The 57,671-nt window shown below is 67.6% G+C and carries 45 protein-coding genes and 2 pseudogenes (2 of these 47 cut by a window edge); 17 read left to right on the top strand and 30 right to left on the bottom strand.

Annotated features, from left to right (window positions below; all coding sequences use genetic code 11):
• Positions 1-409, top strand: partial view of a citryl-CoA lyase gene (locus ACYZGB_RS01270; protein ID WP_462386368.1) — the 3' portion only. It extends 383 nt beyond the left edge of the window; only the last 409 of its 792 coding nucleotides appear in the window; its start codon lies beyond the left edge, outside the window; the stop codon is at positions 407-409.
• 266 nt (positions 410-675) lie between these two features.
• On the opposite strand, the gene ACYZGB_RS01265 is transcribed toward ACYZGB_RS01270, so the two are convergent.
• The 3 genes and pseudogenes from ACYZGB_RS01265 to ACYZGB_RS01255 form a co-directional block, all read right to left on the bottom strand.
• Positions 676-1,740 carry a porin gene (locus ACYZGB_RS01265; RefSeq protein WP_462386367.1) on the bottom strand — a complete coding sequence of 355 codons (1,065 nt, stop codon included), beginning with the start codon at positions 1,738-1,740 and terminating at the stop codon, positions 676-678.
• A 75-nt stretch (positions 1,741-1,815) separates the two neighbouring features.
• Positions 1,816-2,731, bottom strand: a pseudogene (locus ACYZGB_RS01260) (Bug family tripartite tricarboxylate transporter substrate binding protein).
• Positions 2,720-3,754 (bottom strand): annotated as a pseudogene (locus ACYZGB_RS01255) (4-oxalomesaconate tautomerase); the annotation flags it as partial. The pseudogenes ACYZGB_RS01260 and ACYZGB_RS01255, both read right to left, overlap by 12 nt.
• Before the next feature lie 189 nt (positions 3,755-3,943).
• Here ACYZGB_RS01255 and ACYZGB_RS01250 point away from each other — a divergent pair.
• From ACYZGB_RS01250 to ACYZGB_RS01215, 8 genes are all read left to right on the top strand, one after another.
• Positions 3,944-4,864 (top strand): LysR family transcriptional regulator, encoded by a 921-nt coding sequence (locus tag ACYZGB_RS01250; RefSeq protein WP_462386366.1) that lies wholly within the window; start codon positions 3,944-3,946, stop codon positions 4,862-4,864.
• 17 nt (positions 4,865-4,881) lie between these two features.
• On the top strand, positions 4,882-6,000 hold the full coding sequence (mnmA, locus tag ACYZGB_RS01245; RefSeq protein WP_462386364.1) for a tRNA 2-thiouridine(34) synthase MnmA: 1,119 nt from the start codon (positions 4,882-4,884) through the stop codon (positions 5,998-6,000).
• Between the two features lie 307 nt (positions 6,001-6,307).
• Complete coding sequence (gene bcsD, locus ACYZGB_RS01240) at positions 6,308-6,784, top strand: cellulose biosynthesis protein BcsD (protein WP_462386363.1); 477 nt, start codon at positions 6,308-6,310, stop codon at positions 6,782-6,784.
• A 46-nt stretch (positions 6,785-6,830) separates the two neighbouring features.
• Positions 6,831-7,454: a cellulose biosynthesis protein BcsP gene (bcsP, locus tag ACYZGB_RS01235; RefSeq protein WP_462386362.1), complete on the top strand. Its 624-nt coding sequence runs from the start codon at positions 6,831-6,833 to the stop codon at positions 7,452-7,454.
• Positions 7,451-8,233, top strand: coding sequence for a cellulose biosynthesis protein BcsQ (gene bcsQ / locus ACYZGB_RS01230; RefSeq protein ID WP_462386361.1), 783 nt, complete (start codon positions 7,451-7,453; stop codon positions 8,231-8,233). Before bcsP ends, bcsQ begins: the two co-directional genes overlap by 4 nt.
• Positions 8,230-10,416, top strand: coding sequence for a UDP-forming cellulose synthase catalytic subunit (gene bcsA, locus ACYZGB_RS01225; protein ID WP_462386359.1), 2,187 nt, complete (start codon positions 8,230-8,232; stop codon positions 10,414-10,416). Before bcsQ ends, bcsA begins: the two co-directional genes overlap by 4 nt.
• A gap of 55 nt (positions 10,417-10,471) precedes the next feature.
• Positions 10,472-12,796, top strand: a complete 2,325-nt coding sequence (gene bcsB / locus ACYZGB_RS01220; RefSeq protein ID WP_462386357.1) for a cellulose biosynthesis cyclic di-GMP-binding regulatory protein BcsB — start codon at positions 10,472-10,474, stop codon at positions 12,794-12,796.
• Positions 12,797-12,884: 88 nt separating this feature from the next.
• Positions 12,885-17,213 (top strand): cellulose biosynthesis protein BcsC, encoded by a 4,329-nt coding sequence (locus ACYZGB_RS01215; RefSeq protein WP_462386356.1) that lies wholly within the window; start codon positions 12,885-12,887, stop codon positions 17,211-17,213.
• Between the two features lie 126 nt (positions 17,214-17,339).
• Here ACYZGB_RS01215 and ACYZGB_RS01210 read toward each other — a convergent pair whose 3' ends face one another.
• From ACYZGB_RS01210 to ACYZGB_RS01180, 7 genes are all read right to left on the bottom strand, one after another.
• Positions 17,340-18,983, bottom strand: a complete 1,644-nt coding sequence (locus tag ACYZGB_RS01210) for a hypothetical protein (RefSeq protein ID WP_462386612.1) — start codon at positions 18,981-18,983, stop codon at positions 17,340-17,342.
• Positions 18,984-19,364: 381 nt separating this feature from the next.
• On the bottom strand, positions 19,365-20,078 hold the full coding sequence (locus tag ACYZGB_RS01205; protein ID WP_462386354.1) for a Bax inhibitor-1/YccA family protein: 714 nt from the start codon (positions 20,076-20,078) through the stop codon (positions 19,365-19,367).
• Between the two features lie 96 nt (positions 20,079-20,174).
• Entirely contained in the window at positions 20,175-20,750 is a 576-nt protein-coding gene (locus ACYZGB_RS01200; protein WP_462386352.1) for a hypothetical protein, read from the bottom strand.
• A 344-nt stretch (positions 20,751-21,094) separates the two neighbouring features.
• Positions 21,095-21,652 (bottom strand): single-stranded DNA-binding protein, encoded by a 558-nt coding sequence (ssb, locus tag ACYZGB_RS01195; RefSeq protein ID WP_462386351.1) that lies wholly within the window; start codon positions 21,650-21,652, stop codon positions 21,095-21,097.
• Positions 21,653-21,777: 125 nt separating this feature from the next.
• A complete protein-coding gene (locus ACYZGB_RS01190; protein WP_462386350.1) occupies positions 21,778-22,956 on the bottom strand; it encodes an MFS transporter in 1,179 nt (392 codons plus the stop codon).
• Between the two features lie 154 nt (positions 22,957-23,110).
• Complete coding sequence (locus ACYZGB_RS01185; RefSeq protein ID WP_462386349.1) at positions 23,111-23,476, bottom strand: hypothetical protein; 366 nt, start codon at positions 23,474-23,476, stop codon at positions 23,111-23,113.
• A 131-nt stretch (positions 23,477-23,607) separates the two neighbouring features.
• Positions 23,608-24,675 (bottom strand): helix-turn-helix domain-containing protein, encoded by a 1,068-nt coding sequence (locus ACYZGB_RS01180; protein ID WP_462386347.1) that lies wholly within the window; start codon positions 24,673-24,675, stop codon positions 23,608-23,610.
• A gap of 48 nt (positions 24,676-24,723) precedes the next feature.
• Between ACYZGB_RS01180 and uvrA the strand changes: the two genes are divergently transcribed.
• The gene (gene uvrA / locus ACYZGB_RS01175; RefSeq protein WP_462386346.1) at positions 24,724-27,813 is read left to right on the top strand and encodes an excinuclease ABC subunit UvrA; all 3,090 of its coding nucleotides are present in this window, start codon (positions 24,724-24,726) and stop codon (positions 27,811-27,813) included.
• 66 nt (positions 27,814-27,879) lie between these two features.
• Here the strand turns inward: uvrA and ACYZGB_RS01170 are convergent, their stop codons facing one another.
• Positions 27,880-28,881: an alpha/beta hydrolase gene (locus tag ACYZGB_RS01170; protein ID WP_462386344.1), complete on the bottom strand. Its 1,002-nt coding sequence runs from the start codon at positions 28,879-28,881 to the stop codon at positions 27,880-27,882.
• 234 nt (positions 28,882-29,115) lie between these two features.
• Here ACYZGB_RS01170 and ompR point away from each other — a divergent pair, with 234 nt between their 5' ends.
• Positions 29,116-29,859, top strand: a complete 744-nt coding sequence (gene ompR / locus ACYZGB_RS01165) for an osmolarity response regulator transcription factor OmpR (RefSeq protein ID WP_462386343.1) — start codon at positions 29,116-29,118, stop codon at positions 29,857-29,859.
• Entirely contained in the window at positions 29,856-31,250 is a 1,395-nt protein-coding gene (locus tag ACYZGB_RS01160) for an ATP-binding protein (protein WP_462386342.1), read from the top strand. The genes ompR and ACYZGB_RS01160 overlap by 4 nt, the downstream gene beginning before the upstream one ends.
• 42 nt (positions 31,251-31,292) lie before the next feature.
• Here the strand turns inward: ACYZGB_RS01160 and ACYZGB_RS01155 are convergent, their stop codons facing one another.
• Entirely contained in the window at positions 31,293-33,233 is a 1,941-nt protein-coding gene (locus tag ACYZGB_RS01155; RefSeq protein ID WP_462386340.1) for a sigma-54-dependent Fis family transcriptional regulator, read from the bottom strand.
• Positions 33,234-33,545: 312 nt separating this feature from the next.
• Between ACYZGB_RS01155 and exaC the strand changes: the two genes are divergently transcribed.
• Complete coding sequence (gene exaC / locus ACYZGB_RS01150) at positions 33,546-35,069, top strand: acetaldehyde dehydrogenase ExaC (protein ID WP_462386339.1); 1,524 nt, start codon at positions 33,546-33,548, stop codon at positions 35,067-35,069.
• 171 nt (positions 35,070-35,240) lie between these two features.
• Positions 35,241-35,615 carry a DUF779 domain-containing protein gene (locus tag ACYZGB_RS01145; protein WP_462386337.1) on the top strand — a complete coding sequence of 125 codons (375 nt, stop codon included), beginning with the start codon at positions 35,241-35,243 and terminating at the stop codon, positions 35,613-35,615.
• A 50-nt stretch (positions 35,616-35,665) separates the two neighbouring features.
• Here ACYZGB_RS01145 and ACYZGB_RS01140 read toward each other — a convergent pair whose 3' ends face one another.
• Complete coding sequence (locus ACYZGB_RS01140; protein WP_462386336.1) at positions 35,666-37,642, bottom strand: methyl-accepting chemotaxis protein; 1,977 nt, start codon at positions 37,640-37,642, stop codon at positions 35,666-35,668.
• A gap of 331 nt (positions 37,643-37,973) precedes the next feature.
• Between ACYZGB_RS01140 and ACYZGB_RS01135 the strand changes: the two genes are divergently transcribed.
• Entirely contained in the window at positions 37,974-38,414 is a 441-nt protein-coding gene (locus tag ACYZGB_RS01135) for an acyl-CoA thioesterase (RefSeq protein ID WP_462386334.1), read from the top strand.
• A gap of 128 nt (positions 38,415-38,542) precedes the next feature.
• Here ACYZGB_RS01135 and ACYZGB_RS01130 read toward each other — a convergent pair whose 3' ends face one another.
• The 12 genes from ACYZGB_RS01130 to def all read right to left on the bottom strand — a co-directional run bounded on the left by ACYZGB_RS01130 (position 38,543) and on the right by def (position 48,532).
• Positions 38,543-39,553, bottom strand: a complete 1,011-nt coding sequence (locus ACYZGB_RS01130) for a M14 family metallopeptidase (RefSeq protein WP_462386333.1) — start codon at positions 39,551-39,553, stop codon at positions 38,543-38,545.
• Positions 39,550-40,527 carry a Bug family tripartite tricarboxylate transporter substrate binding protein gene (locus tag ACYZGB_RS01125; RefSeq protein ID WP_462386332.1) on the bottom strand — a complete coding sequence of 326 codons (978 nt, stop codon included), beginning with the start codon at positions 40,525-40,527 and terminating at the stop codon, positions 39,550-39,552. Before ACYZGB_RS01125 ends, ACYZGB_RS01130 begins: the two co-directional genes overlap by 4 nt.
• 147 nt (positions 40,528-40,674) lie before the next feature.
• Positions 40,675-41,571 (bottom strand): LysR family transcriptional regulator, encoded by an 897-nt coding sequence (locus tag ACYZGB_RS01120; RefSeq protein WP_462386331.1) that lies wholly within the window; start codon positions 41,569-41,571, stop codon positions 40,675-40,677.
• 51 nt (positions 41,572-41,622) lie between these two features.
• The gene (pyrF, locus tag ACYZGB_RS01115; RefSeq protein ID WP_094289675.1) at positions 41,623-42,450 is read right to left on the bottom strand and encodes an orotidine-5'-phosphate decarboxylase; all 828 of its coding nucleotides are present in this window, start codon (positions 42,448-42,450) and stop codon (positions 41,623-41,625) included.
• 170 nt (positions 42,451-42,620) lie between these two features.
• Positions 42,621-43,178: a FlgO family outer membrane protein gene (locus ACYZGB_RS01110; protein ID WP_462386329.1), complete on the bottom strand. Its 558-nt coding sequence runs from the start codon at positions 43,176-43,178 to the stop codon at positions 42,621-42,623.
• Positions 43,175-43,861 carry a hypothetical protein gene (locus tag ACYZGB_RS01105; protein ID WP_063461551.1) on the bottom strand — a complete coding sequence of 229 codons (687 nt, stop codon included), beginning with the start codon at positions 43,859-43,861 and terminating at the stop codon, positions 43,175-43,177. The genes ACYZGB_RS01110 and ACYZGB_RS01105 overlap by 4 nt, the downstream gene beginning before the upstream one ends.
• 206 nt (positions 43,862-44,067) lie before the next feature.
• Positions 44,068-45,267 (bottom strand): phosphoglycerate kinase, encoded by a 1,200-nt coding sequence (locus ACYZGB_RS01100; RefSeq protein ID WP_462386328.1) that lies wholly within the window; start codon positions 45,265-45,267, stop codon positions 44,068-44,070.
• Between the two features lie 77 nt (positions 45,268-45,344).
• Positions 45,345-45,680 carry an AzlD domain-containing protein gene (locus tag ACYZGB_RS01095; RefSeq protein WP_063461553.1) on the bottom strand — a complete coding sequence of 112 codons (336 nt, stop codon included), beginning with the start codon at positions 45,678-45,680 and terminating at the stop codon, positions 45,345-45,347.
• Positions 45,680-46,504 carry an AzlC family ABC transporter permease gene (locus ACYZGB_RS01090; protein ID WP_462386327.1) on the bottom strand — a complete coding sequence of 275 codons (825 nt, stop codon included), beginning with the start codon at positions 46,502-46,504 and terminating at the stop codon, positions 45,680-45,682. The genes ACYZGB_RS01095 and ACYZGB_RS01090 overlap by 1 nt, the downstream gene beginning before the upstream one ends.
• Complete coding sequence (gene fmt / locus ACYZGB_RS01085) at positions 46,501-47,475, bottom strand: methionyl-tRNA formyltransferase (RefSeq protein ID WP_462386326.1); 975 nt, start codon at positions 47,473-47,475, stop codon at positions 46,501-46,503. Before fmt ends, ACYZGB_RS01090 begins: the two co-directional genes overlap by 4 nt.
• A 32-nt stretch (positions 47,476-47,507) precedes the next feature.
• Positions 47,508-48,002 carry a hypothetical protein gene (locus ACYZGB_RS01080; protein WP_462386325.1) on the bottom strand — a complete coding sequence of 165 codons (495 nt, stop codon included), beginning with the start codon at positions 48,000-48,002 and terminating at the stop codon, positions 47,508-47,510.
• Positions 48,003-48,022: 20 nt separating this feature from the next.
• On the bottom strand, positions 48,023-48,532 hold the full coding sequence (gene def, locus ACYZGB_RS01075; protein WP_462386324.1) for a peptide deformylase: 510 nt from the start codon (positions 48,530-48,532) through the stop codon (positions 48,023-48,025).
• 199 nt (positions 48,533-48,731) lie between these two features.
• Here def and ACYZGB_RS01070 point away from each other — a divergent pair, with 199 nt between their 5' ends.
• Together ACYZGB_RS01070 and dprA are read left to right on the top strand one after the other, a co-directional pair.
• Entirely contained in the window at positions 48,732-49,943 is a 1,212-nt protein-coding gene (locus ACYZGB_RS01070) for a LysM peptidoglycan-binding domain-containing protein (RefSeq protein WP_462386323.1), read from the top strand.
• An 82-nt stretch (positions 49,944-50,025) separates the two neighbouring features.
• Positions 50,026-51,204 (top strand): DNA-processing protein DprA, encoded by a 1,179-nt coding sequence (gene dprA, locus ACYZGB_RS01065; protein WP_462386611.1) that lies wholly within the window; start codon positions 50,026-50,028, stop codon positions 51,202-51,204.
• Between the two features lie 72 nt (positions 51,205-51,276).
• On the opposite strand, the gene ACYZGB_RS01060 is transcribed toward dprA, so the two are convergent.
• From ACYZGB_RS01060 to ACYZGB_RS01040, 5 genes are all read right to left on the bottom strand, one after another.
• Positions 51,277-53,631 (bottom strand): DUF1631 domain-containing protein, encoded by a 2,355-nt coding sequence (locus tag ACYZGB_RS01060; protein WP_462386321.1) that lies wholly within the window; start codon positions 53,629-53,631, stop codon positions 51,277-51,279.
• A 17-nt stretch (positions 53,632-53,648) separates the two neighbouring features.
• Entirely contained in the window at positions 53,649-54,599 is a 951-nt protein-coding gene (gene secF / locus ACYZGB_RS01055) for a protein translocase subunit SecF (RefSeq protein WP_462386320.1), read from the bottom strand.
• A gap of 12 nt (positions 54,600-54,611) precedes the next feature.
• Positions 54,612-56,495, bottom strand: coding sequence for a protein translocase subunit SecD (gene secD, locus ACYZGB_RS01050; RefSeq protein WP_462386318.1), 1,884 nt, complete (start codon positions 56,493-56,495; stop codon positions 54,612-54,614).
• A 134-nt stretch (positions 56,496-56,629) separates the two neighbouring features.
• A complete protein-coding gene (gene yajC, locus ACYZGB_RS01045) occupies positions 56,630-56,965 on the bottom strand; it encodes a preprotein translocase subunit YajC (protein ID WP_063461563.1) in 336 nt (111 codons plus the stop codon).
• Positions 56,966-57,264: 299 nt separating this feature from the next.
• Positions 57,265-57,671, bottom strand: partial view of an indolepyruvate ferredoxin oxidoreductase family protein gene (locus ACYZGB_RS01040; RefSeq protein ID WP_462386316.1) — the final stretch only. It continues 3,169 nt past the right edge of the window; the window shows 407 of its 3,576 coding nt (coding positions 3,170-3,576); its start codon lies off the right edge, out of view; it ends in the stop codon at positions 57,265-57,267.

The following is a 57,671-nucleotide window of genomic DNA, read 5'->3' as shown; positions in this document are numbered from 1 at the left end:
GGTGGCCATTGCGCGCCACTACAAGGGGCTCAAATCGCCTGTGCCCGGCTTCGGCCACCACCTGCACAAGCCCGTGGACCCCCGCGCCTACAAGCTGCTGGAGATGGGCCGTGCCGAGTCCGAGCTGCAGGGCGACAAGATCCGCGCGCTGGAGACGCTGTCCAAAGCCGTGGATGAGGTGGCAGGCAGCCCCATCACCATCAACGCCACCGGCGCTGTGGCCGCGCTGCTGGGCGAGATCGGCGTGCCCACGACCGTGATGCGCGGCTTTGCCGTGATCTCGCGCGCGGCCGGGCTGGTGGCGCACATCGTGGAGGAGCAAAGCAGCCCCTCGGGCCGCTTCATCTGGGACACGGTGGAGCACGCGATTCCGTTCGTCGGCGGGTCCGGCAAGGCCGCCCCTGTGTGAACGCGGCTTCGCAGCATCCTCCCGCTCTGCCCTTGGCCCGGGCTGGAGCATCGACCGAGGAAACGATGGCACTCATACATACAGGTTGAGGGCGGAACGGCCGTCACCCCTGGTGGGCGGCATGGCCGACGTGCAGCGCCTCTTTGCCGAGGCGCGCCTGTGTCTACCTTGCCAGCGATGCAGCTTACGTGACCTGGACCAAGTGGGGTTGGGCGGCGGTTTCGTCGGTGGTTTGGTGCAGGGCCTGCCGGCTCGACGCCCAGGGTTCAGAAGGTGTGCACCACACCCGCCGCGATGCCGTTGGCCGTGGCCTTGTTCGCAGCACCTTGAAATCCGTTGCGCCAACGTGTGTTGTCCAGTTCGGCATACACCTTGATGCGGCGCGAGAGCTTGTACTCGGCAAATGCCACCAGGCGGCCGTGGCCGTCGTCGGCGGCGCCGGTGCGTGCGCGGTCCACCTTGTAGTAGGCCGCTGTGAGGTCCACCCACGGCGTGGCCGCCCAGGTGCCACCGGCGGACAACACGCGCTGCACGGTGAAGCGGCCTGCCGCCGTTTCGGCCTTGTTGCGGCCCGCATTGGCGGCCAGGCGCACGCTGCCCCACTGGTACGCGGCGCCCAACGTGGTGGCGTCCAGCGAGCGCTTGTTGGTGTCGTTGAAGCTCTGGTAGGCGCCGGATACCACGAAGCCATCAGCAGCCCAGGCCAGGCCCACGCCGCGCGACGACAGGGCCGAGGCCTGCGATGCGACTTCGCCCATGCCCCACATGGCACGTGCCGTGAAGCCGCCGAAGCGGCCGGTGTACTTGATGGCGTTGTCGAGCCGGTACGAGCCCGAATTGGCGCCAGCACTGCCGTACTCGATGCCCAGGCCATGCTGGCTCAGTGCGGTCACGCCGATGTTGGGGTTGAAGCTGGCAAAACGCATGGCCAGCGGGTCCACGGGCGAGATGGCGTCGGCCAGCGTGGTGGTCTGGCGGCCCAGGGCCAGCGTGCCCCAGTCGCCCTGCAGGCCCACCCAGGATGCGCGGTCGAAGTGTTTCGTGGCGTTGGCCGGTGCACCCGTGTCGGCGTTGAGGCCGCTCTCCAGGTTGAACAGTGCCTTGGCGCCACCGCCCAGGTCTTCGCTGCCGCGCAGGCCCCAGCGGCTGGTGGTGTGGATGCCACTGCCGAGACTGTGGGTGGAGCCCGGCGCAGGCGCGTTGGATGCGGTGAGGCCGCTGCCGTTGCGCAGGCCCAGGTCCACCACGCCGTACAGCGTCACGCCCGCGTTCTGCGCCATGGCGCAGGGGGTGGCGAATGCAGCGCAAGCCGCTGCCACAATTTTCTTCATGCATGTCTCCTGTTGTCGAAATACGGGCGGGTAGCACGGCTCTCACGTGACCCGCTGGGCCTCCGTCGGCACCAGTCAGTCCGGTGTGAGCTGAGCCTTCAGCACCCACCCTTCCACTTGGCAAGTTTCTGCTTCACGGTCAGGGCCAGTTGCTCGGGCGTGCTGGTGTCCACCACGGCGCCTTGCTCCTCGATGCGGCGGCACGACATCCTTGTCTGCCAGCGCGGTGTTGAGGGTCTTGTTGAGCAGGTCGATCACGGGGCGCGGCGTCTTGCCGGGTGCGAACAGCGCATACCACTGGGTGATCTCCACACCCTTGACGCCTGCCTCTTCCAGCGTGGGCACATCGGGCAGCAGCGACGAGCGCTTGGGCCCGGCCAGGGCCAGCGCGCGCAGCTTGCCGTTCTTGACATGGGGGTAGGTCGAGAACAGGCTGGGGAACATCACCTGCGTCTGCCCGGCCATGGTGTCGTTCATGGCAGGCGCCGCGCCCCGGTAGGGGACATGGGCCATCTGGACACCGCTCTCCAGCTTGAAGATATCGGCCGAGAAATGTGGTGCCGTGCCGTTGCCCGCCGAGGCGTAGTTGAAGTCCTTCGGCTTGGCCTTGCTCAGCGCCACCAGCTCGCTCACCGTCTTGGCGGGCACCTTGGGGTTCACCACCATCAGCGTGGGTGAGTAGCTCACCGATGCCAATCGGCTCGAACTGCGTGATGGGGTCGTAGCGCAGCTTTTGCAGAGCGGGGCTCATGCCATGGGTGCCGATGTAGCCGAACAAAATGGTGTGTCCATCCGGTGCGGCGCGCGCTACGTATTCCGCCGCAATGGCGCCGTTGGCAGCGGCTTTGTTTTCCACAATCATCTGCTGGCCCAGCAGGGTGGGCAGCTTGAGCGCCACCACACGCGCCATGCCGTCGTTGCCACCACCCGCGGCGGTGGGAACGACCAGTGTGACGGGCTTGTCGGGGTAGGCCGCGTGGGCGGTGCGCACCAGCGTGGCCTGCACTAGCTTGAACTGGCCATCCACCTCGCTGAGTTCCATCTCCACCTGGATGCGGCCCGCCGGGTGTTGCACCTCCACGCGGCGCAGCCCGGCGCTGGGGGTGCTGCGTTCGTCGGTGGCCACCGTGCCCGGCAGTACCGATGCAGCGGCCACGCCAATGGCGCCGGTCACGGCATGCGAGCGGTGGCACTGGTGGGGGGTGAAGTAGCGCGACACCACGCTGCCCGGCTGCGCGCCCGGTGACACGATCACCGGCTTGGGCAAAACGCTGTGCGTCACGTCGCCCATGCCCATGCGCTGGCCTGCTTCGAGGCGCAAAGCTTCCAGACGGTTGTGCAAGGCGGTGTTGGCGTCCAGCTCTGCGGGTGTCTCGTCGCCGCGCAGGCCCAGGTCGGCGGCCCGTACCAGCACCATCACCTGGGCCGCGTCGATGCAGGTGGCATCCAGGCCCTGGATATGGTCGATGCGCTGGCCGGTGGGAAAAATCTGGCCGGTGACAGCGCCCCAGGCGTCCAGAAAGTTCATGAGTACCGGGGCGGCTGTGCCCTGCACGCCGTCAATGCGCACGTCGCCGTCGTAGTGCACCTGGCCCCCGGCGGTGCGCACCTGCACGTCAATGCGTGAGCGGGTGTTGACGTTGTAGACCCGCACCCGGGTTGTGCCCTGGCCTGAGGGCGCCACCAAGCCCTGCTCGATGGCAAAGGGGCCCACGCCCGCCAGCATGTTGCCGCAGTTGGGCCGCGTGTCCACACGGGCCTCCTGCACGCTGACCTGGGCGAACAGGTAATCCACGTCGCAGTCGGGCTGCGTGGAGCGGGAGACGATGGCGACCTTGCTGGTCAGCGAGTTGCCGCCGCCCAGGCCGTCGATCTGCAGCTCATGCGGCGATCCCAGGGCCGCTATCAGCGTGCGGTCGCGGGCCTCGGGGGCCTGCGGCAGCCAGTCGGCCAGAAAGAACGGGCCCCGGGAGGTGCCGCCACGCATCAGAACGCAAGGAAGGTTGGTGCTCATGGGTCGGCATGGTGCGGCGCCTTCTCTGATCTGTGAATTGCATTGTTGGCAATGATTGATGCATGCCGCGCAATAGGCTTTAGCTGCTTTTACATGCTCCAATCACGTCCGTGAATTGCAATGTTCTGAACGTTTGATGCATGGCTTGCAATGCCGAAGAAGCCGTGAATTCCCTTGGAGGAAGCCCTGATGAACAACAAGTTCGACCTCGCCGATATCCAGGCCTTTGCCGCTGTGGCCGAGCTGCAGAGCTTTCGCGCTGCCGCCGAGGCCATCCACCTGTCGCAGCCTGCGTTCAGCCGCCGCATCGACAAACTCGGAGACGCGCTGGGCGTGCGACTGCTCGACCGCACCACGCGCCGCGTCACGCTCACGGCCGTGGGCCGCGACTTTGCGCGCAAGACCCGTGTGTGGCTCGACGACCTGGACGGCATGCTCATGGGCCTGGGCGATGTGGCCGCGCGCCGCATGGGCGAGGTGACGATTGCCTGCGTGCCCTCGGCCGTGTACTACTTCTTGCCGCAGGTGGTCAAGCGCTACCACGAGCGCTTTCCGAAAATCCGCGTGAAGGTGCACGACGCCAGCGCCAATGAGGTGCTGGTGGCTGTGGCCCAGGGCGATGCGGACTTTGGCCTGAACTTCATTGGCAGCCAGGAGGCCGAAATCGAGTTCAAGCCCGTGCTGGCCGAGCGCTTTGTGGCTGCCTGCCGGCGCGACCATGTGCTGGCGCGGCGCAAGAAGGTGAGCTGGGCCGAGCTGGGCCAGCACGACTTCATGTCGGTGGGCAAGACCTCGGGCAACCGCCTGCTCATGGACCTGGCGCTGGCCAACGTGCCCGACCGGCCGCAGTGCCTGTACGAGGCCAAGCACGTGACCACGCTGCTGGGCCTGGTGGAGGCGGGTCTGGGCGTGGCGGCCGTGCCCAGCCTGGCCATGCCGGGCAAGGACCATCCCACACTGGTGAGTATTCCGTTGGTGGAGCCCATCGTCACGCGGCAGATGGGACTCATCAAACGCCGGGGCAAAACCCTGTCGCCCGCCGCGCAGCAGCTGTATGACCTCTTGGTCGCTACGCGTTCTGTGCGGCCGCGCAAGACGGTGGCCGCCTGAAAAATACAATCGGGGCAATGACAGCACCCACCAAACACCGCGTCGTCGTCGGCCTCTCCGGCGGCGTGGACTCGGCCGTGACCGCGTACCTGCTCAAAAAGCAGGGCCACGAGGTCGTCGGCATCTTCATGAAAAACTGGGAAGACGATGACGACAGCGAGTATTGCTCGTCCAACATCGACTTCGTGGACGCCGCCGCCGTGGCCGATGTGATCGGCATCGAGATCGAGCATGTGAACTTCGCCGCCGACTACAAGGACCGTGTGTTTGCCGAGTTCCTGCGCGAGTACCAGGCGGGCCGCACGCCGAACCCGGACGTGTTGTGCAACGCTGAGATCAAGTTCAAGGCTTTTCTGGACCACGCCATGCGCCTGGGTGCCGAGAAGATTGCCACGGGCCACTATGCCCGCGTACGCCAGAACACCACCTCCGGTCTGTTCGAGTTGCTCAAGGGGCTGGACCCCTCCAAGGACCAGAGCTACTTTTTGCACCGCCTGAATCAGGCGCAGCTGGCCAAGACCCTGTTCCCTGTGGGCGAGCTGCGCAAGACCGAGGTGCGCCGCATCGCCGAGGAAATTGGCCTGCCCAACGCCAAGAAGAAGGATTCGACCGGCATCTGCTTCATTGGCGAGCGGCCATTCCGCGAGTTTTTGAACCGCTACATCAGCCATGCGCCGGGCCCCATCCTGGACGACCGGGGCCGCAGCCTGGGCAAGCATGTGGGCTTGTCCTTCTACACGCTGGGCCAGCGCCAGGGCCTGGGCATTGGCGGGGTGAAGGAAAAGGGGGCGCAACGTGGTGGGGGCGCGCACGAGCCCTGGTTTGTGGCCCGCAAGGACCTGGAGAAGAACACGCTGCGTGTGGTCCAGGGACATGACCACCCCTGGCTGCTGTCGCACCATCTGGTGGCGCAGGATGTGAGTTGGTGCGCAGGGCGAGCACCGGCACCGGGCACCTACGCCGCCAAGACGCGTTACCGCCAGCAGGATGCGGCCTGCACCCTGGAGGCCGCACCCGAAGGCTTTGCCCTCCGTTTCCCCGAGGCCCAGTGGGCCGTGACCCCCGGACAGAGTGCGGTGCTGTATGACGGGGAGGTGTGCCTTGGAGGTGGGGTGATCCAGGTCGCTGCCCCCTGATTCCTGTGTGCTCGTGCGGTGGATTTTTTGCGGTCCAGATGGGCAAATTGACTATTGAAATTGTTTTGTAATAGTCTTTGTTTATATTGTGTGGTGTTGTGCCCACACACATCGGCATGGAGGGTGCCGTTCAAGGAAGTTGACCTTTGGCTTGGCGACTGAAAGCGCATTTTTTGGGGCAAGCCTCCTAGAATTCCGCACAACCTGTTTGAAACCACATGTATCAGTCGATGCATGGGGTATCTCCCTTGAGTCCACCCCCGCGAGGGCCGCCGAATCGGGCCCGAAGCTTGCTCGTGCGCACGCCATGTTTTCAACTGCTTCCCTGCCAGCCAACCCCGACATCACCCAACGCCTCATCGATCAGCAGTGCACCGTGCAATGGAGGGGGTTCCTGCAGGCCCTGGCGGCCGAGTTTGCTGCCGCGCTGCCACCTGAAGACCTGCGCGCGCTGATGTTCCGGGTGGGCGCGCGGTTTGCGGCCGAACACCCCCTGCCCGCATGTGCCACCCTGGATGACCTGCAGCACAGCATGGCAGCCGTGTGGGACCGCATCGGCTGGGGCGGAGTCCGCCTGCACCAGGCTGCAGCGCAGCTGGACATCCACCACGACCTCTCGCCCTTGTCGGCGGCTTTCGGGCCGGGCCATGCGCCATGGTCCGGGGGCTTCCTCGAAGGGGTTTACCAGAGCTGGTTCGAGCAGGCTGGCGCCGCCCAGCTCCGCGTGGCCCAGTCCGCCCCGGCGGACGCCTGGGGCTGCATCCATTTCCAGCTGGCACGCTGAGCCCTGCGGGTTTCGGTTTTCCACGTTTTGCTATTGGCGGTGACCCGTGAAGCAATCAGACGATATCGTGAACCTCTTCCAGCAGTTCGGAGGCAAGGCCGACCCCTACCAGGAGCTGGCCCGCAAGCAGGAGCAGCAGCGCTCCAGTGAACGCTGGCCGCTGGTGTCCGCCGTTCGGGGGGCTGTGAGCGGGGACGTGCCTGCGGTGGACCGCCGCCCCGGCGGCTTGGCAGCCTCAACCCCAGCCCTTGCGCCACAGAACCCGGCTGCGCCAGTCGCCAGCGGGCCCGCTCCCGCAGGCTGGACGCAGCCCGCTGCGCCGAGGGCCGGTGACAGCCCTGCGCCGTTGTGGGGCGCCGCCACGGCGCCACAACCAGCCGCCGCACCTGCCCCGCTGCCCGTTTCTGCGACTGCGACTGCGACTGCGCCTGCGATGGCCCAGGCAGCAGCACCCTTGGCACCCTCTGCGTCCGCTCCCGCACTCGCTGCGCGCTCCCCGCTGGCGGGGCTGGCCGGCCTGCATGCGTCTGCTGCAACCACCCTGCGCGATGCGCCCGCTGCGCCACCAGACCCTCTGCCCGCAGACCTTCCGTCTGTGTTTGCGCGCCTGGCCGGATCGCCGCAGCCCCGTCCTGCTGCCACCTGGCAGCCTCGCAAGGGCCAGCCATGAAGGTGGTTGCCGTTGTTTCTGCCAAAGGCGGTGTGGGCAAAACGACCCTGACTGCGAACCTGGCCACGGCGCTGCAGCACCAGGGCGCGCCGACGGTGCTGGTGGTGGACCTGGACCCGCAGAACGCGTTGGGCCTGCATTTCGGGGCCGACCCGGGTGCCCTTGCCGGGGTGTCCCGCGCCAGCCTGTCGGGCGACAGCTGGGGTTCGGTCTGCCAGCAAAGTCCTTCAGGGGTGCATGTGCTGCCCTACGGGGTGGTGAACGAGGCCGATCGCGTGGCCTTTGAGCGGCACCTGGAGGCCCATCCCGACTGGCTCGCGCAGCAGCTGCAAAGCCTGGATCTGCCCCCCGATGCGCTGGTGTTCATCGACACGCCGCCGGGCCCCTCGGCCTACATGCAGCAGGCGCTTACGGCGGCCCAGGTGGTGGTAGTGGTCAACCTGCCCGATGCAGCGTCGTATGCGGCGCTGGCCCTGATGCAGCGCCTGGTACATACCTATTGCACACCACGCCCCGATTTTGCCGGCACCCTGCATGTGCTGAACCAGGCCGATGGTGCGCGCCAGTTGTCCAAGGACATCACCCGTGTGATGCAGGACAGCCTGGGCGACCGGCTGATCGGCGTGATCCACGAAGACCAGGCGGTGCGCGAGGCCCTGGCCTATGACCAGAGCGTGCTGGAGTACGACACCCATGGCCAGGCGGCCGACGACCTGCGCAAATGTGCGCAGGTGCTGGCACAGCGCCTGGGCTGGCCACTGCCGGGGGCAGCGCGATGAGCGTGGACCAGCGGCCCCAGGCCGACGAAGTTGCCGACGCCGATTCCCACAGCCCGCAGGCGCATTGGCGCACGGTGGTGCATGCCATCACGGGCTGGGAGATCTGGCAACACCCCACGGCCCGCGTGGTGGCCGTGGTGTTCAGCGCGCTGCTGATGGGGCTGGTCATCAGCGTGCCGCTGGACCTGCAGGGGCAGATCCTCTTCTCCCTGGGCTCGTTTGCGGCTGCGCTGCTGCTGAGCAAGACCCCAGGGCGCCTGTCCACGCTGGCCATGATCGTGTTGTCGATTTCGGCGTCGTCGCGTTACATCTACTGGCGCTTCACCGACACCATCGGTTTTACCCACTGGATGGATGCGGCCTTTGGCTATGGGCTGGTGCTGGCCGAGCTGTATGCGTTTGCGGTGTTGCTCATCGGCTACTTCCAGACCGCCTGGCCGCTGCAGCGCCGCCCCGTGCCCATGCCGACGGATGTGAGCACCTGGCCCAGTGTGGATGTGTTCATCCCCAGCTACAACGAGCCGCTGGAAGTGGTGCGCCAGACGGTGTTTTCGGCCATGAGCCTGGACTGGCCCAAAGACCGCCTGCATGTGTATGTGCTCGACGACGGCCGCCGCACCGAATTCCGCGAGTTCTGTGAAGAGCTGGGCGTGGGCTACCTCATCCGCGACAACAACCACCACGCCAAGGCGGGCAACATCAATGCGGCGCTCAAGGTCACGCATTCCGAGTACATCGCCATCTTTGACTGCGACCACATCCCCACGCGCTCCTTCCTGCAGGTGTGCATGGGCTGGTTCTTCAAGGACACGAACCTGGTGATGCTGCAGACGCCCCACGTCTTCTTCTCGCCCGACCCCTTCGAGCGCAACCTGGACACTTTCCACCGCATGCCCAACGAGGGCGAGCTGTTCTACGGCATCGTGCAGGACGGCAATGATCTGTGGAATGCCTCGTTCTTCTGCGGCTCCTGCGCCATCATCCGCCGCAAGGAGCTGCTGGAGGTGGGTGGCATCGCGGTGGAGACCGTGACCGAGGACGCGCACACCGCGCTCAAGCTCAGCCGCCTGGGCTACAACACGGCCTACCTCGAAGTGCCGCAGGCGGCAGGCCTGGCCACCGAGAGCCTGTCGGGCCATGTGGGCCAGCGCATCCGCTGGGCGCGGGGCATGGCGCAGATCGCGCGCACCGACAACCCGCTGTTCGGCAAGGGGCTGCACTTCGGCCAGCGGCTGTGTTACCTCAACGCGATGCTGCACTTCTTCTACGGCCTGCCACGCCTGGTGTTTCTGACAGCGCCACTGGCTTACCTGTTTTTTGGTGCGCATGTGTTCCAGGCGTCCGCGCTGATGATCACGGCCTATGCCCTGCCACACCTGGCCCATGCCAGCGTGACCAACTCGCGCATCCAGGGGCGCTTTCGCCATTCGTTCTGGAACGAGGTGTACGAGTCGGTGCTGGCCTGGTACATCATGCGGCCCGTGCTGGTGGCCGCCATCAATCCCAAGCTGGGCAAGTTCAACGTCACGGCCAAGGGCGGGGTGATCGAAAAAGCCTATTTCGACTGGACCATCGCCCGCCCCTACGTGGTGCTGTTGCTGATCAATCTGGTCGGCATGGCGGTCGGGGTCTGGAAGCTGTTCTCGTCGGCCGGGGACGAAACCACCACGCTGGTCATCAACATGGTGTGGACCGTCTACAACATCATCTTGCTCGGTGCCAGCGTGGCCGTGGCCAGCGAGACGCGCCAGATCCGGGGCACGCCGCGCGTGGCGGCCAGCCTGCCAGCGGTGATTCGTTTCGAGAATGGCCGCACCCTGGTGTGCAAGACCGAAGACTTCTCGCAGCATGGCCTGGGGCTGGCGGTGCCGCCCGATGTCGATATTCCCATGGGCAGCCGCCTGGCGGTGTCGCTGTTCCGCTCGGACGAAGAAGGCGTTTTCCCGGCCATCGTCACGTTCAGCGGCAAGGGGCGCCTGGGTGTGAAATTCGACAACCTCAGCCTGCACCAGCAGGCCGAGCTGGCCTCGCTCACCTTTGCGCGCGCCGACGCCTGGATCGCCACCTGGGGCACGGGCCAGCGCGACAAGCCGCTGCGTTCGCTCAAGAGCGTGATCGTGATCGGGCTGCGTGGCATGGGGCAGCTGACCGCCACAGCTTTCAAGTCCCTCAAGCCCCGCTAGAGCGTGCACAACACGCTCTCAGCCTTTCCCTGTTTTCCAAGACTTCTCCCTCACCATGATTTCCACACGACGTCCGACAGCGCGGCTGCCACGCCAGCGCATGCTGCCTGCCATGCTCGCCCTGGTGCTGGCGGGGGCTGCAGCGCCCGTTTCGCAGCTGGCAGCCGCCCCCGCACCGCTTGCCGCACCGGCCCCTGTGGCTGTGCCGCCCGCCGAGTCGGGGGTGCGTGTGCACCGCGCCAGCCTCAAGGAGCTGGGCGCGCTGTTCCCGCTGCAGCTGCGGGGGGTGGATGGCACCAGCGGCGTGGCCTTCAGCGTGCGCAACGATGAGGTGGTGGTTGGCGCCAAGCTCAAGCTCAATTACTCGTATTCGCCTGCGCTGCTCACCAACCTGTCGCACATCAAGGTGCTGGTGAACGAGCAGGTGGCGGCCACGATTCCTGTGACCACCCAGCAGGCCGGTGAGAACCTGCAGCGCGAGATCACCATCCCGCCGCGCCTCATCACCGAGTTCAACCGGCTGAACCTGCAGCTCATCGGCCACTACACCATGGAGTGCGAAGACCCGCTGCACTCCAGCCTGTGGGCCAACATCGGCAACGATAGCGTGCTGGAGTTGACGGTGGCCCCGGTGGCGCAGACCAACGACCTGGCGCTGCTGCCCCAGCCCTTCTTTGACCGCCGGGACGTGCGGCCGCTGGAACTCCCCATCGTGTTCAATGCCGCGCCCAATGCGGGCACCCTGCAGGCGGCGGGCACGATGTCGTCGTGGTTTGGCGCGCTGGCGGGTTTCCGTGGCGCGAAGTTCCCGTCCCTCATTGGCGAGCTGCCTGCGCGTGGCAACGCCGTGGTGATGGTGGCTGGCCGGGCGCAGGCGCCCGCAGGCCTGTCGCTGCCCGAAATCTCCGGCCCCACCGTGGCCGTGGTCAGCCACCCGGCCGACCGCAATGGCAAGCTGTTGCTGGTCATGGGGCGCGACGATGCCGAGCTGGCTGTGGCGGCCAAGGCTCTGGCGATTGGCTCCTCGGCCCTGTCGGGTCCGCTCGCACGCATCACCGAAGTCACCGAGCTGAAGCCCCGCAAGCCCTACGACGCCCCCAACTGGCTGGCCAGCGACCGGCCCGTGAAATTTGGCGAACTGGCCGAGGCCCAGGCGCTCAATGTGTCCGGCTACTCGCCCGATCTGATCCGCGTGAACTTCTTCCTGCCGCCCGATCTGTTTGGCTGGCGCCAGAAGGGCATTCCGGTGGACCTGCGCTACCGCTACACACCGCGCCCCAACGCCGACAAGTCCACGCTCAACATCAACGTGAACCAGCAGTTCCTGCGCTCGCTGCCCCTGCGGGCTGTGAACCATGAAGAACAAGGCACGCTCGACCGCTGGTTCACCAAGGTGATGCCCGCAGGCGAAACGGTACCCGAGCGCGAGAAGCTTCACATCCCGCTGTTCAAGCTGCCTGCCCAGTCGCAGCTGCAAATGCACTACTACTACGACGTGGTCAAGCAGGGTGCCTGCAAGGACGTGCCGCTGGACAATGTGCGGGGCTCGGTGGAGGCAGATTCCACCATCGACATCTCCGGCTTCCCGCACTTCATTGCGATGCCAGACCTGGCCGCGTTCGGCAATGCCGGTTTTCCGTTCACCCGCATGGCCGACCTGTCGGAGTCGGCCGTGGTCATGCCCGACAGGCCGGGCGTGCAGGAGCTGGGCACCTACCTGGGGCTCATGGGCCTCATGGGCCGCGTCACGGGGTTCCCGGCCCTGGGCGTGACGGTGGCGCAGGCCCAGCAGGTCGAGCGCCTGGGCGACAAGGACCTGCTGGTCATCTCCTCGGGCGGTGGCAACCAGCCCCTGCTCAAGCAGTGGGCCAGCGCCATTCCGGCGGCGTTGCAGGGCGATGCCAAGAGCTTCCAGCTCGCGGACCTGGCCCAGCGGATGCTGCGCTGGTGGGGCTTCGAGGACGAATCCGGCACCCGCGCGCACCGCAGCCAGGTAGCGTTTTCCAGCAGCAGCACCGACGCGTTCATTGCGGGGTTTGAATCGCCCCTGCGCAGCGGTCGCAGCGTGGTGCTGGTGGCCAGCAACCAGCCTGCGGGCCTGGCCCAGGTGATGGATGCGCTGCTGGATGCCGACGCGGTCACCAAGGTGCAGGGCAGCACCACGGTGATCCGGGGCAAGCAGGTGGACAGCCTGGTGGCCGAGAAAAACTACCATGTGGGCCAGCTGGGGCCGCTGCTGTACGCGCAGTGGTACCTGTCGCGCAATCCGCTGCTGCTGATCCTGCTGGGGGTCTCGGCGGCGGTGCTGGTGGCCATCATCATGTACCTGTCGCTGCGGGCCCGTGCACGCGCCCGGTTGAAGCAGCAAAAGAAGGGCTGAGGCCGTGCGTGGCACGCCCCGCTGATTCGGAATCACGCAACACCCTCCCGGCCCTGGCGGCCGGGAGACTCGCAGGGAGAAGGTAGGCATGTCCTCCAAACGTCGTCGTCACCACCACACACTCGCCATGGGGCTGCTGGCCTCGCTGATGGCACCCGCTGCCGCCTGGGCCCAGACCGGGGCCGAGCAGACCCTGCTGGACCAGGGGCAATATTGGCAGGAGCGCGGCGATACCGAGCGCGCCGGCGAGGCCTGGCAGAAGCTGCTGCGCCTGAACCCGCAGAACGCCCAGGCGCTGTATGGCATGGCGCTGGTCGAACTGAACGCCCAGCGCCCCGACGGTGCGCAGCGCTACCTGACGCAGCTGCAGGCGGCGCATCCGCGCAGCCCGCTGGTGAGCCGGTTGCAGGAGTCCATCCGCACTGGGCGCAGCGCACCCCAGATCGAGACCGCGCGCCAGCAGGCCCGCAGCGGCCAGGCCAGCCAGGCGCTGAGCACCTACCAGGCCGCGCTGGGCGAGCGCCCCCCCACCGGGCCGCTGGCGCTGGAGTATTACCAGACCCTGGGCGCCACGGCCGGTGGCTGGGACGAAGCCCGCCGGGGCCTCAGCCGCCTGGCGCAGGAATCACCCGAAGACCCGCAGATTGCGCTGGCCCTGGCCCAGCACCTGACCTACCGCGAATCCACCCGCCGCGATGGCATCGCGCAGCTGGCACGCCTGGCGGGCCGCCCCGATGTGGGCAAGGCTGCCACCGAGAGCTGGCGCAAGGCGCTGGCCTGGACGGGCAACCGCTCGGCGGACATCCCGCTGTACCAGGAATTCCTGCGTGCGAACCCCGGCGACACCGCCGTGCAGACACGCCTGACCCAGGCCCAGAACCTGCAGAAGCAGGGGCAGGTTGCCGCCCGCCCTGTGGCGACAGACCCGCTGCGCCTGCGCACCACGGCCGGGTTCCAGGCGCTGGAGGATGGCGAGCTGGACGCGGCAGAAGCTGCGTTCCTGCAGGTGCTCGAAGCGCGCCCCAGCGACGGCGACGCCCTGGGGGGGCTGGGCATCCTGCGGTTGCGCCAGGAGCGGTTTGCCGATGCCCGGGGCCTGCTGGAGCGTGCCTCGCGCGCTGGCTCGGCCGCGCGCTGGAAACAGGCGCTGGACAGCGCCACCTACTGGAGCCTGGTCGAGCAGGCCACCAGCGAGCGCGAGCGGGGTGACACCGCCGCCGCGCGCCGCACGCTGGAGCAGGCTGTGCGCCTCAACCCTGCAGAAGTGACGGCCGAGACCGATCTGGCCGACCTGCTGGTGGAAGCCGGCCAGTACGACGCGGCCGAAGCCGCCTATCGCCGGGTGCTGGCGCGGCAGGCCGACAACCCTGACGCTGTGCGGGGCCTGGTGGGCGTGCTCGCCCAGAACAACAAGGCCGCCGAGGCACTGGCCCTGGTCGAGAAGCTCTCACCCTCGCAGCAGGAAAAGGTCGGCGCTCTGGGGCGCCTGCGCGCTGCGCAGGCCCTGGGCCAGGCCCGTGCGGCCACGGAGCGTGGCGACATGGCCGCCGCGCGCGCAGCGCTGGAAGATGCGCTGCTGAACGACCCGGCCAGCCCCTGGGTGCGCCTGGACCTCGCCCGCCTGTACCTGCGCCTGGGTGCCGTGGCCGAGGCCCGGGGCGTGATGGACGGCTTGCTGCTGTCCAACCCCAACATGCCCGAAGCGCTGTATGCCGGCGCGCTGCTGGCGTCCGAGGCCGGCGACTGGCCGGGGGCGCTGGCGCTGCTTGACCGCATTCCCGAAAAACACCGCACGCGCGACATTGCTGCGCTGCAAAAGCGGGTCTGGGTGCATGTGCAGGCGGCTGCCGCGTCGGCGCTGGCGGCCGAGGGCCGACAGTCCGAAGCGCTGGCCACCCTGGCCCAGGCCGAATCCTTCGCCACGCAGGACACCGAACTGCTGGGCGCGCTGGCCCTGGCCTACGCCGATGCAGGCGATCCCCAGCGCGCTTTGGGAATGGTGCGCCAGGTGCTGGCGCGCACGCCCCGCCCCGATGTGGGGCTGCGCTTGCAGTACGCCGCCACGTTGCTCAAGACGCAGCAGGACGTGGAGCTGTCAGGCATCCTGCGCCAGCTGCAGAATGCCCCCATGAGCGAGCGCGAGCGCCGCAGTTTCGCGGACATCCGCCGCGCCTACATCGTGCGCCAGGCCGATGGCCTGCGCGAGGCAGGCGACCTGGTGGCGGCCTATGACACCCTCGCTCCGCTGCTGGCCGAGCAGCCTGACGAGCCCCTGGCCATGGCGGCCCTGGCCCGCATGTATGCGGCTAACAATGACTACGCGCCCGCCCAGGCGCTGTACGCGCGGCTGCTGGAGCGCTCGCCCACCGACGTGCCCCTGCTGCTGCAGACCGCAGCCATGGCCACGGGGGCCAAGGACTATGCCTATGCCGAGTCGCTGCTGTCCGTGGCGCTGGCACGCGCACCGCGCGACCCCGAGGTGCTGACGGCGGCCGGGCGCCTGTATCGCGCGCAGGGCAAGAACACCAAGGCCACCGAATTCTTCACCGCCGCCGTGGCCGCCGAAAACGCCCAGCGCGATGCGGTGCTGGCCGCCAGCGGCGTGGCAGCAGGACCCGGGCGCTCGGGCAACCCCTTTGCCCAGCGTGCCGGGCTGCAGCCTCAGCGTGCGGGTGGCGGGCTGGTTGTACCGGGCGCTGCCGCCGTGGCGCGCTCCCCCGTGGGTTACACGCCCATGCAGTACGCACCGCAGCCCGTGGCGCGCAGCAATGCACCTGCGGGGCTCTACATCCCCGACCCGGCCGGGGCCAGCCGGTTTGCCCAGGCGCTGCCCCTGCCTTTGCAGGCCCCGCCCATGACCCCGGCGAGCTATTACCCGGAAGCCGCCAGCCCGGCCGTGGGTGCAGCCACAGTGCCATTGCCTGCTGCCAACGGCCAGCGCAGCGCCGGGACGGTCTCCCGGGCGGCCCCCCAGCCCACCGGGCGTGTGGTGCCTGCGTCCCCAGCCCCGTTGGCGGCTGCGCCTGTGGCGCCCATGGTGCCTATTGCGCCTGTCGCCTCTGCGGGCTACATCGCCCCGGCACAGGCCTCGGCAGCCAGCTATGGCAGCCTGCCGTTGCCCGCCTCCACGGCGGCACAGCGTGCTGCCGTGGCACCCCAGCCATCCGCCTGGGCCACCGCAGGCACCCTGGGCACCGTGCCCGACCCCACACGCCCACGCACCGTGCGCGATGAGCTGCGTGAGGTGCAGCAAAGCCAGATCTCCTCGTTCTCGGTGGGCGCCACGGCCCGTGCGCGCCAGGGCGAGGCGGGCATGAGCCAGCTGTCCGAGATCGAAGCCCCCGTGCAGCTCAAGATGAGTGTGGGCGATGGCCACCTGGTCCTGGGCGTCACCCCCACCGGGGCCAGCGCCGGGGCCCCCGGCACGCCCTATGGCACCCAGAGCCGGTTTGGCGGCGGCCCCGTCACGGCACTCGACATGCCGCTGCGCGCGCCGGGTTCGCAAAGCGACAGTGGCATCGGCGTGAGCGTGGGCTATGAATCCGGCGGGCTCAAGGCCGACATTGGCAGCACCCCGCTGGGTTTTGGCCAGTCGGATGTCACCGGGGGCGTGCGCTACCGCATGGCCCTCAATGACCAGCTGACCATGGCGGTGGACCTCTCGCGCCGCCCCGTGAATGACAGCCTGCTCTCGTTCGCCGGGGCCCGCGACGCCCGCACCGGCGACCGCTGGGGCGGTGTGTCGGCCACGGGGGGCCGCATTGACATGACCTGGGACGACGGCGAGCTGGGCCTGTACGGCTATGGCTCCCTGCACGGCATCACCGGTACGCGGGTGCGCAGCAACGCGCGCGCCGAGCTGGGCGGCGGCATGTACTGGCATGTGCACCGCACCTCCAACGCCGACCTCACCGCCGGGCTGAGCTTCTCCGGGCTGTCCTACCAGCGCAACCTGCGCTACTTCACCGTGGGCCATGGGGGCTACTTCAGCCCGCAGCAGTTTGTGTCGTTCGGGCTCCCTGTGGAATGGGCCCAGCGCAATGGCCGCCTGTCCTACCAGCTCAAGGGCTCGGTGGGCGTGCAGTACTTCAAGGAAGACGCGGCCCCCTACTTCCCCAACAGCCCCTCGCGCCAGGCGGCGGCCGTGCTGGCCGCCAGCGACGCCCTGGCGTTTGGCGAAACCGGCGCCACGGCCATCTACCCCGGCCAGTCGCGCACGGGCCTGGGCTACAACCTGGGTGCCGCCATGGAGTACCAGATGCACCCGCAGGTGTTCCTGGGGGGCCACCTGGCGCTCAACAATGCCCGCAACTACCGCGAGTTCGCGGGCGGGCTGTATGTGCGCTACGCCTTCCAGCCCTACAACGGCCTGCAGGTGTTCCCGGTCAACCCGCTGCGCTCGCCCTACGCCAACTGAGCCAGGGCCGGGTTGTCGCCCGGCAGTCCACACCCCAGCAAAAAGGGCCCGTTGCGCACACCGCGCAACGGGCCCTTTTTTTGGTTTCAGCCCCTCGCCACTGGTGCGAGGGGCTGAACCTGGCGCTTACGGCGTGAGCTGCTTGGCGCCCACAAACACCGTGCGTGCACGGGTGCCCGCCACCGAGAGCCCGGCGGCCAGGATGCGCAGGCCGATCACATTGCCGTTGGCATCAAACTGTGCCGATGCCGAGCCGGACTGGGGCGGGCCCGATGCCAGCTCGCAGGTGATGGGGCCGTTGGGGCTCTTGAGGTAGCCAAACGCTTCCACGCGGTACAGGTTCAGCCCGCTGCCCAGTTCGCCCAGCAGCTTGCCCGCCACCTCGCAGCCACTGGTGGTGAGGCCGGTGATCGCGCCATCGGCAAACACCTTCAGCGTCGTGGTGTCTCCACCAAAGCCGGTGCCCGCCATCTTGTAAGTGCCCACGATCATGGCCGTGGTGGCGACCTTGCCTGCAGGCAGTGCGTACAAGGGGTCGGGCGTCACGCTGAAGCGCGTGGGGAAGCCGCCCGGCTGCGTGGGGTAGCTGAAGCTGCCGCTGAACAGGCTGGCATTGCCAGAGCCATTGCTGCTTTGCAGCGTGCCATCGATCAGAACGGCCTCGTTGTAGGTGCCGGTGTTGCCCAGCAGGCGGTTGAAGAACACGCCGTCATTGGCGGTCACGAAGCGGTTGTTTGTGGCGTTGTTCTCGTAGCGGATCAGGCGGCCATACAGCGCGTTGTGGTCCAGGCTGCTGTTGGTATAGAAGAACAGGCCGCCATCGGGCAGCACGCTGCCCCACACCGTGGTGTCACCAATCACGCCCGTGGGCAGTGTGAACGAACCTTGCCAGTTGCCTGCGACCGACAGCGGCGTGGCCGACGGCGGCACGGGGGTGCGCGGGTCGGCAATGCCGTTGAGGGTGTAGGTGTTGTCGGTGCCCGTGGCATTGCGCGTGAAGGCCCAGATGCCGTTGGGCACACCGGCCGCGTCGAAGCGCAGCGCCGCAATGCCCGACTGCTGTGTGCCCGTGGCGCCACAGGAGGTGGTGTCGCCAGAGAGGTTGATGGTGAGCGAGTACAGGGGCGAGCCGGCCGCGCGCGGCGTGGCCGAGCCTGTGGCCAGGCAGCCGCCGATGCGACCCGAGAGCTGGCCCTGGGGCGTGACGGTGAGCACCCAGCCGCCGCCAAACAGGCCCGTGCCCCGGTAGGTGCCCTCGATCAGGCTGGCACTGGCGGTGTGGAAGTTGAGGCTGCTGTAGGCCAGCTTCAGCGGCACGGTGGCGCCCGAGGCGGCGGCCGTCTGCACCGGGTCGCTGTAGTTGCCGCTGATGGCATCGGTGCGGCCGATCTTGCCGCTGTTCGAGGCCGTGCCGCGCAAGGTCAGACCGGTGGCGAACTTGCCGTCCTGCACCGAGAAATACGTGACGCCGGTGGCCAGCACCGAGGTGACGCTCACGTTCAGGCGCCCATACAGCGCATCAAAACCCGCTGCACCCGGGGCCTCGCGGGCCAGGTAGAACTCGCCGCCAGTGCCCTGTGGGCCGGGGTCGATGTAGCCCACCACTTGGCGCTGCGCCGCGCCCGTGCCCACGGTGCCTTCCCACACACCGCCGGGGTACTGCTGCACGCCCGGGGCGGGGCCCACGTCTTCGCCATCGGACGAGCCCCCGCCGCAACTGGCAAGCAGCGCGGCACAGGCCAAGGGAAACCAGAAGTATTGACTACGCATGTTGGACAAGGACAGGGTCAGTAGGTGGTGAAAAGAAGAAGGCGCCAGCCCCCGCCAGGGCGGGGCCCGTGGCGCAAGCCTTGCACACTGCGTGCCCGCTGCCAACGGCACTGGGCCACAGCCCGCATGGGCGCAGGGGGGCGCTTGGCTGTATCGAATTGTGCCAGCAGTGGGTGGCGTGGCCTGGGCTGCAGCGTGCAGCCGGTGGCCCCACAGCCTGAGGGAATTGGGTTGCTATATATTTGATAGCTAAAAAATGAAATGGGTCGCGCGCAGAGGCCGATTTTCTTCATTTTTTCCTGGCCACACGCTAAAAAAGCCGGTGCCCATAGTGGGCTCCGGCTTCTTCTGCGTGTGCCCGGCGCGGGCGCTGCCGTGGCTTCAATCGTCGTTGGTCGCCAGGCTGATCAGGATGCGCAGCACATACCAGAGCATCAGCGCAATCGACGCAAACAGGTGCAGTGCGGCACCGGCGGGGCGGTCGGCGGGGTAGTCGTGGATGATGCGCGAGGTGTCGTACAGCACGCAGGCGCCTGCAAACAGCACCATGATCCCCGAGAACCAGATGCCCAGCTTGAAGCCGAAGATGGCGCCCGCGATGATGGTGCCCAGCGCCACCAGGCCAGCTACCTTGAGGACGCCGCCCAGGAAGGAGAAGTCCGTCTTGGTGCTGAACGCCGTCCAGGTGAGTGCACCCACCAGCAGCAGCGTGATGAAGCCCGCCGCACCAATGGCGCCGGGCGCCACCAGCTGGGCGATGCCGAACATGGGCGCGAAGATCAGGCCCTCTGCCAGCACATAGATGCCCAGGCCCATGAGCTGGGTCTGCGGGCTCTCGGCGTTGTCGGCCAGGTGGGAGGCCAGCCAGCCCACCAGCATGAAGGCGCCCATCACGCCCAGCCAGATGAACTTGTTGCCACTGGCCATCAGCATCTTGGCCGTGGTGTTGGAAAAGCCGCTCGCCATCAGCACGGCCGACAGTACGACAAAAGCCAGCATGGCCACGCCCAGGTGCTTGTAGGTCGAGACGATGAAGTCGCGGCGCTCCATGGGCGCGCCGGACGGGGTCTGCGGTGAAAGTGCGTTGGGGTTCATGGTGATGTCCTCCTTTGGATCTGCGTGTGCAAAAAACTCAGGAGGAGCGCCGCATGGGCGCCCCTCCCTCCCTCTCTTTGTTATGGAATGGTGCCGTCAGGCGGCGGCCAGCTGCTGGGCCTCATCGGCCGCGCGCAGCTTGCGGTTGGACCAGACACCGGCAGCGCCCACCAGCGTGAGCAGGATCGCCAGGATCCAGGTGCCCGCGCCGCTGAAGGACTGGGCCGACGACGTGGCCTCGGCCTGCAGGCGCTGCTTGGTGGTGTCGTAGCTGATGACGGTCGTGCCGCCTGCCGACACTTCGTAGACCAGGTCGTTGTCGCTGCTGTCCACCAGGGCCGTGACCTTCTCGTCGATCAGGTTGCCCACCAGCTGCTGCGGCGTGCTGTAGTCGATGCGCAGCTTGCGCACCTCGGCACCGGCGGTGTCGGGTTGCACGCTGATTTCGTAGTACTTCTTGGTGGCGCGGCGCTTGCGCTTGACGGTGACTTCGGAGGCCTGCGTCACAGTGCCCGACACGGTCTGCAGGCTTTCGCGCGCCACGTAGGCGTGGTCCCCGTCAGCCTTCCAGCCGCTGTACAGCGACAGCCCGATCAGGCCGGGCCCGGCCAACAGCAGCAGCCAGGCGTAGCCGGTGATGAAAATCAGAATCTTGCGGACGAATCCAGGCATGGCAACCCTCTCTCTCTTCAGTTGGAATATTGATTTTTGGTAACTGCTTGCCGCCGGGCTTTGCGCCTCTTTGCGAGCAAGGCCGCGATGATCTGCGAAATTTCCGTATCGGATGTAAGAAGTTGTTGGCCTGTCGCGGCGCTGCCGCACTGGACAAAATGGCGAAGCGGCGCGCCTGCGCCCCGTTGTAAAAGCAGGCTGGCGGCCAAGGGCGCGCGCGGATTTTGCGTGCCAGGCGAAGTGATTCTTGTTGCGAGTTGCTACGTTTTGAAGTGCAGCCCCCAAAGAAAAAGGCCCACACCTTGCGGGTGTGGGCCTCGGTTCGAGCCGTTGCTGGGCTGGCTTCAGAACGGAATGTCGTCGTCCATGTCGTCAAAGCCGGACGCCGCGCGCGGGGCCTGTGCCACGGGCGCGGGGGTGGGGCGTGGCACAGGCGCTGCCATGGGCCGGGGTGCGGGAGCGGCGCGGCGCGGAGCCTGGTCGTAACCGCCCTGGTCGCCACCGTAGCCATCGTCGTAGCCGCCGCCTTGCTGGCCACCACCACCCTGGCCGCCACCGCCCATGCCCTGGCGGCTGCCCAGCATCTGCATCTGGTCGGCGCGGATCTCGGTGCTGTACTTTTCAACGCCGCTCTGGTCAGTCCACTTGCGGGTGCGCAGGCTGCCTTCCACATACACCTGCGAGCCCTTGCGCAGGTACTGGCCGGCGATTTCGGCCAAGCGGCCATTGAAGACCACGCGGTGCCACTCGGTGGCTTCCTTCATTTCGCCGGACTGCTTGTCTTTCCACTTGTCGGTGGTGGCAATCGTCACGTTGGCCACCTGGTCGCCACTGGGGAAAGTGCGCATTTCGGGGTCGCGGCCCAGGTTGCCGACGATGATGACTTTGTTTACGGATGCCATGGTGCTGTCTTTGCCTTAAAAGGAGGAAAGCGCCGGATTTGGAGAGGGATTCCGGGCGCCAAACGCGCCATTGTGCCGCAACCGGGGGGCAGGGGAAGCCCCTGGGGCACGGCTGCTCCCCCGGGTCAGTGCCCGCCGCGCCCCACGGGGCGCAGGGGCCAGGTCAGCACCAGCCACAGGGCCGTGAGGGCGGCAGTGGCCGCAAACAACCCCGGGGCCCCGGCCCATTTCACCAGCGCGCCGCCCAGGGCGCCCCCTGCAAACAGGCCCAGCGACTGCAGGGTGTTGTAGGTGCCCAGCGCCGCGCCGCGCAACTGCGGCGGCGCCATGCGCGACACCAGGCTGGGCTGGCTGGCTTCCAGTGCATTGAAGCCGCAGAAGAACAGGAAGAGCAGTGGCCCCAGTACCCACAGCGTGGCGGGCCGTCCGCTGGCCGCCAGCAGCCCCAGCCCCGCCTGCACCACCAGCACCAGCGCAATCGCCCCCAGCAGGGCGGCGCGCAGGCGCCCGGCGCGCTCCAGCGCAAACAGGCCGCCCATGGCTCCAAACGACAACACCACCGCGGGCAGGTACACCTGCCAGTGCGCGTCCTTGGCCAGCCCCGCCTGCACCAGCAGGGCAGGCACGGCCACCCACATGGACAGCTGCACCGTGTGGAGCACAAACACGCCCAGGTTCAGGCGCAGCAGGTCGGGCTGGGTCCACACCTCGGCCAGCCGCCCCCGGGGGGCGTTCTGGTGCTGGGTGGGTTCCGGGGGTACCCACCACACCACCACCGCCACACCGGCCAGCGCCAGCGCGCAGGTGAGGCCAAACAGCCCGGCCAGCCCGACCTGGGCCGTGAGCACGGGCGCCAGCACCAGCGCCACGGCAAACATCAGGCCAATGCTGCCGCCCACCAGCGCCATGGCCTTGGTGCGCACGGCGTCGCGGGTCTGATCGGCCAGCAGGGCCGTCACGGCGGCCGACACGGCCCCCGCGCCCTGCAGCGCGCGGCCCACCAGCAGCCCGGTGAGCGAATCGGCCAGTGCGGCCAGCAGGCTGCCCGCCGCAAACACCAGCAGGCCCAGGACGATCACCCGCTTGCGGCCAAACCTGTCGGACGCGATGCCCAGCGGCAACTGCAGCACCGCCTGCGTGAGGCCATAGATGCCCATGGCCAGGCCCACCAGCGCCGGGTCGTCGCCCCCGGGGTACTTGCGGGCTTCGAGCGCAAACACGGGCAGCACCAGGAACAGACCCAGCATGCGCAGCGCAAAGATGAGGGCCAGGCTCACGCTGGAGCGGCGCTCCAGTGCGGTCATGGGGGTGGCAGGTGCAGAGGGCTGCGGGGCAGCTGCGGCTGGCAGGGAAGAAGAATCCGGCACGGTGTGCGCTATGGCCCAAAAAAGCAAAAGCGGGATTTTCGCCCATTGGCCCCCGGGCTGCTGACCGGAGCCGACCCGGCGGCCCGGGCTTTCAGCTTTTGTCCCGCCCCGGGGAGCGGTCCATCCACACCATCCTGGCCACCAGGGCGGCGAGCAGGCCCAGCGCCCAGGGGTTGTCGATGGGGGTGGGAATGTGGGAGCCGTCGTGGGATGTGGGGCTGCCGCTGGCGTGGGGCTTTGGCACCGGGGTGGCGCGGGGCTCCCTGGTCGCCGCACCACCTGGGGAAGTCAACAAGGCCACGGTGGTGCTTTCAGGCGGTGGTGGCGGGGCTTCGCCCCGGGCCCCTGCCGACAGGGCCACGCCCAAGGCCACCGCCGCTGCCCAGCCCCGGGGGCGGACGGGCGTGGTGTGGCGCGCAGAGCGTGATCGAGGCAGCGGGGCAATGGCGGGAGGCATGGCGGCAGGTCAGCGGAACAGGGCTGGACCGATGCTAGGGGCGCCCTCCGGCCGTGGCTTGCCTCTGTGTTTGCGTTTTGTTGACCTTGTGTCCCACGCGCCTTTGCGCCTCGGTGGGCGCGGAAGGAGGATCAGCAGGCAGTGGCGCCCGCCCCTTGCAGGCCCCGCACCCAGGCGGCGTACTCGGCAGAGCTGCCCTGCGCCGTGGGCAGGTGCGGCCCCCCGGCACCCGTGCCGCTGGGCGCCCGCACGTCCGAGGGCGCGATGCCGAACGCCGTGCGGAAGGCCCGGCTGAAATGCGCATTGCTGGCAAAGCCCACCCGGGCAGCCACCTCGGCCACGCGCAGGCGCTGGTTGGCCGGGTTGGCGAGCGCATGGTAGGCCGCCAGCAGCCGGCGCTGCTGCACATGGTGGGCCACCCCGCCCAGGGGTTCAAACAGGCGGTACAGCGCACTGCGCGAGAGGCCAAAGGCGTGGCACAGGGCGTCGGCACTCAGGTCGGCACCCAGGTGGCGGTGGATGTGCTGCTGGATCCGCTGCAGCGTCACGCCCTCAATGGCACCCTGGGCGCCTTGCAGCGTGCGGGCGCTGGGCCGCACGCAGGCCGCCAGCATCTGCACGCTGGCCCGCGCAACAGCGGGCGCATCGTCCTGCGCAATGCCGGGCAGACAGCGCTGCAGCGACAGCAGGTGGTCGCTCAGCAGGCCACCCAGGGCCGAGCCGCCGCGCAGCACCGTGCCGTGCAGGTCGGAGTCGCGCACCCCCAGGGCCTCGTGGAGCAGCTCGCGCGGCACGATCAGGGTCATCACATGCGAGGCGCGCGCAAAAGTGCGCAGGGTGCGGCCCAGGTCCAGGATGGCAATGTCGCCAGGGCGTACCTCGATGTCCGTGTCCCCGTCGCGCTGCCCCACAAAGCCGCCGGTGCGGTACCACTGCACCAGGTAATGGTCGAGCCCGTCGCGCACCACCCGGGGCTGCGCACGCAGGAACTGCTGCTCCGCAAAGTGCAGGTCGCCCACCAGCAAATGCCCCAGATGGGTGGCATGCACAGTGGCCTGGAACGCCGCAATACCTTGCGGCACGAGCGGCGCCACGTCAAACACCACCGAGATGCTCTGGCGCCAGGCCTCAAACCGTGCTTCTCCGGCCTGCTGGTCGGTGGTGAACAGGGTGGAGGGCAGGGGCTGGGGGGTGGTCATGGCGCGCCCATTATGTGGGGGCTGCGCGCAAAGGGCGGGTGACCTATCATGGTGGGTTTTCCTGCACCGAGCCCGCCCGTGACCCCTCCCCCCGTTGCCGACGACCGATCCGCCGATGGTGTGTACCTCGCCCGCGCCCTGCGCGAGCAGCGCATCAGTATCCGGGGGGCGCGCACGCACAACCTCAAGAACATCGACCTGGACATCCCGCGCAACCAGCTGGTGGTGATCACCGGGCTGTCGGGCTCGGGCAAGTCCAGCCTGGCGTTCGACACCTTGTATGCCGAGGGCCAGCGGCGCTATGTGGAAAGCCTGTCGGCCTATGCACGGCAGTTCCTGGGGCGGCTGGACAAGCCCGATGTGGACCTGATCGAGGGCCTGTCGCCCGCCATCAGCATCGAGCAGAAGGCGACCAGCCACAATCCGCGCTCCACCGTGGGCACGGTGACCGAGATTCACGACTACCTGCGCCTGTTGTACGCCCGCGCGGGCACGCCGTTCTGCCCCGACCACGGCCTGCCGCTGGCCGCGCAGACGGTGAGCCAGATGGTGGACGCCGTGCTGGCCCTGCCCGAGGACACCAAGCTCATGATCCTCTCCCCCGTGGCGCGTGAGAAGAAGGGCGAGTTCACCGAGCTGTTCACGCAGATGCAGGCGCTGGGCTACGTCCGCTTTCGCGTGGACGGCCAGATCTACGAACACGAGAGCCTGCCCGCACTCAAGAAGACCGAGAAGCACGACATTGACGTGGTGATCGACCGCGTGAAGGTGCGCGCCGACCTGCAGCAGCGCCTGGCCGAGAGCATCGAGGCCGCCCTGCGCGTGGGAGGCCACGACGGCAATGGCCGCGTGCTGGCGCTGGAGATGGACACGGGCCAGGAGCACCTGTTCAGCAGCAAATTTGCGTGCCCGGTGTGCAGCTATTCACTGGCCGAGCTGGAGCCGCGCCTGTTCTCCTTCAACTCGCCCATGGGCGCGTGCCCGGCCTGCGACGGCATTGGCCAGCGCGAGGTGTTTGATGCTGCGCGTGTGGTGGCCTTCCCCACGCTGAGCCTGGCCAGTGGTGCCATCAAGGGCTGGGACCGGCGCAACGGCTACTACTTTGCGATGCTGGAGAGCCTGGCGCGCCACTACGGCTTTGATGTGGAGGCGCCGTTCGAGTCGCTGCCCGCCACGGTGCAACACGCCATCCTGCACGGTTCGGGCGAGGACGAGATCGCGTTCAGCTACATCCTGGACAGCGGCGCCAACAAGGGCAAGGTCTACACCAAGAAGCACCCGTTTGAAGGCATCCTGCCCAACATGGCGCGCCGCTACCGCGAGACGGATTCGGTGGTGGTGCGCGAAGACCTGGCCCGCTACCGCAGCACCCAGCCCTGCCCCGAATGCCACGGCGTACGCCTGCGCCGCGAGGCCCGCCATGTGAAGGTGGGCGAAGGCTCACAGGCCCGCGCCATCTACGAAGTGAGCCACGCCACGCTGAGCGATGCCCATGCCTGGTTCAAGGCCCTGCAACTCACGGGCGCCAAGGCCGAGATTGCCGACAAGGTGGTGCGCGAGATCGCCACGCGCCTGCAGTTCTTGAACGACGTGGGCCTGAGCTACCTGAGCCTGGACCGCAGCGCCGAAACACTCTCGGGCGGCGAGGCGCAGCGCATCCGCCTGGCATCGCAAATCGGTTCGGGCCTGACGGGCGTGATGTACGTGCTCGACGAGCCCAGCATCGGCCTGCACCAGCGCGACAACGACCGCCTGATCGCCACGCTGCAGCACCTGCGCGACATCGGCAACAGCGTGATCGTGGTGGAACACGACGAAGACATGATGCGCGCCGCCGACCATGTGATCGACATGGGCCCCGGCGCGGGCGTGCACGGCGGGCGCGTGATGGCGCAGGGCACCTATGACGAGGTGCGTGGCAACGCGCAGTCGCTCACGGGTCAGTACCTCTCAGGCACGCGCACCATCGCCGTGCCCCAGCGCCGCACGCCCTGGCTGCCGGTGCTGGACCAGCCCGCGCCCGTGGTGGAAGCCAAGACCAAGTCGCGCTTTCCGCAGACCGAGGCCAGCAAGCGCCGCGCCGAGCGCATGGCCGAACACCATGCGCGCCAGGGCGCCGTGCAGGCGCTGCGTGTGGTGGGCGCCACGGGCAACAACCTCAAGGGCGTGACGGTGGACTTCCCCGTGGGGCTGCTCACCTGTGTGACGGGCGTCTCGGGCTCGGGCAAAAGCACCTTGGTCAACGACACGCTGTATGCCGCCGTGGCGCGGCAGATCCACCGCGCGCACGAGGAGCCGGCAGCGCACGAAGAGATCGTGGGCATCGAGTATTTCGACAAGGTCATCAATGTGGACCAGAGCCCCATTGGCCGCACGCCGCGCAGCAACCCCGCCACCTACACCGGTCTGTTCACCCCCATCCGCGAGCTGATGGCCGAGACCAACACCGCCAAGGAGCGCGGCTACGGCCCGGGGCGCTTCAGCTTCAACGTGTCGCAGTCTTCGGGCGGCGGCCGCTGCGAGGCCTGCCAGGGCGACGGCGTGGTGAAGGTGGAGATGCACTTTTTGCCCGACGTGTACGTGCCCTGCGACATCTGCCATGGCCAGCGCTACAACCGCGAGACGCTGGAAGTGCTGTGGAAGGGCAAGAACATTGCCCAGATCCTGGAGCTGACGGTGGAGGACGCTGCGGCCTACTTCAAGGACGTGCCATCAATAGCGCGCAAGCTGCAGACGCTGCTGGATGTGGGCCTCTCCTATATCCGCCTGGGCCAGGCCGCCACCACGCTCTCGGGCGGCGAGGCGCAGCGCGTGAAGCTGGCGCAGGAGCTGAGCAAACGCGACACGGGCCGCACGCTCTACATCCTGGACGAACCCACCACCGGCCTGCACTTTGCCGATATTGACCTGCTGCTGAAGGTGCTGCACCAGCTGCGCGACGCGGGCAACACCATCGTCATCATCGAGCACAACCTGGACGTGATCAAAACCGCCGACTGGCTCATCGACATGGGGCCCGAGGGCGGTGCGGGCGGCGGCACCGTGGTGGGCGTGGGCACACCCGAGGAGCTGGCGGCCAACCCGGCCAGCCACACGGGGCGGTACCTGGCGCCCTACCTGCAGTCAAAATCGCATTAAAAATGCCGTTTGCGCGCGATGGGTATGCCTTTTGAGCTATTAAAATAATAGTAACCGCGCAAACCCTCACGGCAGCCGCCGCGCCACCTCGGCATCCAGCGAGCCCATGAAGGCCTCCACGGCCCGGGTGTAGGGGCTCTCCAGCCCCAGCTGGGCGTTGATTTCGCCGTGGCTCAGGTCCTGCGGCAGCACCTCGGCGCGGCCGCCCAGGCCGTGCACGTGGCGGGCCAGGGCTTCGGCCTGGTGGCAGGGCTGGTCGGCGCGTTCGGTGGAGCACACCATCTGCACCGGCGGGGCGCCCGCCGTCCACTGGTGCCAGGGCGACAGCAACCGCCAGTAGGCCGGGTCGGCGCCAAACGCGTCGTCGTACAGCGGCATGTGAGGCGCGCGCATGGTGGTGGGCACATTCATCACCGCACTGTCGAGCACCACCGTGCCCAGCCAGGGCCAGGCGCCTTCGCGCAGGGCCTGCGGCGCGCGGGCATTGAGCAGCGCCACCAGGTGGGCGCCTGCCGAGTGGCCCATGAGGATGAAGCGGCTGGGGTCGGCGCCCCAGGTGGTGGCGCGCTGCTGCGCGGCCATCAGCGCGGCCTGCACGTCGCGCTCCTGCTGGTCCACGGGGGTGTCGGGCAAGAGCCGGTAGTTCACCGAGATCAGTACAAAACCCCGGGGCACCCAGCGCGCCACCTTCTCCTGCACCACGCGGCCCATGGCCTTGTCGCCGTAGCGCCAGCCGCCGCCGTGCACCATGAAGACCACGGGTGCGCGCACGGCGCTGGCGGTGGCGGACGAGGTCGTGGACGGGGCGGGCAGGTACACGTCCATGCGCTGGCGCGGGTCGCTGCCATAGGGCACGTCGGCAATGCGCTGCACGCCGGTGGGCAGGGCGGCGGCCTGTGCCTGGGCCTGCTTCTGGGCGATGAGTGCGCGCAGGCGCCCGCTCTGGGGCGCATCGGATGGCTGGGCCTGGGCGCAGGCTGTGGCGGCAAGGGCCAGGGCGGCTGTGGCGGCAAGGGCCAGGGCGGCTGTGGCGGCGAGGGAGGAGAAGGCGCGGCGGGCAGCGGGCATGGACAAAACTCCTGCAGGGGGTTGTGGTGGCGGCTCTGGGCCGATGCCTGCCACTGTCGCATCTGTGGATGTGCGAATCGTTGCAGCGTGGCGCCAAGTCATGACAAAGCATGACAAACGCGCGGGGGCTGTCACAGGCTGTCATCACCTGGGCCCTGGGGGGCGGGCGTGGCCCGGGTGGGGCGCGCCGTACCATCGGGCCTGCGCCCTGCCTGGCCCTCAACCTCCCCACCCATGACTGCCACCCTCGCCAAGATCCTGGTCGCCGACGACGAGCCCGAGCTGCGCGCGCTGCTGCAGCGCTACCTGAGCGACCAGGGCTACACCGTGCGCACGGTCGATGGTGCGGGCCCGCTCGATGTGCTGCTGCAGCGCGAGCGGTTCGATGTGCTGGTGCTCGACGTGATGATGCCGGGCGAGGACGGCCTGGCCATCTGCCGCCGCCTGCGTGCGCAGGGCGAGACCATTCCCATCCTCATGCTCACCGCGCGCGGCGACCCGGTGGACCGCATCGTGGGCCTGGAGATGGGCGCCGACGACTACCTGCCCAAGCCCTTCAACCCGCGCGAGCTGCTGGCCCGCATCCAGGCCATGGTGCGGCGCCAGCGCCTGCTGGGCGCGCACACCGGGCCGCAGGGCGTGTTGAGCCGCCTGGCATTTGGCGACTTTGTGCTGCTGCCTGCCGAGCGGCGGCTGGAGCGCCAGGGCGATGACATGCCCCTCACCACCGGTGAATTCGCCCTGCTGCTGGCCCTGGCGCAGAACCCCCACCGCCCCCTGGGCCGCGACCGGCTGCTGGCCCTGGCCTATGGGCCCGACCATGCCGCCACCGACCGCAGCATCGACGTGCAGATCATGCGATTGCGCAAGCTCATCGAGGCCGACCTGGCGCAGCCGCGCCACATCCGCACCGTGTGGGGGGTGGGCTATGTGTTTGTGCCCGATGGCGCTGCGCCGGGCGGGGGGGCGCAGCCATGACGGCCCCCGCTCCCCCTGCCCGCCGTTGGGGGCTCTGGCCGCGCAGCCTGCTGGGGCGCAACCTGCTGCTGATGGCCGCGCTCATCGTGCTGGGCCAGCTGGTGGCGGCCGTGCTGGTGCGGCAGATGATCTTTCAGCCGCGCGTGGCGCAGGTGGCCGATGGCGTGGCGCGCAATGTGGCCGCGCTGCGGGCGGGGCTGCAGGCGCTGCCCCCGGCGCAGCGGGCGGCGTTTGTCGAGGCGTTCAACCAGCAGGCCATGCGGTCGGCACCGCCCGTGGCAGCGGAAAGCGCTGCGCGGCGTGCGCTGTTGTCGCCCATGGAGCGGCAGTTTGTGCTGGCCGTGGCGCGCCGCCTGGGCCTTCATGATGCCGCCACCTCCCCCCAGCCCCTGTGGCGCCGCGACAGCACCGGCATGCTGGCCCTGCGTATGGAACACCCGGGGGCCGATGGCCCCGAGAGCTACTGGCTCAACCTGCCCAGCGTGTTCCCCACACGCACCTTCACCGGCGCCTGGCTGGTGGCCACACTGGCCAGCATGCTGCTGGCGCTGCTGGGTGCGTGGTGGCTTCAGCGCCATATCCACCGCCCGCTGGCGCAGGTGGTGGGGGCCGCGCGCCAGCTTGCGCAGGGCCAGACGCCCGCCGTGCTGCCCGAGGCCGGGCCGGAGGAAATCGCCACCGTGGCCCGAAGCTTCAACCACATGGCGCAGAGCCTGGCCGCCGCCGACCATGAGCGCGCGCTGATGCTGGCGGGCGTGTCGCACGACCTGCGCACCCCGCTGACCAAGCTGCGCTTGGGGGTGGAGATTGCCGGTGCGCAGGTCGATGCACCGCTGGCGGCCAGCATGGCGCGCAGCATCGACGAGATGGACGGCATCGTGGGCCAGTTCCTGCAGTTCGCGCGCAGCGGCGAGGCCGAGGCACCCACCACCGCATCCCTCAACGACCTGGCCCAGGCCGTGGCCGAGGCGCAGGCCGACCATGGCCGCGCGCTGGTGCTGGAGCTGGCGGCACAGCACCATTTACCCGACGTACCCGTGCGTCCCCAGGCCCTGCGCCGCGCGCTGGACAATCTGGTGGAAAACGCTTGGCGCCACGGCCTGCCGCCCGTGGTGCTGCGCACCGGGGCGGGTGCCGACAGCGTGTGGCTGGAGGTGCAGGATCAGGGCACCGGCATCGGCGCCGACGACATCGACCGCATGCGCCAGCCCTTTGCACGCGGTGGCGGCGCGGCGCGCACCGGCCCGCCGGGTGCGGGCCTGGGCCTGGCCATCGTGGAGCGTGTGGCGCGCAGCCACGGCGGGTGGCTGGAGCTGCGCAGCGCGCCCGGCGCGGGGCTGCGGGCGCGGCTGGTGTTGCCGGCTCAAGCAAAAATGGCCGCTACCGCCTGATGAGCATGCCTTTATTGCTATCAAATAGATAGCTATTGACGGCTATGGCGTGGCGCGCCCGCCCAGCTTGCGGTACAGCGTCTGGCGGCTGATGCCCAGCTGGCGCGCCGCCTGCGACATGTTGCCGCGCGCGGCCTGCAGGGCCTGGTCGATGGCGGTGCGGGAGAGTTGCCGCAGGTTCAGTGGCACCGGGCTGGCTGCGGGTTCGTTCTGTGCGGGGGCCGGGGCTGCCGTGAGTGCCTGCACCAGGTCGTCGGGCATGTGCTCCCATCCCAGGGTGTCTTCGCCCTCGGCCAGCATGGCGCAGGCGGTGCGCAGCACGTTGGCCAGCTGGCGCAGGTTGCCGGGCCAGGCATAGGTGGCCAGGCGGGCCAGCAGGTCGGGCGCCATTTGCACCTCAAAACCCAGGCCCTGTTCCGTCGCCAGGTCGGCCAGCAGGCGCTGGGCCAGTGCCACGAAGTCACTGCGCTCGCGCAGCGCGGGCAGCTGCACGGTGAGGCCGTTGATGCGGTAGTACAGGTCTTGCCGAAAGCGCCCCAACTCGGCCGCCTGCAGCAGCTGCTGGTGTGTGGCGCAGACCAGTGCAAAGTCCACCGGCACGGCCTTGCTGGCGCCCACGGGCGTCACGCTGCGCTCCTGCAGCACGCGCAGCAGGCGGGTTTGCAGGGCCAGGGGCATGTCGCCGATTTCGTCGAGGAACAGTGTGCCGCCCTGGGCCTCACGCAGGCGGCCCAGGTGGCCTTCCTTGCGCGCGCCGGTGAAGGCACCCGCCACATGGCCGAAGAGTTCGGATTCGATCAGGTGTTCGGGAATCGCCGCGCAGTTGATGGCCACAAACGGCGCATCGCGGCGCGGGCCGCTGGCGTGCAGGGCGCGGGCAAACACCTCCTTGCCCACGCCCGACTCGCCCTGCACCAGCACCGCAATCGGCTTGCCCACCACGCGGCGCGCCTTGTCGGCGGCGGCACGCCAGCGCGTGTCGCCAGTGTCGAGCTGGGCCAGTGCATCCTGCGCAGGCACCGCAGCGGCGCTGGCCCGGGCCGGGGCGGCCACCCACGCGGCGGCATCCACCTGCACCTGGGCAAACAGCAGGGCCCCGCCCAGCACACGCACCGCCTGGGGCTGCTGGGGGCGGCGCTTGTGGTGCGAGAGCAGGTCATCCAGCCGCACCTGCAGCACCCGCTCCAGCAAGGTGGCGCCCACGTCGCCCGCACGCAGGCCCAGCTGGGCCAGGGCCATGCGGTTGGCGCCCACGATCCAGCCATCGCCCGACACCGCCACGATGCCCTCGGCCACGCTGCCAATGCCCTCGGGCGCGCTGTGCAGGTGCAGACGGATGTTGCGTTTGCAGGTGGCCGCCAGCAGGCGGTTTTCGATCATGCGCGCTGCCGTGCTCACCAGGCCCAGGGTGTGGGCGTGGCCGTTGCGGTAGTCGCCCGAGATGTCGAGGATGCCCAGCAGGTCGCCCGTGGCCGAGAGGATGGGCGAGGCCGCGCAGGTCAGAAAGCCGTTGCGCTCCAGGTAATGCTCGCCGCCATGCACCTCCACCGCGCAGCCCTCGGCCAGGGCCGTGCCGATGGCGTTGGTGCCCCGGTGGTCCTCGTGCCACGAGGCCCCGCTGGTCAGCGCCACGCGCTCGGCCTTGTCCACAAAGTGCGGGTCGCCCAGCGTGTGCATGAGCATGCCGCGCCGGTCGGCCAGCACCACCACGCTCTGGCTGTGGCGCACCTGCTCGAACAGGTACTCCATCACCGGCCGCGAATGCGCGAGCAGCTCGGGGTTGCTGGCCAGCACCTGGCGCAGCGTGCCGCTGCTGGGGTGGTCGATGCCCTGGGGCCGCCCAGTGGGCACCAGGCCGGCCGCCAGGCTCCGCGACCAGGAGCGCGCCAGGCGCTCGTCCACCAGGCCGCTGGGGCACTGGCCGGAGTCCAGCAAATGCTGGCGGGCCTGTCGCAGGGCGACGGGGGAGGTGTTGGGGCGCACGCTTTGTCTCCGTGCGGGCTCAGGGTGGCCCGCTTGTGGTGTGTGGGCCAGTATGGCGGGGCCCAAGGCGCAGGGCAAGGGTGTGGGCGCAAGGTGGGCGCCAACTGTTCCATTTCGTGACAGGTGTCGCGGCCCGGCACAGCGCCGGGTTGTCCGCTGCAACAGGTGGGCGCCATGTCTGGTCAAAAAAGCCAATGAAATCAAAGGCCCGCGTCCCGGCACGCGCTGGCATGTGTTTTGAGTAGGGGGTTGGCATCGGACGGGCCTTCAGCGTCCGCCCGATGCACACAACCACCGCAGGAGACAAACACCATGACCGTGTACGCAGCCCCCGGCGCCCCAGGCGCCAAGATCACCTACAAGCCCCAGTACGACAACTTCATCGGCGGCAAATTCGTGCCACCCGTGAAGGGCCAGTACTTTGACGTCATCACGCCCGTGAGCGGCAAGGTCTATACCCGCGCCGCCCGCTCCACTGCCGAAGACATCGAACTGGCACTCGACGCCGCCCACGCCGCTGCCGACAGCTGGGGCAAGACCGACGCCGCGACACGCGCCAACCTTCTGCTCAAGATCGCCAACCGCATCGAAGAGAACCTGGAGCGCCTGGCCTATGCCGAGACGGTGGACAACGGCAAGGCGATCCGCGAAACGCTGAACGCCGACATCCCGCTCACCGTGGACCACTTCCGCTACTTTGCGGGCTGCCTGCGCGCGCAGGAAGGCGGCATCAGCGAGATCGACGAGAACACCATGGCGTACCACATCCATGAGCCGCTGGGCGTGGTGGGCCAGATCATTCCATGGAACTTCCCCATCCTGATGGCCGCGTGGAAGCTGGCCCCGGCGCTGGGCGCGGGCAACTGCGTGGTGCTCAAGCCTGCAGAGTCCACGCCCATCTCCATCCTCATCCTGGTGGAGCTGATTGCCGACCTGCTGCCGCCCGGCGTGCTCAACATCGTCAACGGTTTTGGCCGCGAGGCGGGCATGCCGCTGGCGCAGAGCAAGCGCATTGCCAAGATCGCGTTCACCGGCTCCACCAGCACCGGCCGCGTGATTGCGCAGGCCGCCGCCAACAACCTCATCCCCGCCACGCTGGAGCTGGGCGGCAAGAGCCCCAACATCTTCTTCGCCGATGTGATGGACAAGGACGATGCCTTCCTCGACAAGGCCATCGAAGGCCTGGTGCTGTTTGCATTCAACCAGGGCGAGGTCTGCACCTGCCCGAGCCGCGCGCTGATCCAGGAAAGCATCTACGACCAATTCATGGAGCGTGTCTTGAAGCGCGTGGCCGCCATCAAGCACCAGAACCCGCTGGACACCGACAGCATGATGGGCGCGCAGGCCAGCAAGGAGCAGCTCACCAAGATCCTGAGCTACCTGGACCTGGGCAAGCAGGAAGGCGCCGAGGTGCTGGCCGGCGGCGGCCAGGCCCACCTGGGCGGTGACCTGGAAGGTGGCTACTACGTGCAGCCCACGCTGTTCAAGGGCCACAACAAGATGCGCATCTTCCAGGAAGAGATCTTTGGCCCCGTGCTGGCCGTGACCACCTTCAAAGACGAGGCCGAGGCCCTGGCGATTGCCAACGACACACTGTATGGCCTGGGCGCTGGCGTGTGGTGCCGCAACGGCAACGTGGCCTACCGCATGGGCCGCGCGATCAAGGCCGGCCGTGTGTGGACCAACTGCTACCACGCGTACCCCGCGCATGCGGCGTTTGGTGGCTACAAGGAGTCGGGCATCGGGCGTGAGACGCACAAGATGATGCTGGACCACTACCAGCAAACGAAAAATCTGCTGGTTTCGTATTCGGAAAACAAGCTCGGATTCTTCTGATGCAGGTCTGCGCATGTTGAGAGCCCCGAACCGTTCGGGCTGAGCCTGTCGAAGCCCTGCGCAGCGCTTCGACAGGCTCAGCGTGAACGGGCGGGATGATTGAGACAGGAAGGCAAAGGGGGCTGGCGACAGATCCCCTTTTTGCCTTCTGCCGAGACAAGGAAACATCCCATGGTCCAAAAAGTCATCGCCACCCCCGCCGCGCTGGAGTTGGTGGCCTTCCTGCAATCCAAACACGGCCCCGACCTGATGTTCCACCAGTCGGGTGGCTGCTGCGACAACAGCGCAGCCAATTGTTACCTGCCGGGTGAAATCACCATGGGCACGGGCGACGTGTACCTGGGTGACATTGGCGGCTGCCCGTTCTACATCGGGCGCGCGCAGTACGAGACCTGGAAACACACGCAGCTCATCATCGACGTGATTGAGGGCACGGGCGGCACGTTCTCGCTCGAAGGGCCCGAGGGCAAGGCCTTCCACACCCGCTCGCGCGTGTTCACGGCGGCGGAGCTGGATGCGCTGGGCATCGCCCCGCCTGGGGCCTGAAAAATTCAAGCCAAAATGGCCGCTTGCGCGCGACCAGTATGTCTCGGTAGCTATTGAAGTCGTAGCATTCCGGTGCCACCGCTGCTGCCGGTACTGCCATCGCCCCCCAGGCGGAACACCGACACCACCTGCACCAGGTCCTCGGCCTGGTTCTGCAGGCTGCTGGCGGCAGCGGCCATTTCTTCCACCAAAGCCGCGTTTTGCTGCGTGACCTGGTCCATCTGCGTCACGGCCTCGCCCACCTGGGCCACACCCAGGGACTGTTCGTGGCTGGCTGCGCTGATCTCGCCCACGATGTCGGTCACGCGGCGGATGGACGCCACCACCTCGGTCATGGTGCTGCCGGCGCGGTCCACCAGGGCCGTGCCCTGCTCCACGCGTTCCACGCTGGCGCTGATCAGGGTCTTGATCTCGCGCGCGGCCTCGGCACTGCGCCCGGCCAGGCTGCGCACCTCGCTGGCCACCACCGCAAAGCCCCGGCCCTGCTCACCGGCGCGGGCAGCTTCCACCGCAGCGTTCAGCGCGAGGATGTTGGTCTGGAAGGCGATGGAATCGATCACACCGATGATGTCGGAGATCTTTTGCGACGCGGCGTTGATGCCCTGCATGGTGTTCACCACCTGCGCCACCACCTCGCCGCCCTGCGTGGCCACGGTGCTGGCACTCGCGGCCAGCTGGCTGGCCTGTTGGGCGCTGTCGGCGTTCTGGCGCACGGTGGCGTTGAGCTGTTCCATCGAGGCGGCGGTTTCTTCGAGCGCGCTGGCCTGGCTTTCGGTGCGGGCCGAGAGGTCGGTATTGCCCTGCGCAATCTGCACGCTGGCCGTGGCCACGCTCTCCGACCCGCTGCGCACCTGGCGCACCACCTGCGTGAGCTGGCTGCGCATCTGCTGCAGCGCCTGCAGCAGCTGGCCCACCTCGTTGGTGCCATGGGGGATGGGTGCTCCGCTCAGGTCACCCTGCGCCACGGCGCGCGACAGCGCCACGGCCTGCGACAGCGGCCCGGTCATGGAGCGCACAAATACCAGGGCCATGGCGCTGGTTGCCGACAGCGTGAGCACCAGGGCCAGCGCCACCCCCAGCAGGTTGCGCTGCAGCCCGGCCACACGCGCCTGCAGGGCCTGGTCCAGGCTGGCCATGGACAGGTTGTTGAGCGCGTTCAGCGCCTCGATGGTGCGGGTGAAGGCGTCGAAATAGTCCTTGGACGCGAGCTGCAACTCGGTGGCGTTGATCACGTCGCGCTCAGCCATCTGCAGCGACTGCTGGATCTGGCCCTGCACCGTCTGCACGCTGCTGCCCAGTGCGCGCTGCAGGTCGGGGTTGCCCTGCAGGGCGCGGTCCAGGCCGCGGAAGGTGTCGGCCTGCAGCTCGGCCACGCGCTGCTGCAGCACCAGCAGCTGGCCCTTGCCCTGGGGCGTCAGTTCGCGCTTGCCCAAAGCGCTGGCGCCCTGGGCGCGCAGCATGCCCAGCTTTTCGCCCAGCATGGGCGCCTGCATCAGCGAGGCCTGGATCAGCGCGTTCGTGTCGGCTTCGGGGTCGATCTGTAGGCCATAGGCGTGCACCAGGGCTTCGTTGAGCTGCAGCAGGCTGGCAATCAGCTGCGTGTGCTGCGCCGTGCTCTGCGCCTGCTCGATGCTGCGCGCGCCCACGGCCTGCTCCAGCGTGCGCCAGGTCTGCTGGGCTTGGGTCCAGGTGGCCAGTTGGGCGGCGGGCACCTGGGCGGCGGCAAAGCGGGTGCTGACATCGGACAGCGCGGCATTCACTGCGTCGCGTGCGGCGGGGCGGCGTGCGGCCAGGGACTCATCGCCCCCTAGCATGCTCACCGACAAACCCCGGTGCACCTGCATGTGCTGCACCAGCCGCGTGAGGGCCTGGGCGGGTGGCACGCCACGTGTCTCCTGGCGCGCGTGGCCGATGGCGTGCAGCGAATCGCTCACAGTGAGGTAGGTGGGCATGGCGCTCATCGTGAGTCCCAGCGTTCCAAGGATCAGGAATTTTTCGAGCAGGTTCAACCGGTGCAGAAGTGACATGGCAGTGGGCGCACGGTCAGGCCGCGCGGCAATAGAAAAACCTCAGCGGGAGGGGCGTCAGCACCCGCCGAAGGGGTGCTTCCCTTCAGAACCTGTTTAAGGTCTCTTCAGGGATTGCACTCCAATCCTTCCGGCAAAGCACTCGTGTGACCCCGAAAAGACCTAAAACAGGCTCTCAGGCCGCGTGGCGTGTAACGCAATGTAGGTTTCTGCGTGCGGCAGGGTTTTGATGGAAGTCAATCTCAAACCATGTCGGGTCCACTTGGCGGTTCGCACGCGATGGTGTGGCTGGGGAATAATTCCAGGTCAACTTGTCTTCGAGAGCACCGGCATGCAGTCCGTCACCCTCCGATTTCTGGCCCCGCAAGGCGCCCAGCCCCAGGCGGGCCGCGTGGCGGGCGGCACCGTGTTGCGCTGGGTGGACGAGGCCGGGTTTGCCTGTGCCAGCGCCTGGGCCCGTGGCGCCTGTGTCACCGAGTTTGTGGGCGGCGCCCACTTTGTGCGGCCCATTCGCCCGGGGGATCTGGTGGAGGTGCATGCGCGCCTGGCCTACACCACCGACTCCAGCATGTGCCTGGCCGTGGAGGTGCGCAGCGGCGGCGTGCAGGGCGCGCCGCTGGAGGATGTGGCGCACTGCGTGGTGGCCTACACCGCCGTGGACGCGCAGGAGGTGCCCCGCCCGGTGGACGCCTGGAGCCCCGACACCCCGGGCGACATTGCGCTGGCCCAGCGGGTCAAGGCCCACATCGACGCGGCGCGTGCCGCGCAGTGAGCGCTGTGGCAGCGGCGAGGCACTTTTCGTTGATCAAAAAAGGGCCTATGCGCGCTATGGGCATGCCTTTTAAGCTATTAATACAATAGCATTCGAGGCGCCGCCTTGAACAGGGCTTGGGGCCGGGTCTACAGCACCTGGCGGCGCGCAAACCGCACCACCGTGACGCCCGCGCGCGCCTGCCGCACCGAGGGCATGACCAGCACGCAGCCGTCGTACGGCGTGGCCACCGGCACCCCATCGTTGTCACCGATCACCGTGCCGGCCTGCTCAAACAGCTCCAGCCCCGTGTAGGGCGCCACAAAGCGGAAGGCGCTGCTGGTGGCGACCACGGGGCCGGTCACTTCCAGCGCCCATTGTTGGGTGGCGTCGGGCTGGCGCCAGCCGGGCAGTTGCTGCGCCAGGGTGCCAGCGTCCAGCACACCGGACTGTTCGAGGAAACGCACACACTGGTCCTGCGCCACCGTGCGGCTGGCGGGGTCGCCGTGGAAGCCACATTCGACGAGCAGCGAGCGGGAGTCGCCGCCTTCACCCTCGCCATTTCCATCGGGCAGGCCAAAGCGGCCGTAGTCGCGCATGCGCACGCCGTCTTTGTGGCCCGCGTCCACCACGATGTACTCGGGCGAGCGCATGGCGCGCGCTAGTTGCCGGTTGCGCGGCTGGATACCGGTGAGCAGCAGCGGCGCCGAGGGCTCGTGCATCGAGTGGATGTCGAGCAGCCAGTCGGCCTGCGCCACCCACGGGCGCAGCGCGGCGGCGCGGCGGCGTTCGCGGGTGTCGGCGGCATCGATGCGCTCATCCAGCCACTGGCGGTTGAGGTCTTCGTCGGTGAAGCGCGAGGCATCGTGGTTGGCCGGGTCGAAACGGTCGAACGCGTCAAGGTTGCAGAACGCGAGCGTGAGCGTGCCCTGCGCAGGGCGCACACCGGCGTCGAGCAGGCCCTTGAGCGCCCAGGCGCCGCACAGCTCGTTGCCGTGCACCAGGGCGCTGATCATCACGTGGCGCCCGGGCTGGCCCGAGTCGAAATGCCACACGCCTTCGGTGCCGGTGTTGCCGGCACGCCAGGCGCTGATGTCGGGGGCCGGCAGTTCAAACACCAGGGGGGGCACGGCGGTGGGGGCGAGGTCGGTGGGGTTCATTCTTCGATCTTGGCGAATTCAACAATCTTCTTGTACTTGGCCACTTCGGTCGCCAGGAACTGGTCGATGTTCACGGTGGGGGCGGCCACGGTGGAGCCGCTGGCTTCCATCTTTTTCTTGAAGTCGGGCGACTGCAGGCTGTCGGCCAGCGCCTTCTTGAGCTTGTCGAACACGGGCTTGGGCAGGTTGGCGGGCGCCATCAGCGCAAACCAGGTGCCGATGTCCACGTTCTTGTACTGCGGCGTCTCAGCCAGCGCGGGGATGTCGGGGGTCACGGCCGAGCGTTTGGCCTCGGTGGTGCCCAGTGCAATCACCTTGCCACTCTTGATGTGTGGCAGGCCGCTGGAGAGCACGAAGATGCCGTATTCGAGGTTGTTGCCCACCAGGTCGTTGGTGAGTGGTGCCACGCCCCGGTAGGGGATGTGCGTCATGAACAGCTTGCCCTGCTCCTTGACCATCTCGCCCGCCAGGTGCAGCGAGGTGCCCACGCCCGAGCTGCCGTAGCTGAACTTGCCGGGGTTCTTGGACACCTTCTGCGTGAACTCGGCCAGGGTCTTCACGCCCGTGCCCGTGGACGCCACCAGCACCAGCGGCTGCGAGGCAATCAGGCCGATGGCGGTGAAGTCCTTGATGTCGTACTTGACCTTCTTGGTCACCAGCTTGTTGATGGCGATCTCATTGCTGGCACCCACCAGCAGCGTGTAGCCGTCGGGTGCGCTGCTGGCCACCTTCTGCGCGCCAATGGCACCACCCGCGCCACCCACGTTCTCGATCACCACCGGCACGCCGAGCTTGAGGCCCAGCTCCGTGGCCACGGTGCGGGCGGTCAGGTCGGTGCTGCCGCCGGGCGGGTAGCCCACGACGATGGTGATGGGCTTGCTGGGGTAGGTGTCCTGCGCCAGCGCAGGGGCGGCGCCGAGCAGCGCCAGGCCGCACAGAAGCGCCACGCGGCGCAGGGGGAGTGTGGGTTGCATGGGGAGGTCCTCGTCGTGGATCGGGGTTGTGGCCCGATTGTGCGAAGCCCCAGGCGCTGACCCGGTGCTGAAACGGCACCGGTTTGTGCCAATGTGGTTCGATGCCCTGATGAAAACCCTGTGCCCCGCTGGGGGTCCCGCCCAGGCTCAGCGCTGCGCCAGCGCCTTCCACAGCGCCTCGGCCAGCGGGCCCAGGCGGCGCTTGGGGCGGTACAGGCGCACGTCAAACCGCACCTCCATGCGCGCATCGCCCGCCAGCGCCATACGCTGGGCCTGGCAGTCGGCAAACACCATGGACCAGGGCAGCCAGGCCACGCCCAGGCCTTTTTGCACATATTCATAGTGCGCGTCGGCCGAGTCGCATTCGACCACCCGTTGCAGCCGGGGCGCGTGCGGGTTCTGGGCCAGGTGGTCTTCCACCAGGCGCCCCAGCGCCAGCTGCGGGGCGTAGGCCAGGTAAGGCACGCGCGTGGCGTCGGGCCCGAAGCGGTGCAGTGCCTGCCCCTGCGCAGTGGCGCGCGACACGGGTACCAGCCGGTCCGAGGCCACGGTCACATGCATGAACTGGCGTGCATCCAGGCGCACGGCGAGTGTGGGGTGGTGGTAGACGAGGGAGAAGTCGGCCTCGCTGCGCTCCAGCATGGCCACGGTGTCGGCCAGCGCCCGGGTGCGGATGCACAGCTCGCCGCCCTGCAGGATGGGCTGCAGGCGCACCAGCCAGTCGGCCACCACGGTGCGCGCCAGCGTGCGGCCGGTGGCCAGGGTCACGGTGCGGGCCTGGCGCCCGGCCAGGCTCTGCAGCTCTTCGTGCGACTGCGTGAGGTTGCGCACCATCTGCCCGGCGGTGTCCAGAAAACTCAGCCCTGCAGGCGTGAGGGTGACGGGGCCGCCGCCCCGTTCCACCAGCGGCGTGCCCGCCCAGGCCTCCAGCGCCCGGATGCGGCGGCCAAAGGCGGGGTGTGTCACATGCCGCAACTCGGCGGCGCGGGTGAAGCTGCGCTCCTGCGCCAGCACGATGAAGTCCTCCAGCCACTTGAGTTGCATGGGGTGCGGTGGTGGCTGCGGGGCTGGGAGGGCGCTGCGGCGCGTGGAGCTCTAGCGGCTGCGCGAGGCTTCGAGCACTGCGCGGGTGTGCTGGGCGGCCGTGCGCGCTGCGGCCGCAAAGTCCGCGCCCTGGGAGGCGTACAGCACGGCGCGCGAGGAGTTCACGATGATGGGGCCGTCGTTGCGCAGCCCGGCACGCACCGTGGCGGCGGCATCGCCACCCTGGGCGCCCACACCGGGGATCAGCAGGGGCAGCGTGGGGGCGATGGCGCGCACGCGTTCAATCTCCTGCGGGTAGGTCGCGCCCACCACCAGGCCGAGCTGGCCGTTCTTGTTCCAGGGGCCCTGCGCCAGGCGCGCCACATGTTCGTACATCAGCGGCTGGCCTTCGATGCTGGCCAGGCGCTGGTTCTGCAGGTCGTCGCCGCCGGGGTTGGAGGTGCGGCACAGCAGGAAGGCGCCCTTGCCGTGGTACGCCAGGTAGGGCTCGATCGAATCAAAGCCCATGAAGGGCGACAGCGTGACCGCGTCGGCGCCATAGCGCTCGAAGGCCTCCTTGGCATATTGCTCGGCGGTGGAGCCGATGTCGCCGCGCTTGGCATCCAGGATCACCGGCACCTGCGGCGCGTTGGCGCGCATGTGCTGCATCAGGCGCTCCAGCTGGTCTTCGGCGCTGTGGGCGGCAAAGTAGGCGATCTGGGGCTTGAACGCGCAGACCAGGTCGGCCGTGGCGTCCACGATGGCGGCGCAAAAGTCGTAGATCTTGCGCGGGTCGCCCTGCATCCCCGCAGGGAAGCGAGTGGGTTCGGGGTCCAGGCCCACGCACAGCAGGGAGTTGTTCTGCGCCGTGGCGCCGCGCAGCATGTCGGTGAAGTTCATGGGGCGTGATTTTAGTGGGCGGCCCCCGTCGCATCCCCTGCGGGTCGCACTGGGGGGAACTGCGGCCCGTTGTGCCAGTGGAGGGGGCCCGATCCTGCGGGCATGAAAAAAGGCCGTCGAAACGGCCTTTTTTGTGTTTGCAGGCGGGGCCTGCGGGTGCAGACAGGGGCTCAGCGTGGCACAGCCAGCAGGCGCTGCACGTCGCGGTCGTTGGGCAGGGCGTAGTCGTGGCCACGCACGATGCGGCTGTCTTCAGTGCGCACCAGCTTCAGGCTCACATAGGTGTAGTTGGCAGCGGCCGAGTAGGTGCCCACCAGCACCATCGAGGCGTTGTGGTTGCGGGCAATGTCCTTGATCTCGCGCGACAGCAGCAACTCGCCCTGGCCTTCGCGCACAAACACGTCGCCGCGCAGCTTGATTTCCTTCACGTTGAAACCGCTGGCGGCCATGCTGGTGGCGTACTGCTCGGACAGCGTGCGGCCCAGGGGGGCAGCGCGGCTCAGGTCGTTGACGTTGACCACGGTGGCCACAAGCACCGGGCCTGCGCCCAGGGCGTTCATGTCAAAGCCGGTGGTCAGCTTGGCCACGGCATCGCGGCTGGTCTGGATGAACTGGCTGCTGGCGGCTTCCTGGTAGGTGGGCTCGACGCGCGTGGGCGCAGCGTTGTTGGCGCAACCGGCCAGAACCACGCCGGCCAGCACCGTCAGAAGAAGTGCGGGGGTTTTCATTGCGAGACAACCTTCATGTTGACGTTCTTGTACGAGGGGCGCGTGAACAGCGGGGTGTCAGCGTTTTCCAGGTAGTACACGTCGGTCTTGCGGGCCAGATACTGACCACCGCGCGTGACCGTGGTGGTCAGGATCAGTTCGGTGTTGGTGGGGCCACCCGAGTTGATGCTGTTGGCGTAGTCGGCTGCAATGGTCAGGCCCAGGGCTGCGGCCATCTGGGCATCGACGTGCTGGTGGCGCAGGCCGTGTGCAGCAAACAGGCCCGCAGCCAGCATGGTGAACTGACCAGGAATGAAGTGGGGGCGGTCACTGTTGTGGCGCACGACCTGGATACCGTAGGAGACGTCCAGCGCCTGGCCGGGGCTTTGCTGCACCACGGCACCGTTCTGGACCAGCTTTGTGATCAGGAACTCGCGGAACGCGGTTTCAAACTGTGTGGGATTGGCGGGCAGCGACACATGCATCGGGGTGCCTGGGGCCACACCGGCCTTGTCCAGGGTGCCCAGCGTCTGGCCGACGACATCACGCGACACCAAGTCCCAGTGGCCTGCAGAGCGGACCTTGGGTTGCGAGGTGTATTCAAAATTTTCCGCAACGGGAATAGGCGCTTTCTGCGCGCACCCAACCAAAGTTGCCACAGCGCCAGCCAACACGGCCAAGCTGATTGCCTTTGAAAACGACATGATTCCCTCCTACGGACTAGATTTGCGAGGATCTGGACAGATACAGCCCGCACGATTGAAAAATAATTCTGGGCGGGTTCCTCAACAAAAACAAGAAAAAATTACGCTAACTGCGCTCCGCCGTACACAGTTCGTTGTTTTTGGTCACAGTTGTGTGTTGCTGCAAGGCCCTCAGGGCCAAATAGCCCGGTTTGCCTTGCATTTGCTTACACGGAAGCCGCTGCGCGCTGCTCCAGGATGTCGAAAGCGGGCAGTTTTTTGCCTTCCAGCACCTCCAGGAAGGCGCCGCCACCGGTCGAGATGTAACCCACGTTTTTCTCGATGCCGTACTTGGCGATGGCGGCCAGTGTGTCGCCGCCACCCGCAATACTGAACGCTGGAGACTCGGCAATCGCTGCGGCGAGGGTGCGGGTGCCGTTTTCGAAGGCTGCAAACTCGAACACGCCCACGGGGCCATTCCAGACGATGGTGCCTGCCGATTTGAGCTGGGCAGCCAGGCGGGCGGCAGTGTCGGGGCCGATGTCCAGGATCAGGTCATCGGGCGCCACGTCGGCGGCGGCTTTCACGGTGGCGGGCGCATCCGCAGCAAAGGCCTTGGCCACGACCACGTCGGTGGGGATCGGCACCTCGGCGCCCCGGGCCTTCATGGCGGCCATCACGGACTTGGCAGCGTCCAAAAGGTCGGGCTCGGCCAGGCTCTTGCCGATGGGCAGGCCTGCGGCCAGCATGAAGGTGTTGGCAATGCCGCCGCCCACGATGAGCTGGTCCACCTTGTCGGCCAGGCTTTGCAGGATGGTGAGCTTGGTAGACACCTTGGAACCCGCCACGATGGCGGCGAGCGGGCGCTGGGGTTGGGCCAGGGCCTTGGTCAGTGCGTCGATCTCGGCCGACAGCAGCGGGCCCGCGCAGGCCACGGGGGCGAACTGGGCGATGCCGTAGGTCGTGCCTTCGGCGCGGTGGGCGGTGCCGAACGCGTCGTTCACGAAGATATCGCACAGCGCGGCCAGCTTGCGCGCCAGCTCTTCCTTGTTCTTCTTCTCGCCCACGTTCAGGCGGCAGTTCTCCAGCAGCACCACCTGGCCGGGGGCCACGGTGACGCCATCCACCCAGTTCGCCACCAGCGGCACATCGCGGCCCAGCAGCTCGGACAGGCGCTGGGCCACGGGGGCCAGCGAGTCTTCAGGCTTGAATTCGCCTTCGGTCGGGCGGCCCAGGTGGCTGGTGACCATCACGGCGGCGCCGACGTCCAGCGCCATGCGGATGCAGGGGATCGAGGCGCGGATGCGGGTGTCTTCGGTGATCTGGCCTGCGTCATCCTGCGGGACGTTCATGTCCGCACGGATGAAGACGCGCTGGCCTTGGGCCTTGCCTTGGGCACACAGATCGGAAAAGCGGAGGATGTTCATGGGGGAGGGCTTCCGGGAGGGGCTCGTGGATCAGGGCCGCCATTTTAGGCCGCGCACACCACGCGCCAGCCCCGGCGCTACCAGCCCCAACCTATGTGCAGCGGCAGGTACACCGCCATGCCCACCAGGATCGTGCCCAGGATGCCCCGGCGCCAGAAGTAGTAGGCGCTGGCGCACACCACGGCGGGCAGGCGGGCGTCCATGAAGGTGTCGATGAGTTCGCCCTGGGTCATGAGGATCTCGGGCGCGATCACGGCGGTGAGGGCCGCCAGGGGGGCGTATTTGAGCCCGCGCTTGAGCCAGCCGGGCAGCGGCAGCTCGCGCTCGGGGATCATGAAGAAGGAGCGCGATACCACGGTGATGACCGCCAGGCCCACGATGGCCAGCACCGGTTCGATCCAGGAGCCGTTCATCATGGATGGCGCTCCTCACGCAGCGGCACCACATCGCCCGCCGCGACATGCTCGCGTTCTTCGGGTGGCATCACGCTGTCGGCGGGCACCAGTAGCAGCTCGGGCATGTGGAGGCGGCGGTCCACCGCCTCCATCAGCAGCCCGGCAGCCACGGCCGCAGCCAGGGCCACCAGGATGTTGAGTTTGAGCGGCAGCGCAAAGGCGGCAATCGCCGCCGTGGCCGCCACGCCCGTGGCCAGCCAGGTGGCGCGGTCGAACAGCAGCGACAGCAGCACGCCCAGCAGCGCCAGCACCCCGGCAAACCCCAGCCCCCAGGACAACGGCACTGCGTTGGCCAGCAGGATGCCCGCGATGGATGGCACCTGCCAGGCCAGCCAGTTGGTGCTGGCGGCGCCCCAGAAATACGGCACCTGCTCGGGCGCGGGGCGGGGCTCGGGGAACCGCTTCATGAAGGCCACGTAGATCACGTCGCCGCTGAAGTACCCCAGTGCCAGCCGCTGGCGCAGCGGCAGGTGGGCGAAGTAGCTGCGCCACATGCTGCTGAAGATCACAAAACGCAGGTTCACGCAGGCGGCGGTAAGCCAGATGACCCACAGTGGCGCGCCCACGGACAGCAGCGGGATGACCGCCAGCTGCGCGCTGCCCGCATAGACCAGCAGCGACATGAACACCGCCATGCCCACAGGCATGCCGCTTTTGACCATGGCCACGCCCGTGACCAGGCCCCAGGCGGCAATGCCCAGCGAGGTGCCCGCCATGTCGGTGGCGGCGAGCCGGAACGACGGGTGGCGCACGGTGCTGCGCAGGGGGGCGAACACGCTCATGCGGCGGGGGCGCCCAGCACCATGCCGGGTTGCAGGTCGAAGCCGCGCAGGAAATCGGCCGCAGGCAGCCGTTTGCCCCCCGCACGCTGCAGCGTGGTGAGGCGCAAGGCCGTGCCCGCGCCACACGCCACTAGCACCCCGGTGTCGTCTGCAGACAAAACAAGGCCTTTGCGCGCGTCTGTATTGTCTTTCGCGCTATGAATAACATAGCTCCAGATTTTGATGGTCTCGCCGCTGCACTCGGTGCTGGCGCCCGGAAACGGGTCGAATGCGCGGATGCGCTGGCCGATCACGCTGGCGGGTTGGGACCAGTCGATGCTGCTTTCGGCCTTCTCGATCTTGTGGGCGTAGGTGATGCCCTCGGCAGGCTGGGGCACGGGCTGCAGGCCACCGCAGGCCGCCAGCTCCAGCGCTTCCACGATCATGCGGCCACCCAGGTGGGCCAGCCGGTCGTGCAGCGCCGCCGTGGTGTCGTCGGCGGTGATGGTCAGGCGCTCGGTGAGCAGCATGTCCCCCGTGTCCAGCCCTGCATCCATCTGCATGATGGTGACGCCGGTGCCGGCGTCACCCGCCTCGATGGCGCGGTGGATGGGGGCGGCGCCGCGCCAGCGTGGCAGCAGGCTCGCGTGGATGTTCAGGCAGCCTAGGCGCGGCATGTCCAGGGTCCACTGCGGCAGGATCAGCCCGTAGGCGGCCACGACCATCACATCGGCCTGGGCGGCCAGCAGCGCATCGCGCGCGGCGGCGGCGTCCTCGGGGTACTTGCCATCCAGGCGCAGGCTGCGCGGTTGCGCCACGGGAATGCCGTGGTCCAGCGCACATTGTTTGACGGGCGATGCCTGCAGCTTCATGCCCCGGCCCGCCGGGCGGTCAGGCTGGGTGAGCACCAGCGGGACGGTGAAGCCTGCGGCCAGCAGCTGCTCTAGCGCCACGCGGGCAAATTCGGGCGTGCCGGCAAAAATGACTCTCATGGATGGCTGCATGCGGATGTCTGGGAGCGCTCTCAGTCGCGCGCATTGTCGAAAAAGGGGAGTTCGTCGGTGAACAGCACCTGCCGCACCACGCCCTGGCGGTCCAGGTGCACATGGGCTAGGCGTGGGTCGGAGTTCTGGCGGAAGCGGTAGGTCCAGATGTCGCCATCAAACCGCGCGACGCGCTCCACCCGCAAGGGGGGGCCAAAGTTGCGCTGCACATCGGCCTGGGTCCAGGTGCCCAGCGGAAGGTTTTCGAAACGCGCCTGCGTCAGCACCTGTTCGTTGCGCAGCAACCGGCCGCTGGCATCAAAGTCGAGGGCGTGGGCTTCAAAGCCTGCGGGCAGTTCGGAATACAGCAGCCGCTCGCCCTGCGCCAGCGCAAAGGTCGCGCTGGGCGGGCCCAGGCGCGCCAGCACCTCGGCACGCAGCGCGCCGGGCTGCTCGCGGGCAGGCAGCGCGCAACCTGCAAGGTGGGCGAGCAGCGCCACAAGCGCCACGCGCGCCAGCACTCCGCCACCCCGCAAGGCGCAGAGCGCTGAAGGCCTCACTCGCGGGCCTCCCGCTGCTGCTTGATCATCTTGGTCTTGATGCGGTTGCGTTTGAGGGGCGAGAGGTATTCGACGAACACCTTGCCCATCAGGTGGTCCATCTCATGCTGGATGCACACGGCCAGCAGGCCGTCTGCCTCGATGACACGCGACTCGCCCTGGGCGTCGAGCGCCTTCACGTGCACGGCGTCAAAACGCTCCACGCCGTCGTAGATGCCGGGGACGGACAGGCAGCCTTCGTCGTTCACATGCTTTTCTGCACTGGTCCAGACGAGTTCGGGATTGATCAGCACCAGAGGCTGGTCGCGTTCTTCGGACACATCGATCACCACCAGCCGTTCATGCACATCCACCTGGGTGGCGGCCAGGCCGATGCCGTGGGCGTCGTACATGGTGGCCAGCATGTCGGACACCAGCGTCCGGATGCGGTCGTCCACCACCGCAATGGGGCGTGCGACCTTGTGGAGCCGGGGGTCCGGGTAACAGAGAATGGGAAGGATTGCCATGGCTACAGGTAGAAGATGTCGCTATTTTCGCCACTTTTGCGGCCTGCCGCCGTGTTGCTGGCCAATAATCGTTGCCGAATCAAGGGCTTGAGCAGAGAATCTGAGAAGGTTTGTAACGTAGTTACCCGGGCGCCCGCATGCTGCTGGTGCCGGGTTGCCAGTGAGGGGGCGTTTCACAATGCATGAGAAAAGGAACAACATGACGGCATTCACCAGCGTGCGGCGGACCGCCCTGGGCGCGCTCACCATCATCGCTGGCGCCCTGCTGGTTATGCCGGCTCAGGCGCAGAACTACCCCATCTCCAGCAGCCAGCGCGCCACGGCGCAGCAGGTGTCCGAGCGGGGCGTGCCCCTCGAAGAGCTGGCGCCCAATGCGCCCGACAGCTACACCGTCAAGCGCGGTGACACGCTCTGGGGCATTTCGGGCATGTACCTCAAACGTCCCTGGCGCTGGCCCGAGCTGTGGGGCATGAACCTCAAGGCCATCCCCAACCCGCACCTGATCTTCCCGGGCCAGACCCTGTATCTGGAAAAAGACGGTGGCTACGCCCGCCTGCGCACCAGCCGCCCCGGCGCGCCGAGCGAGCCCGAAACCGTGCGCGTGTCGCCGCGCACGCGCAGCGACAGTCTGGCGGACTCCGCACTGCCGACCCTCAAACCTCATCTGATCGAACCCTTCCTGGTCGAGCCCCTGGTGGTGGACGAACAAACGCTGCTGCGCGCCCCCCGTGTGATCGCCACGACCGACGAGCGCGTGCTGATGGGCGCGGGCGACCGCGTCTATGTACGCGGTGACACCGCTTCGCCCATGCTGGCCGAGGCTGGGGAGCCGCGCTTCTACCGTGTTTTCCGCAACGCAGTGGCCCTCAAGGACCCGATGACGGGCGAAGTGCTGGGCTATGAAGCCCAGTACGTAGGCAAGGCCGAACTGGTGCGTGGCGAATCCTTTGAGGAAACGCCCAATGGCAAGGGCGGCTACAACTCCGAGTACGTGCCCGCAACGGTGGACCTGTCGGCCACGAAGGAAGAAGTACAGGCCGGTGACCGCCTGCTGCCCGCACCTGCGCGTGCGTTCATGAGCTACACACCGCGCGCCCCCGAGGTCGAGGTCAATGCGCGTGTGGTGTCCATCTACGGCAGTTCGGCCGTGGCCTATGGTGCCCAGAACCAGGTGGTGGCGATCAACATGGGTTCGGAAGACGGCGTGGAGCCCGGCCATGTGCTGAGCCTGATGACCAAGGGCGATCGCATCAAGGACACCACCGACAAGGCCAAGACCACGGTCAAGCTGCCCAGCGAAATCAATGGCACGGCCATGGTGTTCCGCACCTTTGAGCGCGTGTCTTATGCGTTGCTGCTTGAAATCCGCAACGGCGTGCGCGTAGGCGACCGCCTCGTTAATCCCAAGTAAGTCGCGCGCCTTCGCGTGGATGGGGCCAGTGGTCTCGGTATGAGGCGGTGGCATCAGACTGTGCGTGGGTGACCTGAAACCCATGGACCATGAAGAGCTGGGGGCTTGGCTGCGTTTGACGCTGTCCCCTGGCGTGGGTAACGGCGCTGCGCGGCGGCTGTTGTCCCGCTTCGGGCTTCCGCAAGCGATTTTTCAGCAGCCCGAGGCGGCGCTGCAGCAATGTGTGACCAATGCCCAGGCGCGGGCTTTGTGTGAGTTCCCAGCTGCCTGGCAGGCCTTGTGGGACACCACTGCCCAGTGGCTGTCCGGAGCGGGCTCCGAGGGCCCCGCACGCACCATCGTCACGCTGGGCGATGTCCGCTACCCGCAGTCCTTGCTGGACACGGAAGACCCTCCGCTGCTGCTGTATCTCACCGGCTCGGCGCAGTTGCTTGCACACCAGCCTTTTCCCAGCGACCGGTGTCTGGCAGTGGTCGGCAGCCGCAACCCAACCGCCCAGGGCGCCGAGAACGCCCGCCTGTTCTCGCGGGCACTGCACGGTGCCGGGCTGACCATTGTGTCGGGGCTGGCGCTGGGCGTGGATGCTGCGGCACATGAAGGTGCACTGGATGCCTCTGTGGCGGGCGCTTCGGCGGCGGCCACCATTGCTGTGGTGGGGACCGGCCTGGACCGGGTGTACCCCCGCAAGAACCTGGATCTGGCGCGCCGCATCGCAGCCCGGGGGCTTCTGGTCAGCGAGTACCCGCTGGGAACGCCCCCGCTCGCGGCCAATTTCCCCAAGCGAAACCGCATCATCTCGGGCCTGTCCCAAGGGACACTGGTTGTCGAGGCTGCGCTCGCCTCGGGCTCCCTGATCACGGCCCGGATGGCGGTCGAGCAGGGACGGGAGGTTTTTGCGATCCCGGGGTCCATCCATGCACCCCAGTCGCGGGGCTGCCATGCACTGATCCGCCAGGGGGCCAAACTGGTCGAGTCGGCGCAAGATGTGCTGGAGGAGTTGCGGCTCCCGGCTGCCACGGTGCCGGGCTTGCCGGAGGCGCCCGCCGAAGAGGGTGCAGCGGCGCAGGAGCACGCGGAAAGCGGGTCAGACAACAACCCCGTGCTTGCAGCACTGGGGTTTGACCCTTTGGGCCTGGACGCACTGGTGGCACGCTCTGGCATGGACACCGCCTCCCTGCAGGTGATGCTGCTGGAGCTGGAACTGGATGGCCGGGTGGCGCGCCTGCCCGGCGGGCTGTTCCAGCGCCTGGGGCGCGGCTGAAGCCGAAATCTTCAAGGCAGGAACGACGACGCCCCGGGCCCGTTGTATGGGTGGCGAGAAACCGCTCTGCTGTCAGTCCAGCAAACGTTCGGGGTTGGCGTCCAGCTTGGCCAGGGCGTCGCGGGTAGCGCGCAGGGTCAGGCCCTCTTCGTCCTGGGCCACGAGCAGGCCAGCCTGCAGGTACGCGGCCAGGCGGCGCAGCTGGATCAGGTAGCTGCTGCCATCGACGGCTGCGAACAGATGCAACTGCTTGCGCTGGCTCTGCCAGGCGTACTGCACCTGGGCCGACGCGCCGTTGTGGTCCAGCGTGTACCAGGTGCCGGGCTGCAGCTCCTGTGCCCACACCACCATGGCATCGTCCACTGGCGCGCCGTTGTCGGCCACCACATGGATGGACGAAGCATCAATACCCAGCATCATCTCGATGTTGTCGGCATTGAGCGGCATGTCACCCAATGCTGCGTCGCTCATGAAGTCCTCAAGGTTGGCCAGGCGTTTGGCCATGGCCTCGATGTGTGCCTGCGGGATTGAGGCGGTTTTGGACAGGAAGGCATCTGCCAGCGTGTCGGTCAGGGTTTTGACCTGTATGTCCTGCTCGGGCCCATTGACGCCGAGCAGCGCAAGGCCCTGGCGCAGACGCTGCAGCAGGCCCGGCAGGTTCTGGATCACCTGGGCCCGGTCGCTGCGGTTGGGTTTGGCGCTGGCGGCCCATACCAGGTCGGCTGCTGTGCGTTTGAACGCTACGGTGTCGGCATGCTGCGGGCCATCGCGCACGGCCGACAGGGCCAGTACCTCGGCCCAGGTCTTGAACAGGAACTCGCGGATCTCGTCGCGCACCGGCATGTCGCGCAGCATGGTGCGCAGCTCGATGGTGTACTGGATGGCCAGGGTTTCCCGCTGTTCCACCTGCTGGGCCACGCTGACAAGGCGGGAGGTGGCCTGCTTTTCGGTGAGGAACTTGGACAGGAACTTCTCAAACTCGTCGTACACAAGCTGGAACACCCGCCGGCCGGTTTCAGGATACTGCTCGATCACCTGCACCACGCGGCGGATTTCGGCTTCCAGGGCGCTGCCGTTGATGCTGGTGGAATCAAAGCCCAGCACACAGGCACCCATGCGGTCGATCAGCTTGCGGGCGGGATGGTCGAGGTTGCTGAAAAACTCGGGTTCTGCGAGCGCCACGCGCAGCACAGGCACCTGCAGGCGCGCAAACCATACGCGCACTGCGGGTGGAATGCGGTCTTCGGCCAGGATGCTCTGGAACATCAGTGCCACCACCTCGATGATGGCCTTCTCGCCCGTGGTGGTAGCCTTTTTCTTGAGTTCCGTGGACCGCTCCCTCACTGTGCCCGCCAGCTGCACCACAGCGGCCGGGCTGTAGTCCTCCACCAGCGTGGCAATGCCGCTGTAATAAGTGTCGGCATGCACGCGGTGGGCAGTGAGTGCATGGGCCAGCGCCGCCGACGCCGGCGGGGCATTGACCATATCAAATCCCGTGGCGGGCTGGGTGAGCAGGCGGCGCAGCTGGCCCATGACCCCTTGCGCACGCTGGCGGGCGCGTGCCAGCGGTGTCATGCCCGTGGCAAAGGTGGTGGGCATGCCGTGCCGGGGATAGCCGGGCGGCGACTGGGGTGGGCGTGCCATCTGTGCCGGGAAAGGAGAGTCGCCACGCGCTGCCGCCATGGCCTCGCGGGTCTGCGCCAGAGCCTGCGAGGCCAGGCCGCCAGAGCCGGAGTCGCCACCTCCGCTGCCCGTCACGGCACCGCCGCTGGTGCGCCGCACTCGGGACTTCAGGTCCGTCTGCGGGGTGATGCCCTGCTCCACATAGAACACATTGACGGCCTGGTAATGCTTCTGAAGCAGATTGGCCAAGTCGCGCTGCAGGGGGTCCACCACGGTCTGCAGGTCGGTGCGGGACAGGCCGGATTCCACCCACTGCTCCACCAACAACAGGCACACGGCGTCCGGCCGAAGGATGTCGTTGCTGTCGAGTTCCTGGCCCTCCAGGGACTGGGTGCGCTGGCGCAGGGTGTCGAACTGGGGGCCGACCTGTTCGGTGATCGTCAGGGCCATGCGCGAGGCCAGGATCTTGTTCTCCACCACATCGTCGCTGAGCAGCTCGAACTGGTTGCCGACAACCCCTCCGGCGAGTGGCCCCCGGGCGCTGATGGCATGGGGTGCCAGAGCGTCCTGCCAGGCCTTGGCCGTGCGTTGGGTCCAGGCGGTGTGCAGCTGCTGGTACTGCATCCACGCATCCCGGCGCGACTGCATTTCACGTGCTGTGCCTGTCTGGGCCATCAACGTGGCCAGGAACTCCTGGACCGTCTTGCCCAGCTCCGGGAGTCCGGAGCACAAGCCCTCTACGAACTTCTGGCGCGCCTGGCGGGCCAGGCGACGCTGTGGAACGGAAGAGGGCGTGGGCTGCATAAGCAGATATTAGCGGGTCAAACGGTCGCTCCGGCATGGGGATCGTTGGGATCCCCTTCCTTTTTGGCAGGCTTGACAAGATCCTCGCGCTTGACCCCGAGCCACATGGCGATGGCTGCCGCCACAAACACCGAGGAATAGATGCCAAACAAAATCCCGATGGTCAGCGCCATCGCGAAGTAGTGCAGGCTGGGGCCGCCAAAGAAGAGCATCGACAGCACCATCGCTTCGGTCGAGGCGTGGGTGATGATCGTGCGGCTCATCGTGCTGGTGATGGCGTGGTCGATCACCTCGTGGGTGGTCATCTTGCGGTACTTGCGGAAGGCCTCGCGGATCCGGTCGAAGATCACCACCGACTCGTTGACTGAGTAGCCCAGCACGGCCAGCACGCCCGCCAGCACGGCGAGCGAAAACTCCCACTGGAAGAACGCGAAGAAGCCCAGGATGATCACCACATCGTGCAGGTTGGCAATGATGGCCGCAACGCCGAACTTCCACTCGAAGCGGAAGGCCAGGTAGATCACGATGCCCACGACCACCATGGCCAGCGCCATGAGGCCGCCATGCACCAGTTCTTCGCCCACCTGCGGGCCCACAAACTCGGTGCGGCGCAGCGTGACTTCGGGGTTGGCGGCCTTCAGTGCGCCCAGAACCTGCTCGCTTTGTTGCGCAGAGGTCACGCCCTTTTGCACCGGCAGCCGGATCATCACATCACGGGCCGTGCCGAAGTTCTGCACCTGCACGTCGGGGTAGCCCAGGCCGGAGACGGTCTCGCGGACCTTGGCCAGCTCAGCCGGCTGGCTGTAGGCCACTTCCATGACCGTGCCGCCCGTGAACTCCACCGACAGGTGCAGTCCGCGCGTGATCAGGAAGAACACGGCCAGCGCGAAGGTGATGAAGGAGATCGCGTTGAAGATCAACGCGTGCTTCATGAAGGGGATGTCTTTTCGGATGCGGAAGAATTCCATGATCTTCCTCCTTTAGTTCGTCTTGGCCACGGAGGTATCGGCGTCGGGCTTCCACACCTGGCCGATGGACACGCTCTTGAGCTTCTTCTGGCGGCCGTACCACAGGTTCACCAGGCCGCGCGAGAAGAACACGGCCGAGAACATGCTGGTCAGGATGCCAATGCAGTGCACCACGGCAAAGCCGCGCACCGGGCCGGAGCCGAAGGCCAGCAGCGCCAGGCCCGCGATCAGCGTGGTCACGTTCGAGTCCAGGATGGTCGCCCAGGCGCGTTCATAACCCGCGTGGATGGCCGCCTGCGGCGAGACCCCGTCGCGCAGCTCCTCGCGGATGCGTTCATTGATCAGCACGTTCGAGTCAATGGCCACACCGATCGCAAGTGCCATGGCGGCAATGCCTGGCAGCGTGAGGGTGGCCTGAAGCATGGACAGAATAGCCATCAGCAACAGCACATTGACAGCCAGCGCCACGGTGGAGAACACACCGAACAGTGCGTAGTAGATGCACATGAAGACGGCAATCGCCACCATGCCCCAGACCACGCTATCAATACCGCGCTCGATGTTGTCGGCGCCCAGGCTCGGGCCGATGGTGTATTCCTCGATGATCTCCATGGGCGCGGCTAGTGAGCCGGCGCGCAGCAGCAGTGAGGTGTCGTTGGCCTCGGCCGTGGTCATGCGGCCGGAGATCTGCACACGGCCACCACCGATTTCGCTGCGGATCACGGGGGCCGTGACCACTTCGCCCTTGCCCTTTTCGAACAGCACGATGGCCATGCGCTTGCCGATGTTCTCGCGCGTGATGTCCTTGAAGATGCGCGAGCCCTTGGCGTCCAGCGTGAGGTTCACGGTGGGCTCCTGCGTCTGGCCGTCAAAGCCAGGCTGGGCGTCGGTCAGGTTCTCGCCGGTCAGGATGACCTGCTTCTTCACGATCACGGGCTGGCCGCTGCGCTCCAGGTAGCGTTCGGAACCGAACGGCACGGGGCCCCGGCCGGTCTCGGCAGCTCGGGCTTCGGTGCCTTCGTCCACCAGGCGCACTTCCAGTGTGGCGGTGCGGCCCAGAATGTCCTTGGCCTTGGCCGTGTCCTGCACGCCGGGCAGCTGCACCACGATGCGGTCCAGGCCCTGCTGCTGGATCACCGGCTCGGCCACGCCCAGTTCGTTGATCCGGTTGTGCAGCGTGACGATGTTCTGCTTGAGTGCCTGCTCCTGCACGCGGCGGGTGGCCTCGGGTTTGATGGAGGCGCGCAGCTTGAACTCGGTGCCCTCGGGCGTGCTGGTGACCTGCAGGTCGGTGAACTGGTCGGCAATCAGGTTGCGGGTGGCCGTGAGCGTGGCTTCGTCGCGCACCTTGATGTCGACGTTCTGGCCTTCGCGGCTGATGCCGCCGTGGCGGATGCTCTTGTCGCGCAGCGCAGTGCGGATGTCACCGGCATACGACTCGGCCTTCTTGGTCAGCGCGGCCTGCATGTCCACCTGCAGCATGAAGTGCACGCCGCCGCGCAGGTCCAGGCCCAGGTACATGGGGTTGGCGTGCAGGGCCTTGAGCCACAGCGGCGAGCGCGACACCAGGTTCAGCGCAACGATGTACGAGGCATCGTTGGCATCGGGCACCAGGGCCTTCTGGATGGCGTCCTTGGCCTTGAGCTGGGTGTCGGGCGTGTCGAAGCGCGCGCGCACCGAGTTGCCTTCCAGCGCCACGAAATCGGGCGTGACGCCAGCGGCCTTGAGGGCCCCTTCCACCCGCTGCTGCACGGCGGTGTCCACCTTGACGGTGGCCTTGGCCGACGACACCTGTACGGCAGGGGCTTCGCCAAAGAAATTGGGCAGGGTGTACAAGGCCCCCACCAGCAGCACGATCACCAGGATCGCGTACTTCCAGACCGGATAACGGTTCATGTTTACGCCTTTTCCACGCCCTGCCAGCCAATGCCGTGCAAGGGCCGCCCCGCTGCGCTGGTCACGTCACCCGGTCTGCACGCAGTGCGAGCGACCGGAGGCGGCGTGCAGCGCCCGCAGGGGCTGTTCATTGATTACTTGACGGAGCCCTTGGGCAGGACCTGCACCACTGCGCTGCGCTGCATTTGCACTTCCACGCCGCTGGCGATCTCAATGTGCAGGAAGCCCTCGGACAGGCGGGTGACCTTGCCGACGATGCCCCCGGCGGTGGCTACTTCATCGCCCTTGGCGATGGCGTCGATCATGGCGCGGTGTTCCTTCTGGCGCTTCATCTGGGGGCGGATCATGACGAAGTACAGCACCACAAACATGAGCACCAGGGGCAGCATGCCCGTGAGCGTGGACATCATGTCACCGCCACCAGCGGCTGCGGCAGGTGCGGTTTGGGCAAAAGCGGAAGAAATAAACACGGACGGGACTCCACAACGGATGGTCAAAATACACAAAAACCGCCAACGGCCAGCGCCAAAGCGCCCGCCAGGGCGGAACAGGACATTGTATGCGGCGCCCTGCCCACGCCCCAAGGGGTAAGTCCCAGGCCTGCGGCGGGTGTTTGCACAGGCACACAGGTGCGGCAGACAGGGTGAAAAGAATCTATAAAAATCGGCTTCTACGCGCATCCAGTAAGAGCTGATAGCTATTCTTTCGATAGTAAAAAGCCCGCGCAAGCGCGGGCTTCTCTTCCAAGGTGCTGCTGGTTCGCAGAACTTCAAGCCGCCTGGCGCTGGCCGGGCGCCGCTTGGCCGCTGCGCCACTGCGCCATCAGGCCGTCCCACTTGGGGCGTGCCGCTTTCAGGTGGCGCTCCTTCACGTGGCCATAGCCCCGGATCTCTTCGGGGATGCGGGCGATCTCCACCGCCAGGGCCAGGTTGTCGGCGCTCAGGCGGGCCAGCAGCTCGTCGATAGCGGCGCGGTACTCCACGATCAGTGCGCGCTCCATGCGGCGCTCTTCGGTCTTGCCGAACACATCCAGCGCCGTGCCGCGCAGGCCTTTCATCTTCGCCAGCAGGCCGAAGGCGCTGCGCATCCAGGGGCCGAACGGCTGCTTGACCAGTTCACCCTTGTCGTTCTTCTTGGCCGTCAGGGGCGGCGCCAGGTAGTGCACCAGTTTGTAGT

It is taken from the genome of Acidovorax sp. Q11, assembly GCF_054950075.1.
Note: the sequence above shows the minus strand (reverse complement) of the source record. Positions and strands in the feature narration are given on the sequence as shown.

Coding starts and splice junctions, on each gene's coding strand:
- ACYZGB_RS01160 (WP_462386342.1), top strand. CDS start 29,856: ATGACGGCCCCCGCTCCCCCTGCCCGCCGTTGGGGGCTCTGGCCGCGC.
- bcsB (WP_462386357.1), top strand. CDS start 10,472: ATGATTTCCACACGACGTCCGACAGCGCGGCTGCCACGCCAGCGCATG.
- ACYZGB_RS01125 (WP_462386332.1), bottom strand. CDS start 40,527: ATGCAACCCACACTCCCCCTGCGCCGCGTGGCGCTTCTGTGCGGCCTG.
- bcsA (WP_462386359.1), top strand. CDS start 8,230: ATGAGCGTGGACCAGCGGCCCCAGGCCGACGAAGTTGCCGACGCCGAT.
- ACYZGB_RS01135 (WP_462386334.1), top strand. CDS start 37,974: ATGCAGTCCGTCACCCTCCGATTTCTGGCCCCGCAAGGCGCCCAGCCC.
- dprA (WP_462386611.1), top strand. CDS start 50,026: ATGGACCATGAAGAGCTGGGGGCTTGGCTGCGTTTGACGCTGTCCCCT.
- ACYZGB_RS01190 (WP_462386350.1), bottom strand. CDS start 22,956: ATGACCGCACTGGAGCGCCGCTCCAGCGTGAGCCTGGCCCTCATCTTT.
- fmt (WP_462386326.1), bottom strand. CDS start 47,475: ATGAGAGTCATTTTTGCCGGCACGCCCGAATTTGCCCGCGTGGCGCTA.
- ACYZGB_RS01215 (WP_462386356.1), top strand. CDS start 12,885: ATGTCCTCCAAACGTCGTCGTCACCACCACACACTCGCCATGGGGCTG.
- mnmA (WP_462386364.1), top strand. CDS start 4,882: ATGACAGCACCCACCAAACACCGCGTCGTCGTCGGCCTCTCCGGCGGC.
- exaC (WP_462386339.1), top strand. CDS start 33,546: ATGACCGTGTACGCAGCCCCCGGCGCCCCAGGCGCCAAGATCACCTAC.
- ACYZGB_RS01170 (WP_462386344.1), bottom strand. CDS start 28,881: ATGCCCGCTGCCCGCCGCGCCTTCTCCTCCCTCGCCGCCACAGCCGCC.
- ACYZGB_RS01210 (WP_462386612.1), bottom strand. CDS start 18,983: ATGCGTAGTCAATACTTCTGGTTTCCCTTGGCCTGTGCCGCGCTGCTT.
- ACYZGB_RS01105 (WP_063461551.1), bottom strand. CDS start 43,861: ATGTCGTTTTCAAAGGCAATCAGCTTGGCCGTGTTGGCTGGCGCTGTG.
- bcsD (WP_462386363.1), top strand. CDS start 6,308: ATGTTTTCAACTGCTTCCCTGCCAGCCAACCCCGACATCACCCAACGC.
- ACYZGB_RS01250 (WP_462386366.1), top strand. CDS start 3,944: ATGAACAACAAGTTCGACCTCGCCGATATCCAGGCCTTTGCCGCTGTG.
- ACYZGB_RS01090 (WP_462386327.1), bottom strand. CDS start 46,504: ATGAGCGTGTTCGCCCCCCTGCGCAGCACCGTGCGCCACCCGTCGTTC.
- ACYZGB_RS01145 (WP_462386337.1), top strand. CDS start 35,241: ATGGTCCAAAAAGTCATCGCCACCCCCGCCGCGCTGGAGTTGGTGGCC.
- ACYZGB_RS01100 (WP_462386328.1), bottom strand. CDS start 45,267: ATGAACATCCTCCGCTTTTCCGATCTGTGTGCCCAAGGCAAGGCCCAA.
- ACYZGB_RS01110 (WP_462386329.1), bottom strand. CDS start 43,178: ATGAAAACCCCCGCACTTCTTCTGACGGTGCTGGCCGGCGTGGTTCTG.
- ACYZGB_RS01200 (WP_462386352.1), bottom strand. CDS start 20,750: ATGCCTGGATTCGTCCGCAAGATTCTGATTTTCATCACCGGCTACGCC.
- ACYZGB_RS01060 (WP_462386321.1), bottom strand. CDS start 53,631: ATGCAGCCCACGCCCTCTTCCGTTCCACAGCGTCGCCTGGCCCGCCAG.
- def (WP_462386324.1), bottom strand. CDS start 48,532: ATGGCAATCCTTCCCATTCTCTGTTACCCGGACCCCCGGCTCCACAAG.
- pyrF (WP_094289675.1), bottom strand. CDS start 42,450: ATGAACTTCACCGACATGCTGCGCGGCGCCACGGCGCAGAACAACTCC.
- ACYZGB_RS01120 (WP_462386331.1), bottom strand. CDS start 41,571: ATGCAACTCAAGTGGCTGGAGGACTTCATCGTGCTGGCGCAGGAGCGC.
- ACYZGB_RS01130 (WP_462386333.1), bottom strand. CDS start 39,553: ATGAACCCCACCGACCTCGCCCCCACCGCCGTGCCCCCCCTGGTGTTT.
- bcsQ (WP_462386361.1), top strand. CDS start 7,451: ATGAAGGTGGTTGCCGTTGTTTCTGCCAAAGGCGGTGTGGGCAAAACG.
- ACYZGB_RS01070 (WP_462386323.1), top strand. CDS start 48,732: ATGACGGCATTCACCAGCGTGCGGCGGACCGCCCTGGGCGCGCTCACC.
- secD (WP_462386318.1), bottom strand. CDS start 56,495: ATGAACCGTTATCCGGTCTGGAAGTACGCGATCCTGGTGATCGTGCTG.
- ACYZGB_RS01180 (WP_462386347.1), bottom strand. CDS start 24,675: ATGACCACCCCCCAGCCCCTGCCCTCCACCCTGTTCACCACCGACCAG.
- ssb (WP_462386351.1), bottom strand. CDS start 21,652: ATGGCATCCGTAAACAAAGTCATCATCGTCGGCAACCTGGGCCGCGAC.
- ompR (WP_462386343.1), top strand. CDS start 29,116: ATGACTGCCACCCTCGCCAAGATCCTGGTCGCCGACGACGAGCCCGAG.
- ACYZGB_RS01185 (WP_462386349.1), bottom strand. CDS start 23,476: ATGCCTCCCGCCATTGCCCCGCTGCCTCGATCACGCTCTGCGCGCCAC.
- uvrA (WP_462386346.1), top strand. CDS start 24,724: ATGGTGGGTTTTCCTGCACCGAGCCCGCCCGTGACCCCTCCCCCCGTT.
- ACYZGB_RS01095 (WP_063461553.1), bottom strand. CDS start 45,680: ATGAACGGCTCCTGGATCGAACCGGTGCTGGCCATCGTGGGCCTGGCG.
- secF (WP_462386320.1), bottom strand. CDS start 54,599: ATGGAATTCTTCCGCATCCGAAAAGACATCCCCTTCATGAAGCACGCG.
- ACYZGB_RS01265 (WP_462386367.1), bottom strand. CDS start 1,740: ATGAAGAAAATTGTGGCAGCGGCTTGCGCTGCATTCGCCACCCCCTGC.
- ACYZGB_RS01140 (WP_462386336.1), bottom strand. CDS start 37,642: ATGTCACTTCTGCACCGGTTGAACCTGCTCGAAAAATTCCTGATCCTT.
- ACYZGB_RS01205 (WP_462386354.1), bottom strand. CDS start 20,078: ATGAACCCCAACGCACTTTCACCGCAGACCCCGTCCGGCGCGCCCATG.